The sequence below is a fragment of the Blochmannia endosymbiont of Camponotus nipponensis genome, assembly GCF_009827135.1.
Taxonomy (GTDB): domain Bacteria; phylum Pseudomonadota; class Gammaproteobacteria; order Enterobacterales; family Enterobacteriaceae; genus Blochmanniella.
The window spans coordinates 576,715-634,385 of record NZ_CP046534.1 but is presented as its reverse complement, the minus strand read 5'-3'; the positions used below and the strand labels follow the sequence as shown (position 1 = coordinate 634,385).

Below are 57,671 nucleotides of genomic sequence, written 5' to 3'. Positions count from 1 at the left end.
CATCATTAATTATTAGCATAATTATCAAAACGATAAATATCAAAACTATAACACCATAAATAACTTATATTAAAAATATAAATTACACTCTTCTCCTAACATTAGAATATGTATATTTATGGGATATAATATAAACAATAAATACTTTAAAATAGACTCTACATTAGTTAATATGAATCCAACCAAGAATATAATAACATTTTAATGACAAAATAAAAAAAAATATACAAATACTTTAATCAACATCAAAAAATATCACAATAATAATATACACATAATATATTAAAAAAAATTGATATTCATCACTATCATACTTTTAGCGAATTAAAAATATAAAAGACACACCCAAAACAGCACATTACCAGTATCACATTATAAAATGTGCTGGATTTGAAAAAAAATTGTTTAATATAACTCATATGAGTCATATTACGTTCGTATGTAGTTATAGTTCATAAAATAAATGTCATACATTTTTATGAGCTCATAACGCTCTGATTTATATTGATACAAAAAACATCTTGCTATATAGCATTCATTGCGATACAACAAAATAAATATTTTAGAATTAATCAATAATTATTAGATCTAATCAATTGTAGATTCTTTAAAATTTTTTAATTTTTTTGATAATTCACGACGCTCTTTTGATAATTCAGCGTTTTTAATTATATACTCATCAACTCGATCTTCATAATCATTACGCATGTTAGCAATAATCACCTGTATTCCTTCGACAGAAGTCTCAGATTTGATATAATCACTTAAATTACCTAATAATAACACTCTCTTTTGATTATCACGGATTTTTTTTTCATTATCCAAGATTTCTCGTTGTAACTTATTTTTACGACGAAATATCCGTACAAACTCTAATACATCATAAAATGATTGATTAACATTATCATTCATAATCATTCCTATTATACTTATTTAAATAACCTCTACATTACAATCTTCTATAATCCCAATTACAGCAAAATAAAAATTAATAAAATAAATATTATCAGTATCATATAATATAATGTATTATTATACATCGTTTATATTTATACCATCAGTAATAGTAGTAATGTAGAATACTCATATATACATATATAACATGTTGTATACATAAAAAATATATATACAATGCATGTTATAAAAACCCAATTAAATTATTTATAATCTAATATACTAAATGAATAATTTTAAATTTTATTCAGACACAACTCTAATGTAGAAATCTATACTAATGCATACTAATATCGCACAACCTAGTTTTTTTATTTATGATTACGAAACTTTTGGTATAAACCCAGCATTAGATAGACCAGCACAATTTGCTGGAATCCGTACCGATAATAAATTAAATCCCATAGAAAAAGAAAAAATTTTCTTCTGTCGTTTATCAGATGACTATCTTCCCGATCCAAGATCTGTACTAATTACAAAAATTACTCCACAATATACTTTACATCACGGCTTAAAAGAAGCTGAATTTGCCCGTCGCATTTCTCAAATATTCTATATACCTAAAACTTGTATACTTGGATATAACAACATCCACTTTGATGATGAATTTAGTAGAAACATTTTTTATAGAAATTTTCATGACCCTTACTTATGGGCTTATCAACAAGGAAATTCACGATGGGACTTAATACATGTACTACGCGCTTTTTATTCATTGTGTCCAAATGGCATTAAATGGCCATTAAACATTTATAAGCAGCCTAGTTTTCGTTTAGAAGATTTAACCCAGGCAAACTCTATACAACACCTCAGCGCACATAATGCTATGTCAGATGTCTATGCTACTTTAACTTTAACAAAACTAATAAAAAAAGTCCAACCACAATTATTTCAGTTCCTGTTTAACCATCGCACCAAATATCAATTAAAAAAAATAATCGATTTAGATACCATGCGCCCTTTAATATTCATAATGAACAAAATCAATAGTAAACACAAAAAATTTCTAACTTATATAGCTCCAATTAATTGGCATCCCATAAATTCTAATATCTTAATAGCATGTGATTTAAATGAAAATATAGACACCCTACTCAATTTTAACATAAATATTTTACATCAAAAATTATACTCTAATCACATAACAATATATGATATTTTTAAAAAAATACCACTATATTTAATCCGATTGAATGCATGCCCCATTTTAATACCAATTAGCTTTTTCTACAAAAAAAATATTAACACTAATTATTCTATAGATCTGTCTACTAATTATCAATATTATTTGAAAAATTTAAATTTCATTATAATACGTAAAAATAGTGCATATTTACGTAAAAAAATAAATACACTTTATACCATTATAGAATCTTATATACATCAAAAAAAATTACATAATAACGTTCACGTAGACACTCAACTATATCACAATTTTTTTAATAATTCTGATCAAAAAATAATTGAAAATATTCGCAAAACTCACCCAAAAGAATTAAAAAATTTATACATTAAAAACGTTGATACTCGTTTAAAATCATTGTTATTCTATTATAAAGCCCGAAATTTTCCTAGCACCTTAAACCACCAGGAACAAACACAATGGGTAAACTATAAAAAAAATAAACTATTTAATAAAAATCAATCAGAATTTTACAGTGAACAATTGAATATACTTCTATCAGAGAATAAAGATAATGAACAAAAAGTTAAACTTTTATACTTATTACAAAAATATTATCAACATCTTTACAAAAGATGTTTTAATTCTCATTAAAAATCAAACTTATTAATTTTTAAATATATTATACAAACATTACATAATCTATTTCAGCGAAACTCATATAAAAATTATATCATAATATCATTATATTAATGCTATTAATACTACATATACAACAATATTATATAATTTACAATAATAATTACAACGTAAATTTTTGTAATTATTTCCCTAACATAACTACTAAATCTCAAATATTCTACAATTTAATTAAAATATTAATTATATACGTACAAAATAAAACAACTTTATAACATATAACCCTATACAAATTTAATTATATTCATTAAAATATTCAAGTGATGATGATGTCTTTAATAAAAAATTGGCTTCATATGTTATTCTATCATAATGATCGTAACTAATCCTTCAAATAAATTAACAATAGAAACAATTTTTTACTTATTGACAAAATTGATAGTACTTCTATCACAAAAATTTTATTAAAACATTTGGTTTTTAGCACGTTCTTTACATAAGGTAAAATATCATGCTAGATAGATTACGGTTACGAATAGCGATACAAAAATCAGGAAGATTAAGCAGAGAATCCCAACAACTTCTTGAACACTGTGGAATTAAAATCAATTTACAACAACAACGTCTACTAGCGTTCTCAGAAAACATGGCTATCGATATTATGAGAGTACGAGATGATGATATTCCTGGTTTAGTTATGGATAGTATAGTAGATCTAGGTATTATTGGAGAAAATGTATTAGAAGAAGCGTTGTTAACAAGACAAGCGCAAGGAGACAATCCTTGTTATATTATGTTACGTCGATTAGATTTTGGAAATTGTCGATTATCCATGGCTTTACCCATAGATGAACCATGGAACGGCCCAAAGTGTTTACAAGGAAAACGGATTGCTACTTCATATCCGCACCTACTAAAACAGTACTTAGATAAATTAGATATTAATTTTAAATCCTGTTTATTAAATGGCTCAGTAGAAGTAGCACCACGTGCTGGACTAGCAGACGCAATTTGTGATCTAGTTTCTACTGGAGCTACATTAGAAGCTAACGGATTACATGAAGTAGAAGTAATTTATCGATCTAGAGCATGTCTTATCCAGCGCTCTGGAAAATTATCAACAATAAAACAGTCATTAATAAACAAATTGATGGTCCGTATTCAAGGAGTAATTCAAGCTAGAGAATCAAAGTATATAATGCTACATGCTCCTGCTGAACAACTAGAAGAAATTATTAATTTACTACCTGGAGCAGAAAGCCCAACAGTATTACCATTAGCAGGCAATCAACATCGCGTGGCAATATATATGGTAAGCAACGAAACATTATTTTGGGAAACAATGGAAAATTTAAAAAATCTTGGAGCTAGTTCTATTTTAGTGTTACCAATAGAAAAAATGATGGAATAATATTATGATTTCTTATGAACATCCTATATCTATTTATTGGAATAATTGTTCCGAATCTGAAAAAAAAACATTACTTATTCGTCCAATCAACAAAAACTTAAACGATATTTGTAGAAATGTTAAAAATATACTCAAACAAGTTTATAACGAAGGAGATCGTGCTTTATTTAGATTTAATATCGATTTTGACAACGCCCAAACCAAGCAATTGCAAATTCCAGATGAAACTATCACAAATTCAGGTCATAACTTATCTGACGATATAAAACAAGCAATACATGTCGCCATGACTAACATAAAACGATTTCATCAAGCACAATATTCCTCAGAAATAAGTTTAGAAACTTTTCCAGGCGTATACTGCCAACAAATTATTCGTCCATTAAATATTGTAGGATTATATGTACCAGGAGGAACCGCGCCATTAATCTCAACAGTAATGATGTTGGGCATTCCAGCTCGTATCGCACAATGTAGACGTGTGATATTATGTTCTCCTCCCCCAATTCCCGAAGTTATTATATATACAGCACAACTTTGTGGTATAAATGAAATTTATCAAGTAGGAGGTAGTCAAGCCATCGCCGCTATGGGATTTGGTACTGAGTCTATTCCAAAAGTAGATAAAATATTTGGACCAGGTAACGCTTGGGTTACAGAAGCAAAAAGACAAATTAACCTTACACCAAATGGAACAACAATTGATATGTTAGCTGGACCTTCCGAAGTTTTAATTATTGCAGATAATACAGCTAATCCTACTTTTATCGCAGCAGATCTGTTATCACAAGCGGAACACGGACCTGATTCACATGTAATACTCATAACTCCAAATACATATATTGCGGAACAAACAAAACAAGCACTATATAAGCAATTACAAATACTGCCACGTAGTAGTATCATTAATAATGCGCTAATAAATAGTCGTATTATTATTACTAATAATTTAACAGAATGTTTTTATATAAGTAATAGCTATGCTCCAGAACACTTGATTATTCAAATTAAAAATGCATCAGATTATTTACATCATATCATTAATGCTGGATCCATATTTCTTGGTAATTGGTCTCCAGCAACTGCTGGAGATTATGTAAGCGGACCTAATCATGTGTTACCTACATATGGGCATGCGATTAACACATCTGGTGTAGGAGTGATAGATTTTCAAAAAAGAATATCAGTGCAACAATTAACACAAAATGCATTATTACAACTATCATCAACAATTAAAACGTTAACACAAATTGAACAATTAAAAGCCCATGAATATGCCGTAACACACCGTATAAATTATATCAAGGAACAAAATGAACGTTCGTTACTTGGCCAGGAGTGACATACTGGCTCTTAAACCTTATCAGTCTGCTAGAAAATTAACATATTCCGGTAATATATGGCTTGACGCTAATGAATTCCCGATTGCTCCCAATTATCAATTTCGTTATAAAAAAATGCATAGATATCCTTCTTGTCAGCCACAAGAAATAATCAACAACTATGCTGATTACGCTGGAGTACGATCCGATCAAATTTTAGTATCCAGAGGAGCCGATGAAAGCATTGAATTATTAATGAAAGTTTTCTGTAATCCTGGAAAAGACGTTATTATATTTTGCCCTCCAACATACGGCATGTACAAAACCACTGCAGAAATTTTAGGAATTAATTATCGGATTATACTCAAGAAAAAGAACTGGCAACTTGATTTAACATCTATTGAGTCACAATTAAACAATGTCAAATTGATTTATATTTGTAACCCAAATAATCCTACTGGTAATATTATTCATGTAAATAGTTTAAAAAAATTATTAGATATCATTCAAGATAAGGCTATATTAGTAACTGATGAAGCATATGTTGACTTTTGTCCCAATGCAAGTCTAGTACGATGGTTATCAATATATCCTCATCTGGTAATCCTAAGAACATTATCTAAAGCTTTCGCGCTAGCAGGATTACGCTGTGGTTTTACTTTAGCTAACCCAGAAATTATCAAATTATTAGAAAAAGTAATAGCACCATATCCACTATCTATTCCAGTAATTGATATTGCAGAACAAGCTTTAACTCCGAAAAATATACAATATACTCTAAATAGAATAGATACAATCAATAAAAACCGTAACATATTAATTACAGGTTTACAGCAATGCTCTTGTGTGCAAAAAGTATTTGACAGTAATGCTAATTATGTATTAGTTAGATTTCATCCAAAATATCAAATTTTTAATACATTATTACGCCAGGGTATAATTTTACGAGATCAAAGTAGCCAACCAGGATTAATGCATTGCTTACGTATTACTGTTGGCACATATAATGAATGTAAACATGTAATTTCTATTTTAAGAAAACTACATACTCCATCGTTATCTGCATATATAAATAGGAGCACTCATGAGTCATAAAATTTTGTTTATAGATCGTGATGGAACTCTAATTAATGAACCAAAAGACAATTTTCAAATTGATTCTTTAGACAAATTATCACTAGAACCACATGTCATTTCTGCCCTTATAACACTAAAAAACATAGGTTTTGAATTTGTTATAGTTACTAATCAAAATGGGTTAGGAAGCACTTCGTTTCCTCAAGAAAAATTTAATAAACCTCATCATCTAATGATTCAAATATTTCAATCTCAGGGTATTAAATTTAATCAAATATTAATTTGCCCTCATTTTCCTGAAGAACAATGTAATTGTCGAAAACCAAAAACTGCATTAGTAAATTACTGGCTAAACAATAACAAACTAAACAAATTTAATAGTTATGTTATAGGGGATAGAGATACTGATATGATTTTAGCAGCTAACATGGGTATTCAAGGAATACAATATCATCGCAGTAATTTTGGTTGGGAAAAAATTAAAAATTATTTAATACAACATTACAGATCAGCGCATGTTTATCGCGCTACTGAAGAAACTAATGTGAACATAAAAATATGGTTAGATCAAAATAACAAAAGTTATATTAATACTGGAATTAATTTTTTTAATCATATGTTACAGCAAATAGCTGTACATGCTGGATTACGTATGAATATTATAGCAAAAGGTGATTTACATATAGACGATCACCACACTATTGAAGATACCGCTTTAACATTAGGAGAAGCTCTAAACGCTGCATTAGGCAATAAATGTGGTATAGGAAGATTTGGTTTCACCTTACCTATGGATGAAAGCATTGCACAATGCACATTAGATTTATCTGGACGAGCATACTTCTGTTATGAAGCTAAATATAATTTTCAAAAAATAGGAGATCTCAGCACTGAAATGATAGAGCATTTTTTCCGTTCATTATCTTCAAAGATGGGTTGTGCTTTACATCTAAAAGTAATTGGAACGAACGATCACCATAAAGCAGAAAGCTTATTTAAGTCTTTCGGGCGATCACTACGCCAAGCCATTTATGTAGAAAATAATAACATACCTAGCTCTAAAGGAATACTACTATGAATATAGTTATTGTAAATACCAACTGCTCTAATTTATTTTCCGTGAAAACTATGTTGCATAGATTAGGGCATAATCCCATAATAACTGATAAAACTGATATTATTTCTCAAGCGGACAAATTATTTTTACCAGGAGTAGGTACCGCTTCAGCCGCAATGGAGCAATTAAAAAAAAAAATCTAGTTGCATTAATACAAAATCATACTAAACCAGTATTAGGTATTTGTTTAGGAATGCAATTATTTGGTTCTGTAAGTTCTGAAAATAATGGTGTAAAAACTCTAAACATCATTAATGTGCCTACCAAACGTATACAATACTACGGTTTTCCACTACCGCATATGGGTTGGAATACAATTACTATTCCCAAAAAACATTATTTATTTTATGGTATAAAAGAGAATAATTACTTTTATTTTGCACATAGCTACTGCATAGAAATATGTCATGTGACAATCTCTCAAACAAATTACGGACAATCATTCAGTTCGGTTATAGAATATAAAAATTTTTTTGGTGTACAATTTCATCCAGAAAAATCAGGCATACCTGGGCAACAATTAGTAAAAAATTTTTTGGAGATATAATTTATGATCATTCCTGCGTTAGATATTATTAATGGAAAAATAGTTAGACTATATCAAGGATCTTACCATATGCAAACTAATTACGGAAACCCTACATCATTACTGAAAAAATATATAAACCAAGGAGCAAAAATGCTCCATCTAGTTGACCTAGATGGAGCTAAAAATCCAGAAAAAAGACAAAATCTACTAATTAACCAATTAATAAAAAAAACTACTCCTCTATCAAGAATACAAATAGGAGGAGGTATACGTAACGCTAAAGATATAGAAACTCTTCTAAAATCAGGAGCGACACGTATAGTATTAGGCTCCATAGCAGTTACACAACCAAAAATAGTAAAAAAATGGTTTGAATATTTTGATCCAAACACCTTAGTCTTAGCAGTAGATTTACGTATTTATTCCGCAGAAAATCGAAAAATTGCTATCTATGGCTGGCAAAAAGAAACTAATTTACAATTAGAACAAATAATAGAGGAATATTATGCTGTAGGATTAAAACATGTCCTTTGCACAGATATCTCTAAAGATGGAACCCTATTAGGTAGCAATATATCTTTATATCAATCAATATGTAATTCTTGGCCAAAAATATCGTTTCAATCATCCGGAGGTGTTCATAAATTAACAGAAATATCCAAATTACGTTCTTCTGGAATCAAAGGAATCATTATTGGCCGTGCTTTTTTAGAAAAAAAATTTACTGTTAATGAGGCTATATCATGTTGGCAAAACGAATAATTCCATGTCTTGACGTAGCTAATAATAAAGTAATAAAAGGAATACAATTTAAAGATCACAAAATTGTAGGAGATATCTTAGATTTAGCATATCGTTATGCGCAAGAAGGAGCTGATGAATTGGTATTTTATGACATCACAGCATCACCTAACAATCAAGTAGTCAATAAGAAATGGATTTCTCAAGTTGCGGAAGTAATAAATATACCATTTTGTGTTGCTGGAGGTATAAGTACATTAAAACAAGCTAAACAGATTCTTGCATCTGGAGCAGATAAAATTTCGATTAATTCTCCCGCGTTAATCAACCCAATGCTAATAAAAGAACTATCTGATCACTTAGGTGCACAATGTGTTGTAGTTAGCATCGATACTTGGCATAATCCTGAAAAAAAAAATTATCAAGTACAATGCTATACTGGAGATAGTTCTCGAGCAAAAACCACAACATGGCAAACATTGGATTGGGTTAAAAAAGCGCAAGAATATGGAGCCGGAGAAATAGTATTAAACATGATGAATCAAGACGGAATGAAAAATGGGTATGATTTAAATCAATTACGATATATCAGAAAACATTGTAAAGTTCCGCTTATAGCTTCTGGTGGGGCTGGTACCCCTACCCATTTTTTAGAAGCTTTTCGTGATGCTGATGTAGACGGTGCATTGGCAGCTTCAGTGTTTCATAAAGAAAATATTCATATATATCAATTAAAACAGTTCTTAATTAAAAAAGGAATAAATATTAGATTATGTTAATTAAAAATAAGCATCAACAATTAAATTGGACTAAAAATCACGGACTAATACCTGCTATCATACAACACGCTAAATCAGGAGAAGTGTTGATGCTAGGCCACATGAATAAAGAATCAATGATGAAAACAGAACAAACCAAATATGTTACTTTTTTTTCACGAAGCAAAAATAGATTATGGACCAAAGGAGAAAAATCTGGAAACATATTGAAATTAGTTAATTGGTACGCAGATTGTGATCATGATGCATTATTGATTTTTGTTTTACCCCATGGTCCTACTTGTCATAATAACACTAGCAGCTGCTTCCATCCTGGGATAGCAGAATTAAGTTTCCTTTACCAATTGGAAAATATTATATCTTCAAAAAAAAATATACCATTCCATCCTACTAACACATCTTATACCTCTCAATTATATGCCAGTGGTATCAAACGTATTGCTCAAAAAGTCGGAGAAGAAGGTCTAGAAACAGCACTTGCAGCGATTTCCTGTGAAAATAAAACAGAACTCGTTAATGAAGCATCAGACTTAATCTATCATCTATTAGTCTTATTGCAACACCAATCATTAACCTTTAACGCAATTGTCCAAGAATTACAAATAAGACACCAGGATAAAAATCCTTAAACAATAAAACATAAAACAAATAAAATAATATGATAAAAAAATATCAACAATCACAATTAGTATTCAAAAATAAAAAACACAACAAAATTTATTAAAACACCTATTCAATTTTTTATTAAAATAACAAAAATCTTATAGATAAAATCTACCAAATATATATTAAGCATTTCTCTACAATAAGAATTATAACCATTCATCCCTCTCAATATCCCATTACATCATGGGATATTTACCATACTATTCAAACAATTTGATGAATAAACAAATATTGCTCTTATATTCATTTTAACCAATCAATATGGAATGTACCTTTTTTATCAACACACGCATAAGTATGCGCGCCAAAACAATCCCGCTGAGCTTGAATAAGATTTGCAGGCAACAAATTACTACGATAACTATCATAATACGCTATAGCAGCAGACAATGTAATCATTGGAATACCATGCTTAATACCGCAAACCACTACATCTCTCAACATTTGTTGATAATCATTCGCAACAGTAACACAATACGAAGATAATAGCAAATTAGTAATTTCTGGAGTTTGAGAATAAATATTGATAATTTTTTGTAAAAATTTTGATTTTATTATACATCCTGCACGAAAAATTTGAGCAATTTGTTTAAAATTCAACCCCCAATGATACTTATCAGACGCAATTTTCAATTGATAAAAACCTTGAGCATATAAAATAATCTTACTCAAATACAACGATTTCCGTGCTTTTTCCAAATATAAATATTTATCTTCAACACAATTTTTCCTATTGAAGGGCCCCAACAATATTTTTGATGCTTTAATACGTTGCTTTTTAAGAACGGATATATAACGAGCAAACACTGAATCTGTAATCATGTTCAATGGTATTCCTAATTCAATTGCATCTTGACTAGCCCACGCTCCAGTACCCTTATTTCCTGCCACATCCAATACAGAATCAATAACATAACCATGATGAGTATCTCGTTTAACAAAGATACGACTCGTTATCTCGATAAGATAACTATTTAATTCACCTTGATTCCATTGATTAAAAATTTCTCCTAATTCCTCATGAGTCAAATGAAACACATTTTTTAGAAAAAAATATATTTCGGCAATTATCTGCATATCTCCATATTCCATACCATTGTGTATCATTTTTACATAGTGACCAGATCCATTCGGTCCTATATATGCTACACAAGCTTCATCATCGACACGAGCAGCAATTTTTTTAAAAATTGATTCAACCATTTTATACGCATCCATCTGTCCTCCAGGCATCAATGAGGGCCCTTTTAAAGCTCCTTCTTCTCCTCCAGAAATTCCAGTGCCAATAAAATTTATCCCTTTTTTTGACAATTCAAAATTGCGACGCATAGTATCTTTATAAAATGAATTACCACCATCAATTAAAATGTCTCCTGAATTTATATAAAGAGATAACATTTTAATAATGTCATCAATATATATTCCTGATGTAATCATTAAAAATATAAACCGAGGGATATCTAAAGATAATACAAATTCTTTTATTGAATAATATGGAATAATATTTTTTCTTGGATTATTAGCAATAACTGACTCAGTTTTATCCTTAGAACGATTATAAATGGAAACACAATAACCTCTGCTTTCAATGTTTAATGCTAAATTCCGACCCATAACGCCCATACCGATAATACCAATCTTTTGCTGTTTAACCATTTTTACTCCTCTATGATATAAGTATGTCTTATATGTTTAAAATAATTAGATACTACTAATCTCTATCTAATTTATAGTGCGCAAATATTATACATAAAAAGATTGAATATAAAAATGAAAATTTTTAAACAATATTAAACCAAAAAATAAATCTTTTAAATAATAATAATAAATTATCAATATTACAAAGTTACGATTAAAATTCTTATTTACAATAAAATAAACATCTTATAAAACAACATATACATGTATACATATGCCACATATCATGATAAAGTTTTTATAACTCGTTGCTATTCAATTAAATTTAAAATATTTAATAAATCTGTACAAATATACCTTGCATTTATTATAATACTGTTATTGTAATGCGTTATATCAATATTAACAAAAACTATTTAAACCAAAGATAATTTTAATTATATTAATATTAAATGATATATTTCAATAACCCATGATACGCATTGCCATATAACGTATTTAAATCTATAAATTAATTATTATGACCATAAAAAAAATGTTAGTTACTTGCGCCTTACCTTACGCTAATGGTTCTCTTCATGTTGGTCACATGTTAGAGCATATACAAGCAGATATCTGGGTCCGTTATCAACGCATGCAAGGTAATCATGTATATTTTATTTGCGCAGATGATGCGCATGGCACTGCTATTATGTTAAAATCGCAACAACTCAATATATTACCGGAAAAAATGATTACCCAAATACAAAAAGAACATAAGCAGGATTGCTATAAATTCGGCATTAGTTATAATAACTATTACTCTACTCACAGCGAAGAAACTCGTGTTTTACTACATGATATCTACTTTCGATTAAAAAAAAATGGATTCATTAAGTCTAAATTTATTTCCCAATTATATGATGCCGAAAAAAACATATTTTTACCAGATCGTTTTGTAAAAGGTATTTGTCCAAAATGCAAAGCATTTGAACAATATGGAGATAATTGTGAAATATGTGGCGCTATTTATACCTCTTTAGATCTTATAAATCCAAAATCAGTTATTTCCGGAACATCTCCAATAATACGAAAATCTGAACATTTATTCTTTGATTTACCAGCTTTTACTGATATATTACGTATATGGATCCGATCTGGAAGTATACAAAAAGAAGTAGCCAATAAAGTAGAAGAATGGTTTAAATTAGGTCTAAAACAATGGGATATTTCTAGAGATGCTCCTTATTTCGGATTTAAGATCCCTGATACCTCAGAAAAATACTTTTATGTATGGATGGATGCAACCATAGGGTATATGGGAACCTTTAAAAACTTATGTAAAAAAAATAAAAACATATCTTTTAAAGATTTTTGGAGCACGAATTCTAAAACAGACCTGTATCATTTTATCGGTAAAGATATTATCTACTTTCACAGCTTATTTTGGCCAGCAGTTTTATCAGGTAGTCAACTCCGTAAACCAACCAATATTTTTGTCCACGGACATGTTACATTAAACGGATCTAAAATATCAAAATCTAAAGGAACCTGTATCAACGTAAACACCTATTTATCATACTTAAATCCAGATTATTTAAGATATTACTATGCTACAAAACTTTCATCCCATATTAACGATATAGATTTAAACCTAACAGATTTTACTACTAAAGTAAATGCAGATATTATTAACAAAATATTAAATTTAGCATCTAGAAATTCCGGATTTATACATCAATATTATAATGGACGCTTATCGAAAAAATTAATACATCCAGTACTGTATAATATGTTTGTTGAATCTAGACATTCTATAGGAGAATTATTTCAAAAAAGAGACTTCAATTACGCAATGCGCAAAATCATGAAATTAGCAGACACCGCTAATAGATATATCAATAACAATGCTCCATGGCATATAGCAAAAGAAACAACCCGAATACAAGAGGCTTTTTCTATTTACTCTATGGGTATCCAATTATTCCGTGTTCTTATGACCTATTTAAAACCCGTCTTGCCTAAATTAGCTAAATATAGCGAACACTTTCTCAACACTCGTCTTACATGGAATAGTATTTCTGTTCCTTTATTAGATCACCGAATTAACAAATTTAAAATAATTTTTTATCGTATTCACCCTGATCAAATATCATCTATTATGCATGAATCACAGTTACACATTTCCAAAACCTAAATGTCTTATATAAATATACACCCCATATACATAACACATATATCCTGATTAAATACAAACACGTAAACTCAAAATAATACAATCATTCAATACCATCCCTTATTTTATAATCAATTCATACATACATTGATCATAAAAAAAAATTAAACGATATTAACAATAGATATCTTTTACTTTAAGCATCAACCATTCCAAAAATTGACCCATATTTTTTTATAAAATAATCTATAGATATATATATGCATATATTATCATAATTTTTACGTTATACACGAAACTTTAAATAACATAAACACATATACGCATAAAAATAATGTCTTTTACATATTAAAGTATGTGATGCATTATTTTCTATATTATAGTGCTCTAATACATTGATACATAACATAATTGTATTTGCAGTATCTTATAAAGATCTCATATTTATAAAACGTGTAATATTAACATAATTCAATTATTACAATACATAATCGCATGGAAAAACTCTTTTCGAGTATTTGTATTAGACTCAAACAAACCTCCTAATGCAGTAGTAGTGGTAGAACTACTAACATCATGTATACCTCTAGCTTTTACACAATAATGTACTGCATCAATAAAAATTGCCACATTATTTGTATTAAGTAATGTTTGTAATGCTAAAAAAATCTGTTTTGTCAATCGCTCTTGTAATTGTGGTCTTTTAGAAAAAAACTGCACTATTCTATTTATCTTCGATAAACCAATCACATTTTTTTCTGGAATATAAGAAATAGTAACTTTACCGTTAAAAACAATAAAATGATGTTCACAGGTGCTAGTAATATTAATTCCTCGCACTGTAATCATCTCATTGATTTTCATTGTATTTTGAATAACCGCAATTTTAGGAAAATTTGAATAATCTAAACCTGAGAAAATTTCTTCTATATACATCGTAGCTATGCGTTTAGGCGTATTTAATAAACTATCATGTTTTAAATCTAAATTAAGAAGATGTACAATAGCTCTCATATGATCTTCAATACGACGCTTACGTGTTTGATGATTAATATTCAATCTAATCAGTGGATTTTCTAAACCCCTCACTGATAAAGCATCACGTACCAACATCGCTTCTTGCGTCAAGATACTCATATAATTTTCTCTGAAAAGGGTATTCAAGAAACTTTTCAGTGTAATATAACGTACTTAAAATAAAATTAAAACAATCCAATTAAATTGAGTGTACACTATATAAGCAACAGCTCATATTTGATAATTATCAAACCTATACTCAAATATAGTGATTTTTAAATTCTCTAACTTTTACGTATGAAACTATTTTTTTTCATTAAACCACCTACGCATTAAAAATATTTCCGTATTTTATTGCATAAATACTAAAAATTATAAAAATACATCAAAAATTACATATTTTTATTATTTAAATATCAATATATCCATACACTTAAACGGAATTTTTATTTTATATAAAATTATATATATCGTTAATTACATGAAATGAAATGAAATTCATTTACTTATTTTTAATATATTTCATTATTATTATCTGTAATTTATGATAAAAATACTTATAAAGTATAAATATTATAAACAACAATTAAAATATTAAAAATTAACTAAATTATCGTAGATTATCTATACTATTATAGATATTCTAAAACCTATTTTATATTACTAAACATTATTTAAGATTAAATAAATCATTAAAATTGTAATACTTTATAATTTTAATGATTTATAAAACCATCGTTTTTTTATAAAATACATATTGACATATTTAGTGTAAAAAAAGTATAATATATTGGTGAGTTTAATAAGATAATAAATGTCAATTTAAAAACCATCTATAGTAGTTACAGATATTAACTACTAGTATATTTCATATAAAAATTACCAAATAGTTACTTTGAATATAACATGTAATTGTAGAAAGTTACCTGTATTGCGTCACATTATCAATTTTAACGTTACGTTACCATTGATAACTATTATCATGACTATTATTGAATTCTAACGAAATTTACAATAGGTCTTACAGTAATGTTAACAATAAAAACTAATTTGCGTGTTTATAAAAAAAAAAGCGCAACAAGAAGACTACGTAAACAAAACAAATGTCCAGCTATTATCTACAGTAAAGGTGATGAACCGAATATATCTATAATGTTAAATCAAAACAATATGTTACACCCTGATATCAAAACACAACTATATAAAAATAACATTATTTTATTATTTATTGAAGAATATAAACAAACTATTGAAGTTAAAGTGCAAGAAATACAGTATCATCCCTTCAAGCCCAAATTAATTCATATTGATTTTGCACGTGTTTGAAGAAGTTATTGATTCTATAAATAAAATTTAACTATACAAGTATTTGACTTGACAATGTAGGAATAATATATTCTTTTTTTTACCACAGCGAAAAATAAGAAATAATATAATCAGCTTTTTAATGCACATTAATCATATCATAAGACAATATCTAGTAACTAATGATATTCATATATCTAATACATATATTTATAATTCATAATATAATGAAATGACCAACACATATAGTATTTTATACATACATATACACACATAAAAGTTTTTATTATCATTGTGGTTACTAAAAATTTTAAAAACCATATTCACAAAGTAGTGTGCAAAATATATAGTGTGCTAAAAAATAAAATTTCTGCAATTTTTTATAATACATCTAAAACGGCATGTAGCGTAGTTTGGTAGCGCACCGTCATGGGGTGGCGGAGGTCGGAGGTTCAAATCCTCTCATGCCGAAAATATTTAATACATCACTATCTGCATTATAAAAATAATTATTTTTATAATGCAGATCTAATGCTAATTCTATTAATTTTGTAATTAGTGCTCTCAAATTTAATCCAGTAGCCTTCCACAATTTTGGGTACATACTATCATTCGTAAATCCAGGCAATGTATTTACTTCATTGATAAAAATCTGATTATCCATAGTTAAAAAAACATCTACTCGTGCCATTCCAGAACAATTTAACACTTGAAACGCACGTAAAGTAATACAGCGAATCTCATCACTTATTGCATCATTGATTAAAGCAGGTACCACAATCTGCACTTTACGCTTTACATATTTATCACAATAAGTATAAAAACTGTCATTTGACAATATAATTTCACCACATACACTAATTGCTGGATTATCATTTCCTAATACTGCGCACTCCAATTCCCTTCCAATAATAGCTGGTTCTATCAATATTTTACAACTAAAAGAAAAAGCTGTTATTAATGCTTGATTAAAATTGTTATAGTTAGTAACTTTTGATACTCCTATTGACGACCCTTGATTCACTGGCTTCACAAAAAAAGGTAATCCAAAAGTAGAAACAAGACTATCAAAATCTATGTTTTTTTTATCATGAATTAAAAAAGTTTTAAATGGTACTACTGATAAACCTGCATCACGTAATAAACGTTTAGACACGTCTTTATCCATACCTACAGATGAACTCAAAATATTAGAACCAACAAATGGCACATTCATCATGCATAATAAACCCTGTAAAGCACCATCCTCTCCTAATGTTCCATGAATTACAGGAAAAATAACATCAAATTTTAACAAAATGTTTACATTATCAATATTAAGTGCAAATCGATGAGGATAATTTTTCAATAAAACAGAAATATATGTATCGTTTTTATAATATGATACAACATTAGAGTTTATGTTTTTTAGATGCCAATATCCTTTTTTATCTATCCATAAAATCATTACTTCGAATTGATATTTATCAATAGACTCTGCAATACACATAGCTGATTTCAATGAAATCTCATGTTCCAAAGAACGACCCCCACAAATAATACCAACACACAATTTAGACATAATACTGTATTCCCTGATATGTATATATTTTAATGGTTCAGCGTTACGCACTTAAAACAAAGGCGAATTCATAAATTCGCCTTTGTTTTAAGTGCGTAACGCTGAACCATTAAAATATATATGCTATACCTAACGCAATAACATCATCGGTACAAATCTGAGATGCATTAGTAAAACTATCCTTATTTAATAAATTAATTCTATAATCCATAGTAGCATAAATGTTTTTATCAAAAATGTAACTAGCTCCAACTGTAACACATTTTTTTAAAAAATTACTATAACCATTTTCTACGTCACTAGCTTTTGAATACAAATAAGAAACAGAAGGACGTAACCCAAAATCAAATTGATACTGGGCTACTAATTCAACATTCTTAGCTTTATTAGCAAATCCATAAATACGCTCTGGATTGACAATATTATCACAAAAACTACCAAATGGAGTCATATTATAAGTCTCTCCATAAACAGCTGCTACATACATACCTTTCCCGTCATATTTTATTCCCAAGGAATACGCTTCAACATTATCATCATAGCAAACACTACTATCTAAACTACTTTGTTCAGCAGTGCGTTTGTTATTAACATATGCTACAGATGCAGCCAACCCATTATTTAATGAATAAGATGCAGATACTCCATATCCTTCACCATTAGCAGTTTTTAAAGTACGACCTGTTAATTTATTAACATCATTTTTACCCTGATATTGTAAAGCAAAATCTAAACCATTTAGGTAACCAAAAAGATTTTTATTACGATATGTAATCACTTTCGAACTACGATTCGATAAAAAATTATCTACAAGCGATATATCTCCACCAAATCCTGGTATCACATCCGTCCATGACCCCACATCATACAATATCCCATAATTTCGTCCATAATCAATACTTCCAAAATTTCCAAATTTTATTCCTGCATAACCAAGCAATACCTTATCATTGTTGTTGATATTATTTCCTTCAACATTTTTCAATGAAATTTCATGCTCCCATAAACCAAACCCAACAATTTTATCATTAATGTATGTTTTTCCAGAAAAACCATATCTTACAAATGAATTATCACCATTTTTAGTATTGTCTCTAGAAAAATAATGTCCTCCTACTAAACTACCGAACACACTTAACGTATTGCCATCTTTATTATAAATCTCAGAAGCACCGGCAGTACTTGCCATCACCATAGTTGCAACCAGGCTAGTAAAACACCGTAATTTCATATTCATACCTCACGATACAGTAAATAATACTATTAAAAATTCAGTAAAAAAATCTAATACTAACTTTTTGCTCTAACAATCAACATAATACACCAACATCTATTCCCAAATATTACATATCAAACCATCTAATATACTTATACTGCTAACTACATCAAAATATCAAATAAAATACAATTTTTAAAAAATCACATTTAATGATACATATAAAAACTAATTATAATACACAAAATAAACAAATATACTCATATCATATCTCTACTAAGTATTATTTTTGTTTCATACATGAAAAATGTCTTATGTAAATATTAATAATATTTCCAACAAACCCTACCACTAAATATCATATTATGTCTAATCATTATATTCAACATGAATAACAAAATGATTCTCTCATAATATAAATTATATGCTTTTTATACTGCCTCAATTTCAATTACTGCCACTCTCAATAAAATATTCACAAATATATTAATCAAAAACGGTTTCTATGTTACAAAAAAATCACTATACATCAGTATATATAACACATGAATAAATAAATCATTTGCAATATTAATCTCATAGAAGAAATCCACATTATTTCACATATTTTGTGATTAACATCAATAAATAATAAAAAAATATTTTAGGATGCTGCTTAAATTAAATAAAACGATTTCCATTATCTACTGACTCTGCAACACGCTGCAATCCAACTACACGTTCATCATATGCGGTACGAATCAACATCACTCCTTGAGTATTTCGTCTAATAACATTGACCTCAGAAACACGAATACGAACTAATCGACCTAAATCAGTGATCATTACTATTTGATCGGATTTATTCACTTGCACAGCACCCACCACATTACCATTTCTCTCAGTAACTTTAATAGAAATCACTCCTTGAGTAGCACGTGACTTAATGGGATATTCTGATTGATTAGTACATTTTCCAAAACCATTCTGAGTAACAGTAAGAATAGAACTCTTATCTTTCTTCGGTATAATTAAAGATACTACACGGTCACCCTGTAACAAACGAATACCTTTTACACCAATTGCTGAACGCCCCACACTACGTACCTGCATTTCTTCAAATCTCACAACTTTTCCATAAGCAGTAAATAACATTACTTCATTACTACCATCAGTTATATCAGCTCCAATCAATTCATCCCCAACATTAAGATTCAACGCAATAATACCAACATTACGTGGTCGACTAAACTCCGTAAGTGGCGTTTTTTTTACCACTCCACTACTAGTTGCCATAAATACTTGATGCCCTGTTGTATAATTCCGAATTGGTAAAATAGCAGTGACTCGCTCATTTACGTCTAATGGTAGAAGATTAATAATTGGTTTGCCTCGTGACCCGCGACTAGTTTCTGGTAATCGATAAACCTTCATCCAATATATACGCCCATAATTAGAAAATAACAAAACTGTATCATGAGTATTAGCTACTAATAATTGAGTAATAACGTCCTCTTCCTTAATTCGTGTTGCTAACTTGCCTTTTCCTCCTCGTTTTTGTGCTTCATAATCTGTTAATGGTTGATATTTAACATAACCTTGATACGATAAAGTTACTACTACATCTTTTTGATTAATTAAATTTTCAACATTAATATTTGCAACATTACTACTAATTTCAGTGCGACGAGGATCATTATATTCTTCTTTTATCACCAGTAATTCTTGACGAATTACTCTCATAAGACATTTAGGATCTTGCAAAATAGAAATTAAATTCTTTATTTTTTCTAACAAACTACCATATTCTTGCAATATTTTTTTATATTCTAAAGTAGTAAGTTTATGTAATTTTAAATCCAAAATAGCTTGCACCTGATCCTGATTAAGATAATATTGATTATTATGAATAGTATTATTTATTTCTAACCATTCATATTTAGTAAAGTTAACAGAAGTCGATTGTCTCATATCAAGAATATTTCCTACATTCCACGATGAAGATATTAAAACCGAACTAGCTTCCACAGAACTATTAGATTGGCGAATAAGTTCAATAATCGAATCAATATTGAATAATGCTATAGCCAATCCCTCCAAGATATGAATACGACTACGAGCTTTTTTTAATTCAAACATAACACGACGTATTACTACTGCACGACGATGACACACAAAAGCAGATAAAATATCTTTCAAGGACATAATCTTTGGCTGCCCCTGATGTAAAGCTACCATATTAATGCCAAATGAAATTTGTAATGAAGTTAAAGAATACAAATTATTTAAAACTACCTCACTAATAGCATCACGTTTAATTTCAATAACTATTCGCATACCATCTTTATCAGATTCATCACGTAAATTATGTATTCCTTCAATACGTTTTAATTTCGCCAATTCAGCAATCTTTTCTAATAATCTAGCTTTATTCACTTGATACGGAATTTCATATATTACAATAGATTCTCGGCTACTTTTCGAATCAGTTTCAATTTCCACACGAGCACGAATATAGATTTTTCCTCGACCAGTATTATATGCTTCTTTAAGACCACTGCTATCATTAATAATAGCAGCAGTAGGAAAATCTGGACCTGGAATATACTTCATTAATTCTCTAACAGTAATATCTTCATTATCTATAAACGCTAAGCATCCATTAATTACTTCAGAAAGATTGTGTGGGGGAATATTAGTAGCCATTCCTACAGCAATACCAGAAGAACCATTTACTAAAAGATTTGGAATTCTGGCAGGCAATATTCCCGGAATCTTCTCAGTACCATCATAATTAAGCTCATAATCAACAGTTTCTTTATCCAAATCCAATAACAATTCATTTGCCATTTTAGACATACGTACTTCAGTATAACGCATAGCTGCTGCTGGATCGCCATCCACTGACCCAAAATTACCCTGTCCATCTATCAACACATAACGCATTAAAAACGGTTGGGCCATACGCACTATAGTTTCATATACCGCAGCATCTCCATGAGGATGATATTTTCCAATAACATCACCCACTACTCTAGCTGATTTTTTATAATTTTTATTCCAATAATTACCAAGCACTTGCATAGCAAATAGTACACGACGATGTACAGGTTTTAAACCATCGCGTACATCTGGTAATGCACGTCCAACAATCACTGACATAGCATAATCTAAATAAGAATGTGTTAATTCTTCTTCTATGTTGATTTGTGTGATCTCTTTAGCAAAATTGTTCATGCATTTATATCCTCTATTCATTTTTTAGTTATAAACTAAAAATCATTTATAAATCACTTATTAAATTATAATATAAGCCGTTTTAGTAATATTTAAATTGTTTTACAAAGATAAATAAGTTTATCATGTTAAACACACAATCCAATTTAAGACCATATTTTAACAAACTAATAATTTTATATATGAGTAATTCATTCACTAACATTAAATTTATAAAATTTCATATTTCTATTTTAATAAAATCTTAACATGAAAGACACAATTACTAATAAACTTATAAAAAATCAAAAACATATAGACATTAATAACTTTAATACATCCACATCTCAATGGTGGGGTCCTTCCAATACATTTAAACCGTTGCATCACATCAATTCAATACGTTTTAAGTATATTATTGAACGCAGTAATGGATTGTTCGGTAAAAAAATATTAGATATTGGATGCGGTGGAGGTATTTTATCTGAATGTATGGCACAAGCAGGTGCGAAAGTCGTCGGATTAGACATAAATTCTTCTGCTTTAGAAGAAGCAAAATCACATGCCTTACACCAAGATCTAAATATTTTTTATACACAAGAAAAAATAGAATATCACGCCTTAAATCATATTAATCATTACGATGTAATAACCTGTATGGAAGTCTTAGAACATGTATCGCATCCCCTATCAGTCATTCATGCCTGTTCTAGCATGATTAAAACAGGTGGATCAGTGTTTTTTTCCACATTAAATCGTACTTTTAAATCATGGTTGTTCATTATAATAGGTTGTGAACATATCTTACATATTATTCCAAAGGGTACTCATAGTTTTAATAAATTTATTACTCCATCTGAACTACTAGAATGGATTGATTCCACTATTTTGGAAGAAAAAAACATCACTGGATTATGTTATAATCCTTTCACATGTAAATGTACCCTAACACAAAACGTTAATACGAACTATATTTTACATGCTCAACTAAAACAATGAACGCTCCTCTATGTAATATGATTTTGTTCTCAATAAATAATAAATATTTGTACCATCATAAAACAATTTTACATTTTAATTATAAAAAATAACTCTCCATCATATAATCATGCTGATTTTAATTAAAATTAAAATAAAAATAATGTAGTATAAAATAATCACAATATTTTTCAATGTAATCAGTTACAATTAAATTTTTAATAATACTTATACTAAATTAGAATCACATAACATTCTTTACTTGTATTGCTATTTAATTATTACTATTTCTACACATTAAAATTATTATGTCATCATTAATTCATCAATTTACCGTAGACCTGAGCTATAATTTACTCATTATGAATTACTATGATTAACATTATCAGTATTTTACAATAGGTATGTACTTATATGAACCAAGCTCTACTAGTCACTAAACGAAACGGTCATCACGAACCTATTAATCTTGATAAAATTCACCGAGTTATCAATTGGGCTGCCAAAGGATTAGAAAAAGTCTCTGTTTCACAAGTAGAATTACGTTCTCACATACAATTTTATAACGGAATAAAAACTGCCGAAATTCAAGAAACAATTATAAAAGCAGCAGCAGACTTGATTTCTGAAGAAGAACCAGACTATCAATATTTAGCAGCACGTTTAGCAGTATTTAATTTACGAAAAAAAGCTTACGGTCAATTTGAACCACCAAAACTTTACAATCACGTATTACGATTAATAAAAATTGGTAAATACGATAAACATTTATTGGATGATTATAATACAGGAGAGTTTGAACAAATGGATACATTTATTGATCATTGGCGAGACATGAATTTTTCGTATGCTGCTGTAAAACAATTAGAAGGTAAATATTTAGTACAAAACCGAGTAACCGGAGAAATTTACGAAAGCGCTCAATTTTTATATATATTAATCGCAGCTTGTTTATTTTCTAAATATCCTAAAAAAACTCGCATGAATTATATCAAACAATTTTACAATGCAATCTCAACTTTTAAAATTTCTTTGGCAACACCTATTATGTCTGGAGTGCGTACACCAACACGACAATTCAGTTCTTGTGTACTCATCGAATGCGATGACAACCTTGATTCTATCAACGCAACATCTAGTGCTATTGTAAAATATGTTGCACAACGTGCTGGAATAGGTATTAACGCTGGACGTATTAGAGCCTTAGGCAGTCCAATACGTAACGGAGAAGCATTTCATACTGGATGTATTCCATTCTATAAACATTTTCAAACGGCAGTAAAATCATGTTCCCAAGGAGGTGTTCGTGGAGGAGCCGCTACATTATTTTATCCTATTTGGCATTTAGAAATAGAACATCTACTTGTATTAAAAAACAATCGCGGTACAGAATCTAACCGAATACGTCATTTAGATTATGGAGTACAAATCAATAAATTAATGTATCAACGTCTGATTCAAGGAAAATATATTACACTATTTAGTCCATCTGATGTACCAGGATTATATGAATCTTTTTTCACTAATCAAAATGAATTTGAACACTTATATAACACATATGAAAATAACCCAAAAATTAGGCAACGAAAAATTAAAGCAATAGAACTGTTTTCTTTAATGATGCAAGAGCGAGCTTCTACTGGAAGAATTTATATTCAGCACACAGATCACTGTAATACTCATAGTCCTTTTAATAATATCACTGCTCCAATTCGTCAATCTAATTTGTGCCTGGAAATAACATTACCAACAAAACCTTTAAATCACATTAATGACTATAATGGTGAAATTGCTTTATGTACATTATCTGCTTTCAATCTTGGTAATATTGAAAACCTTGATGACTTATCTGAACTTGCTACTTTAATAGTGCGAGCTCTTGACGCTCTATTAGACTATCAAGATTACCCCATTCCTGCCGCACGACGCAGTGCTGTAAGAAGACGTTCTTTAGGGATTGGAGTAATTAATTATGCTTATTATCTCGCTAAACATGGGGTACGCTATTCAGACGGTAGTGCTAATAAATTAACACATCGTACTTTCGAAGCTATTCAATATTATCTATTAAGAGCATCCAATAATTTAGCTAAAGAAAAAGGATCTTGTAAATGGTTTCAAGATACCTCATATGCAAAAGGACTCTTACCTATTGATACGTACAAAAAAGAGCTTAATTTTTTTATTAATGAACCATTACATTATAACTGGGAAGATTTACGAGCTAATATTAGGCAATATGGATTACGAAATTCCACATTATCTGCATTAATGCCTTCAGAAACTTCATCACAAATCTCCAATGCCACTAATGGAATAGAACCTCCCAGAGGTTACATTAGCATAAAAGCTTCAAAAGATGGAATCTTACGCCAAGTAGTACCTGAGTTTATTAAGTTAAAATCTGCTTATGAATTATTATGGAAAATACCAGATAACCGAGGATATCTACAATTAGTGGGTATTATGCAAAAATTTATCGATCAGTCCATTTCAACTAATACTAACTATGATCCTGATCGATTTCCCGCATCCAAAGTTCCTATGAAACAACTACTTGCAGATTTATTATATGCATACAGACTAGGCATTAAAACATTATATTACCACAATACCCGTGATGGAGCTCAAGATACACAAAAAACACTATCACATAATCAGTTAAACACCTGTACAAGTGACGCCTGTACAATTTAAAAATGTAATTACTACTATTCGTAGCATAATGAAATTATTATAAATTAAATTTGACTTTAACAAAGGAATAACAATGATTTATACAACTTTTTCTCAAAATAAAAATAACCAATTACTTGAACCAATGTTTTTAGGGCAACCAGTAAATATCGCTCGATTTGACCAACAAAAACATTCCATTTTTGAAAAACTAATTGAAAAACAACTATCTTTCTTCTGGAGACCAGAAGAAATAGACATTTCTAAAGACCGTATAGATTTTCAATCATTACCAGATCACGAAAAACACATTTTTATCAGTAATTTAAAATACCAAACATTATTGGATTCCATTCAAGGACGCAGTCCTAATATCGCATTACTGCCATTAATTTCTATACCAGAATTAGAAACTTGGGTAGAAACTTGGTCATTTTTTGAAACCATCCACTCTCGTTCTTATACCCATATTATTCGCAATATTGTTAGTCATCCAGCTTTAATATTTGATGATATCATCAATAACAAAGAAATTTTAAAACGTGCGAAAGATATTTCAATATACTATGATAATTTGATTGAATTAACAAACTATTATCATATATTAGGAACGGGTATTCATTTAATTAACAACAATACTATCACAGTAAACTTACACGAACTCAAAAAGAAACTATATTTATGTTTAATTAGCGTGAACGTATTAGAAGCAATTCGATTTTACGTAAGCTTCGCTTGCTCTTTTGCATTTGCTGAACGTGAATTAATGGAAGGCAATGCAAAAATTATACGATTTATAGCTCGCGATGAAGCTTTACATTTAAATGCTACTCAGCATATACTTAATTTGATGCGTTCTGGGGCAGATGATCCAGAAATGGCTGATATTAGCGCAGAATGCCAAAAAGAAAGCTATACACTGTTTTTAATAGCTGCAGAACAAGAAAAAAATTGGGCTGATTATTTATTCAAAGATGGTTCCATGATAGGTCTCAACAAAGATATACTTTGTCAATACATTGAATATATTACCAACATACGTATGCAAGCCATTGGATTAAAAGCACCTTTTTCCACTAGATCTAATGTAATACCTTGGATTAATTCTTGGTTATCATCCGATAATGTTCAAGTAGCACCACAAGAAGTAGAATCCGGTTCTTATCTAGTAGGCCAAATAGATGCCAATATCGAAGACAATGAATTTAATGATTTTCAATTGTAAAATATTTACTTGCTCAGAAAAATATTTCAATATACAATTTACACATAATAGTAGAACATATCGTTCTTTATTAGAAGCATTGATAATTTACCGTGTACCATCGCTAAATTATCAATGCCGATCAGGTTATTGTGGCAGTTGTCGCTCTCTCTTAATAAAAGGAAAAATACAATATTATAAAGAACCCTTAGGTTATATTCATTCCAATGAAATTCTGCCTTGCTGTTGTGTTCCTATAGAACACATTACTTTGCAAGTATAACCGTATTTTTCATTATACTATTAAGTATATGCAACTAACATACCCAAAAATTAACTTGTTAGACCATTTAAAACATAAAATTCTTTTATTATATTTTTATTATTTAACATGATCCGATCGCATGAAATGCTGGATGATGTACTAAATGAATCAAATAAATCATAGGTTGAGGATATAATCCTAAGAACAATAGAAAAAAAGATACAACAATCACAACTATCCCATTAGGAGTAAAAATCCAACTAGATGTAGTATTGGAGTGAATATTTAAACGAATTGTAGGATTAACATATAAATTTATTATAATTCTTAAACAATAAAATACACTAATAACGCTACTCATTGCTAAAAAAACAGTAAGCCACCATAATTTACTATTTACTCCTACAACAAACAAATAAAATTTTCCAATAAACCCTAATGTCATGGGTATACCCGATAAAGATAATATTACAATTGTGAACAATACTGATAACATTGGTTGATGCCAAAAAAGACCACGATATGCAAGTAATGAATCTGTATCTCCATCAGGACGACAAGCAGACACTATAGCAATAACACCAAATATTCCTATACTAGTTAGCAAATAACTTATTAGATACACAGTAATGGCCTCTAAAGCAATAGAATTATTGGCCTGTAATACTACCGAAACTACACCAATTAATATATAACCTATATGTGCAATAGAAGAATAAGCCAAAAACCGCTTAATATTATTTTGTTTAACAGCCATTAAACTACCAAATAACGTTGAGCAACATGCAGTCCCTGACAAAAATATGCAAAATATCTTATTATATTGCTCAGGAAACACCATAAACAACCGTATTAATACTGATATTATAGCTATTTTACTACTAGTTGTCAGATACAATGATATAGAAGATGGTGCGCCTTGATATATGTCAGGAGTCCACAAATGAAAAGGAACCAATGACAATTTAAATCCAAATCCAACCATCATCATACCTAATCCTGCTGTTAAAATGATAGGATTAAGTTGATATGATTCTGCAATATTTAAACGTAATACCTGACTAATATTATTGAAAGATAGACAACCAGTTGCAGCATATATCAACGCTATACCAAATAATATAAACGATGAAGATACTCCAGACAATATAATATATTTAATGCTTGCTTCTAAAGAAAATTTTTCAAAAAAAGAATAACCTATTAATCCAAATAAAGGTAAAGAAATCAGTTCTATTCCTAAAAATAATATTATTAGATGATTTGCGGTTACCAATAAAACACCACCAATACTAGAAATAAGTAATAACAAATAAAACTCATCACGATTATTTGGATAAAGCAGTAACCACTTGTACGCCAATATGGCACTCGATGCTCCAGAAACTAATATTAACATCATATATAATATGGAGAAATTATCAATATACATTAATTGTAAAACATTTTGCGCACCTTGATGCCACACTATTCCAAGAGACATCATAGCTAAAATAAATCCAAATACTGTTAATAAAGTATGTAAAAATATATTGCGACGATATGCAATAGACAGCATAACAATAACCATCATTGTTCCAATAATTAGCATAGGCAATAATGCAATTATTTGTGTCCAAGTGATTATCATCATAGATTACAATCCTATTAGGTTACAATATAATCATAACGAACACTTGTATTTTTCCAACCAAATATAGAGGTTATGCATAGTTGCATACGAAGTGTCTAAGATATATTGCGGAAAAAATCCAAGTAAAAAAAGACACGATAACAATATTATAATAATATACTTTTCTCGTGGTGTCATATTTTTAAGCAGACCACCTCTACTAAGAGTAGCAGTAAATATTGGTCCGTAATATACGCGTTGCATTAAAATAAGAGAATAAATTGATGAAAATATTATCCCAAAACAAGCTATTATTGTAGTAATAGGTGCTACTTGAAAAGTACCAAACAAGATAGTTACTTCTCCAATAAAATTTCCAGTACCCGGTAATCCAAGAGTTGCTGCTGCAAAACACAGAGAAAAAGCAGGAATTAAATGCATACGACTCCACAAACCCCCCATTAAACGCATATCTCTAGTATGTATTCGCTCATATAATTGACCGATCAATATAAACATTCCAGAAACAGATAAACTATGAGAAATCATGTGTATGACAGCACCCTGATATGATAATTGAGTACCACTATAAATTGCAAGCAATACAAATCCCATATGCGATATACTGGTATAAGCAATTAAACGCTTAAGATCAGTTTGTGCAAATGCCATAAAAGCTCCATAAAAAATATTTAATAAACCTAAGCACATAGCAATTGGCGCAAAAGATCGCGAAGCACAAGGAAATAATGGTAAAACAAACCGGAAAAATCCGTACGCCGCTGTTTTTAACAACACTCCTGCTAAATCGACTGACCCAGCAGTAGGAGCTTGACTATGAACATCTGGCAACCAAACATGGAATGGAACAATTGGCATTTTTACTGCAAAAGCTAAAAAAAAACCCAACATCAGCAAATATTCCATATGTCTTGGTAACATTATATTCAATAAATCTTGATAACTAAATGACCACACCCCATTTATATTATAATTTATAGAAACAAGAGTAATAATTGAAAGCAACATAAACAACCCACTAAATTGAGTATAAACAAAAAATTTAGTAGCAGTACTAATACGATCTCCTGTATTTGTCTCTTTATGTCCCCATAAGGATATCAAAAAATACATCGGAATGAGCATTATTTCCCAGAAAAAAAAGAATAAAAACATATCAACTGATAAAAAAACACCAATGACCCCGCCTAAAATCCACAACAAATTAAGATAAAAAAGACCTGGATAACGCTGAATCTCACACCAAGAACACAGCACTGCCATACACCCTAAAAAACCAGTTAATGTTACCATTAACAAAGAAAAACCATCTAAAGCTAAATGAAAACTAATTCCAAATCTTGAGATCCAGGGATATATGTATTCTAATCGCCATTGAGGAAACACATACTTCATCGGATACACATTTAACATACCGTCATGACACTCATACTTCCATAAAAATAAAGCAATAAGAAATGTGATACCCATTCCAAATAACGCAATCCAACGAGGCATCCAATTTTTAAAACGTTCTGATTGCCAAGATAATAATCCAAAAATAAAGGGAACAAATATTAAGGTAAGTAATAACATATTATTTTATTTTTCTCATAAAGACATATAGACTAAACATTTACATTTTCTCGTATATAATCAATAATATCACTCCAATTTACGTACGATCATGAATCAATATCATGATTAATATCATAACTGCTCCTATATTCATTGATACTACATACCAACTTAATTTTCCATTTTCACTACATGTCAAACCATTCTTCAACCAACTTAATAATGATATTATAACATTTACTACTACATCGAATGGATCAGAATAAAATAATTTTTTTGTTATAAATAAATACGGTTTTACAAATATGAGTTTATAAAACCAATCAAATCCCCAGCCATAATAACATAACAATATTACATATCGTACTACTACTGCTGGTATATGAGATCTAATAACCTGTCTTATATTTTTATATAAAGAATCCATCCAAAAAATTGACGCTAACCAAATACTAAAAATTACTACACACCCAGACGCTATTTCAAAATATATTTGACTATGATTACACATTATATTAGAACTAATATTCACTGTATCTTCCAATACAGGTAATTTTATCCATCCGCCAATAAACGTAGATAACACCAATAATATAATTAAAGGAAAATTTTGAATAAATTTATTACACACACGTGGGTTCATCTTATTCTTACCATGAAACACAATAAAAATCATACGAAACGTATATATCGGTGTTAACAACATTCCTATTAATCCAGATAATAAGAAAAAATAATCATGATTAGCTAACGTTTCAAACATAATCATTTCTTTTGAATAAGCTCCAGCAGTAATAATAGGTATTCCAGATAAAGATAACCCACCTATTAAAAAACAAATATAAGTTAAAGGTATAAATTTATATAATCCTCCCATATTAAAAATATTCTGTTCATGCCTGCACGCATAAATTAATGAACCCGCAGCTAAAAACAACAACGCTTTAAAAAAAGCATGTGTCACCAAATGAAACATAGCTGCATCCCAATGTTGTCCTCCAAGAGCTAAGAACATATATCCTATTTGACTAATAGTAGAATAGGCTAAAATTTTTTTAATATTTCTTTGAAATAACGCTGAACAACTAAATAATACCACAGTTAACGCACCAATAACTCCAGTCAAGTATAAAATGCTTGGGGTCATCACAAAAAAATTATTCATACGAATTATTAAATATACACCAGAAGTTACCATAGTAGCTGCATGCAGCAATGCTGATACTGGAGTCGGACCAACCATAGCGCTTGTTAACCAAGTTTGTAAAGGTAATTGAGCCGATTTACCTATTGCTCCGATGAGCAACATAAAAGATATCCATGTGATATCATTAAAAATATGCTGCGATGAACATTTTAATTCTAACATTAATAGTTTGCTAACACTTAAAGTATGATATTGATCATAAATCATAAACAATGCACATATCAAGCATATATCTCCAAAACGCGTCGTAATAAATGCTTTTAAAGCTGCTATTCCATTCTTAGAGTCAAAATAATAAAACCCAACTAATAAATAACTACATAAACCAACGCCTTCCCATCCAAAATACATCAACAATAAATTATCCGAAAGTACCAAAAGAATCATATTTGCCATAAATAAATTAGTATAAGCAAAAAAACGAGAATACCCTTCACATCCGCTCATATACCAAGCAGCATATAAATGAATAAAAAATCCAACTCCAGTAATTACTGATAACATAATCAAAGACAATCCATCTAATCTAAGTGACACACTAATACATAAAGCATCAATAGAAAACCATGTCCAAAGTTTTTGAACAAACACAAAAGCAACACAATTACTAGAATTACAATAAAAATCAAACACAATACATATATTAATAAATACTGATATACCTACCGCACCTACTCCTATTATACCAGAAGTCTTTTCAGACCATCTTCCTTGAGAAATAGCTAACGCAATAAACCCTAAAAGCGGAAAAAATATAGTCCAAACAAGTAGATTCATCCACGCATCTCACTAATATCATCAACATGTAATGTATGATAATGACGATATAATTGCAGTAATAATGCTAAAGAAATTGCAGATTCAGAAGCAGCTAAAGTAATGACTAAAATATACATCACCTGACCATCTGCTTGCTCCAAACAAGCCCCCACTATCACAAATGCTAAAGCAGCAGAATTAATTACAATTTCTAACCCTAATAAAATAAACAATAAATCACGTCTTATTATTATACCTATTAATCCTAATACAAACAAAATTATGGATAAACTAAGACCATGGAATAAAGGAATCATATTGGATATTCTGGTGATTGAATAGAAGTAACACAGTCATCATCAAGTAATTTATATTCTTGAGACAAATGAAACACAGATATTAACGCGCTCAATAATAAAAATGACGCTAACTCTACCATTAATATATATGGCCCAAACAAAAGAGCACCAACTTGTTTTGAATCTATTACTGACTGATGTGTATTAATCATATAATCTTTTAATCCAAACACAATATAGAATAAAACAACAAATAAAATACCTACCAATAACACAGTACCATAACATAATATAGGACTCAAAAATCTATTTTCTTCTTGTATACCAGATGTAATAGTTTTCGTATTAAGCATCATTATTACAAATATAAACAAAATCATGATAGCTCCGGCATACACAATGATTTCCACGGCCCCAGCAAAAGATGCCCCTAAAGAAAAAAAAATACATGATATAGACAAAAATGAAATTATTAAATATAATAAAGCATGCATTGGATTATAATGTAATATTACACATAACGTGGATAATATCGCTATAACACTAGAAACATAAAATAAAGTCGTCATATAATATTCCTCATTAACCTTCTTCATTTAAGTTAAGGCAATATGTTTTTAACACTTATAGGCTTCGCTTCTTCTTTAGCATCTCCTTTTTTTTTATCCAATATTTCTTTACCAGAAAATTGATAAAAATCATATTCCGAATATTTTCCAGGACCCGAAATTAATAAATCAGATTTTTCATACACTAAATCACTTCTTTTAAAATCACTCATCTCAAAATCTGGAGTCAATTGAATAGCTGCTGTTGGACATGCCTCTTCACACATGCCACAAAAAATGCATCTAGAAAAATTAATCCTAAAAAATTCTGGATACCACCGTCCATCTACAGATTCTCCTTTTTTTAAAGAAATACACCCTACTGGACAAGCTACAGCGCATAAATTACAAGCCACACAACGCTCTTGACCTGAATCATCTCGAGTCAATACAATTCTACCACGATATCTCGGTGAAGGAATATACGGAACATCAGGATACATATGAGTCTCACGCTTACTGAACGCTTGAATGCCTATCATCCAAATACTACGCAATATAGAACCGATATCTATAAAAACTTGTATTAACTTCTTCATAATATATCTAACCTATATTAATAATTATATCAAAATGATAACAGCGGTACTTAACAAATTAAATAACGCAAGAGGTAAAAAAATCTTCCAACCTACCAACATAACTTGATCGTAACGTGGACGCGGTAATGCCGCGCGTATTAATACAAACAACATTAAAAATAAAAAAGTTTTACAAAAAAACCAAATAACAGGAGGAAACCAAGGTCCTTGCCAACCTCCCAAAAATAATGTCACAATTAATGATGAAATAACAATCATACTGATATACTCGGAAATAAAGAATAAACTAAATTTAATACCAGAATATTCAATATGATAACCGTCAGCCAACTCTTGTTCTGATTCTGGTTGGTCAAATGGATGTCTATGACATACAGCTATACCCGCTAACAAAAAAGTAACAAACCCTAAAAATTGAGGAATTATATTCCATAGACATAATTGATCTTCAACTATATTTTTTAAATTGAACGATCCAGCTTTAGCAACTACACCCATTACAGACAACCCTAAAAATACTTCGTAACTAAGCGTTTGAGCCGCGGCACGGACAGCTCCAATTAAAGCATATTTATTATTACTTGCCCAACCTGCAAGTAATACTGAATACACCATTAGTCCTGACATCATAAGAAAGAACAATACACCAATATCACAATCTAATATTATCCAGGTAGGAGTAAAAGGAATAATTAATACACTCATTAGTGATACAACAAAAGCTATCACTGGCGCCACAACAAATATAACACGATCAGAAAATGGAGGAATCCAATCCTCTTTAAACATAATTTTTATTAAATCAGCCCATAACTGCAATGAACCATTCCAACCTACTCTATTAGGACCATAACGATTTTGAAACAAAGCTAATAATCTACGCTCTAAAAAACTCATGTACACACCACAAACCATTACTACTAACAAAATAACTACTGCATGAAAAATAGCAGAAACACAACGCATTGTAATAATAGTTTCTAATGCACAAAACATCAAGATAATACTCCTTGCACATCCTGTGCATACATACCAGATAAAAATACAGGAATATCTGGAAAACCTAACGGTAATCCAATGTGGCCTGTAGGTAGGTTAACGCTCAACTTCATTGGTAAACATAAGATTTGATCGGCGCATGTAAATTGCAACAACATGTTTTTTTGTATTTTTAACCTTAAAGCATCTAATTGGTTAATCATAGCATAAGGATTTAACATGCAATCCTGAATACACTTAGAACGCTGAGAAGTCTCTTCACTGCCAAATAAATGCCAATAAGGCACTATCAACCATCGATTGACATTTTTAATTACCTTAAAAACTTTTGGAATCGTATCAAACCAATTCAATGTTGCCACATTATTAGCGTATAATAAACGTACTCCTGGATCTCCAGAACATAAATGTCCACCAACTTTATCTTGAAATTTATTCCAAGCTTGTGGAGAATTCCATCCTGGAGCCCATGCAAATGCTACTTGTTTATGCAAAGATTGGGCATTATGACTACCCTCCATAGAAAAAGAAAACATCGTATTATCATCTTTTGATACATAGGGTTCATGTACGTCAACATTAGCATACATCGCTGTACGTCCGCTATAACGATGTGGTGCCCGAGCCAATTTTTGCCCATGAATACGAAAAGATGCATTCGGAGAAGCTCGTTTAATTCCCATTAATTTTGGAAAATAATAAATGATATCATCTACAATCTGATCAATATGCAAACTTTTTTTTCTAATATAATTTGTATAAACATCATGTATTAAATACAACCACCTCCAACTTTCCAAAACAACTGTATTTTTATCATAATTCTGGGGTTTATATAATCGAAAAAACCTTTGTGCACGTCCTTCATAATTCACCACAGTTCCATCACTTTCAGCAAAATTAGAAACTGACAAAATTAAATTTGCCTTATCTTGAATCAAATTATATTGGTGATCTAACGTAATGAGATAACTAATTTTATTTAAGGCAATATCAATTTGAGTAGATTTTACATGACGATATAAATCATTTTCTAATACTATTAGACCAACAGACGAAGTATCATCACTACAAATATCTGTAAAAGCAGCATCAATATTTTTTTCACCCAACATTACTAAACCCATACTATTTACTGCATCTACAATAAAGGTAATTCCAACTTCACTGCCACGATTTTTTAAAGCACGAGCAACATTTGCTGCAGAGGCAATTAGTTCTTTACTACCTGAATTACTTCCTGAAATAATTAACGGCTTGCGCGCTGCTATTAATATTTGTACAGCTATATTTAATTTATCTTTTAATTTAGGATCAAAATCATTAACTTCCGGAGCAGTATGATCTAATGCATGAGCAATAGCAAAACCAAACCTTGCTTGATTCTGTAACGAATCATAATATGTTAATATAGCAACATCATCTAATTTCGTTTTATCTATCCCAGTAATTAACACAGAATTTTTACTCCCTTGGGAGCTATTTATAATAGCTGCAGACTGCCAATCAAAAATGCCTTGAATCTTTGCTTCCTTACGCGCTCTTCCTTTAACAGCCTGACGTACCGATAATGCTACTCGCGCTCCAGTTTGAGTTATATCCTCTCCTAATATTAATATTGTATCATAACTTTCTATTTCACGTAACGATGGAACATAAATACCACTATCACATAATATTTTAAGTATTAACGACAATCGCTCATGCTCAAAACTATTAATACCAGCATAAAAATTTTCCGATCCTACTAGTTTCAATAAAGCAAAATTACTTTCCATGCTAGCACGAGACGATCCAATACCAATTATCCTCTTGCAATTATATTTTAATGCATTAGCAGCTACTCGTATCGCTTTTTTTTCACTCAATATACCCCAAGCATCATCTTTCCTATACAAAGGATTCCTAGGTCTATTTTCAGCATTAACATAACCACAGCCAAACCTCCCACGATCACATAAAAAATAACCATTAATATCACCATTATAACGATTTTCAACACGACATAGCTTTCCGTAACGTTCACCTAAAATAATATTACACCCAATACTGCATTGTTGACAAATACTAGGAGTAAACAAAGTATCCCATTTACGGGCATAATGTTGTAACTGAGTTTTATCAGTAAAGACCCCAGTAGGACATATCTCTATTAAATTACCAGAAAATTCACTTTGTAACATACCATCTTTTGATCGCCCAAAATAAATATTGTCATGCACCCCAAATACACCTAAATCGTCACCATCAGCGTAATCATTATAATACCGTGTACAACGATAACAAGTAATGCACCTATTCATTTCATGCGCAATAAATGGTCCCAAATATTGATTATAATGCGTACGTTTAGTAAATCTGTAACGACGATATGTTTGGCCAACCATTGTTGTTATATCTTGAAGATGACAATTACCTCCCTCTTCACATATCGGACAGTCATGAGGATGATTAATCATCAGTAACTCTAATATATTCCTTCTAAATTCTTCTACCTCATTATCAACAATGGTAATACAACTACCATCTAATACTGGTGTCATACAAGACATCACCAAATGACCTTTCGTATCGTTTATCTTATTATCAAAATATTGTTTTACTGCGCATTGTCTACAGGCTCCAACACTGCCTAAAGCAGGATGCCAACAAAAATATGGAACATCGAATCCAAGAGATAAACATACTTCCAGTACGTTTTTTGAATCTTCCACTATGTACTTTTTTCCTTCTATATAAATAGAAATCATCATTTTAATTACCGATTTTATTTTTTTATTTGTGTCCAAAAAAAACTCACACCTCTCATGTGTATTACACATACACATTGCATATAATGAATTTATTTATAAATATTTTAATTAATTTGCACACAGCTAATATGATCTCTGTCCTTTTTATAAAATTTACAAATACCTGATTCAAATTCATTTCGGAAATATTTTAAGGCGCTTTTTAAAGGTTCTATGGCACCTGGAGCATGGGCGCAAAAAGTTTTTCCAGGTCCAAGTGTACAGCACAATTTCTCTAACAAATCTATGTCACCAGGTCTACCATCTTTACTTTCCAAAGAAATTAATAATTTTACTATCCATGGCAATCCATCCCTACATGGAGTACACCAACCACAAGATTCTCGCGAAAAAAATTCTTCTAAATTACGTACTAAAGAAACCATATTCACAGTATTATCTATTGCTATTGCCATACCAGTACCAAAACGACTACCGGAAGCGGCAATATTCTCAAAATCCATAGGTGTATCCAAATGATCTTGAATTAAAAAATCTGTACTTATACCTCCAGGTTGCCATGCTTTTAAGACATAACCAATACACATACCTTGAGCATAATCTTCTAAAATTTCCCTGGTAGTTATGCCAAAAGGTAATTCCCAAACCCCTGGCTTCTTTACTCGACCAGAAAATCCCATTAATTTTGTACCTGAATCATTACTTTTTTTAGCAGAAATATTTCTATACCATGTCGCTCCATGCTCAACAATCCCTGGAATATTACATAATGTTTCAACATTATTGACACAGGTAGGTTTCCCCCACAATCCTATGTGACTTGGAAACGGTGGTTTAGCGCGCGGCACCGCCCGACGACCTTCTAAAGCATTAATTAAAGCCGTTTCTTCTCCACAAATATATCTTCCAGCTCCCGTGTGTAAAAATAATTCAAAACTAAACTCACTGTTTAAAATATTTTTACCAAATAATCCAATTGATTTAATTTCAGAGATGGCACGAGTTAAATATTCAGCAGCAATCATATATTCATATCTCAAAAAGATATACGCTCGTGATACCCCTAAAGCATAACTCGCAATTAACATACCTTCTAATAATAAATGGGGTAATCGCTCCATTAAAAAACGATCTTTATAGGTTCCCGGTTCCATCTCATCTGCATTACACACTAAATAACGAGAACAATCGGACTTATTTTGAGACATCATCAACCATTTTGTTCCGGTAGAAAAACCTCCACCACCACGCCCTCTTAAACCCGAATTTCTAATCAATTCAATAATTTCCTGTGGAGCCATATGAGCAATCGCCTTATATGCAGCGAAATATCCATTTTTAGATTGATATTCACGTAACCACACTGGTTGTTTATCGTCACGCATTCTCCATGTAAGGGGATTATTTTCTGGGTTAATGTTATAAGTATTATTCATAAATACTGCCCCAACAATTTTATAAGCGTTTCTGGGACTATGCGGAAATAAATATCTTTGTTTATCATAATAACTGGAGATTTATGACACCTACCTAAACAACAAGTAGGTATTAAGGTAAACCGATTATCTGAAGTTGTATTACCCACTTCAACTTTTAATACACATGTTAAGGTTTTTTGAATTTTTTCACATCCAAATAAATAACATACTACACTATCACAATACCGAATAATATGACGCCCTACCGGTTGACGAAAAATTTGATTATAAAATGTAGCTACACCTTCTACATCAGCAACAGAAATACGTAATATTTTAGCAATCAATATTACTGCCTCATCTGGCACCCAACCTCGATTTTTTTGAATTATTTTTAAAGATTCAACAGAAGCAGCACGTATATCTTCATAATGTGTACACTCTTCTTGAATAGCAGAATATTCTTCTTGACTTAATTCAAAAATACCATTATTAGCGAAACTAACAGGAGCTACATCACTAAATTTAATATTACTCATATTTCCTCATTCATCACCTATCTACATCAGACATAACAAAATCAATACTGCCCAAATATACAATTAAATCAGATATTAGACTACCACGAATAACATGTGGAATTTGTTGTAAATGTGGAAAACTAGGAGTACGAATACGAGTACGGTAACTCACAGTATTTCCATCACTAATTAAATAATAACTATTAATACCTTTAGTCGCTTCAATCATTTGAAAAGATTCATTCGCTGGTATAACGGGACCCCATGATACTTGAAGAAAATGAGTAATAAGAGTTTCAATATGCCGTAAAGTATATTCTTTCATAGGAGGGGTAGTTAAAGGATGATCCGCTTTAAAAGGTCCTATTGGCATATTCTGTAAGCATTGTTCTAAAATACGTATACTTTGATATATCTCTTCTACTTTTAAAATTACTCGGCTATAAGAGTCACTTATACCATCTCCTGTTGGCACATCAAAATCAAAATTTTCATATCCAGAATAAGGACGCGATTTACGTATATCAAACTCAATACCAGTAGCACGTAATCCTGCACCAGTTACTCCCCAATCTAATGCGTCCTTGGCATTATATGCACCAATACCACAAGCCCGTTTTTTTAAAATACTGTTGTTCAACGTCGATTTAACATAAAAAGAAACACGATGTGGTAGCCAATCAAGACATTTTCTCAACAAAGCATCCCAACCTTTAGGTAAATCATGCGCAACCCCTCCAATACGAAACCATGCAGGATGCATACGAGATCCAGTGATGGCTTCAATAACATCATAAATTTTTTGTCTATCAGTAAATGCTAAAAAAACCGGAGACATAGCACCTATATCTTGTATATAAGTACTAATATATAACAAATGACTATTAATCCTAAATAACTCAGACAACATAACACGAATTACCTTGACTCTATCCGACACTGTAATACCAGCAAGTTTTTCAACAGCCAATATATAAGGCATTTCATTAATACATCCCCCTAAATATTCAATACGATCAGTATAAGGAATATAACTATGCCAGGTCTGTCGTTCCCCCATTTTTTCAGCACCTCTATGATGATAACCAATATCTGGAACACAATCTATGATTTCTTCTCCATTTAGTTGTAAGATAATACGAAATACTCCATGCACAGAAGGATGATTAGGGCCTAAATTAAGAAACATAAAGTCTTCATGTTTAGTATGTCTACTCATACCCCATTCTTCTGGTTTAAATAATAACCCTTCCATTGCTAAATCCTCTTTTTGTTTTGTAAGAGTAAAAGGATTAAACTCTGTAGCACGAGCTGGATAATCCTTGCGCAACGGATATCCTTCCCAGTTTTTTGGCATAATTATACGCGTCAAATTGGGATGATGATCAAAATGTATTCCAAACATTTCCCAAGTTTCCCGTTCATACCAATTTGCATTTACAAACAAAGGCACTATTGTTGACAGATACAAAGACTGTTCTAATAAAGGCACTTTTATTATTATGTCATCATTGCGCCCTATAGAAATCAAATGATAAAATACTGTAAAATCTGATTTTGGCAATCCTTTACGATGTATACGTAACCTTTCATCTATACCATGCAAATCATATAACATAACATATGGTTTTGATATTTTTTTTAAAAACATCAACACTGAGATCACAATCTCACGTTTTATCCAAACTATTAACGTTCCAGTATAAGCAGATTGTAATGTAAAATCACTAGAATTGAATACAGAGAACAAATCATCTAATATTGGATAAACTTTTGTAATAAAAGATTTATCCATAGAACTATGATGCATAATATCTACCAACTAATCATAATTAGCATAAAATTCACCCTTAAAATTAACTATATCTCACCGTTTTATTCTAAGTACAAATTAACAAAGTTCATCATCTGGAGATGATAAAACAGTTTCTGCCATGCGAGTACTACTTTTACGTTGACGTTCCGATTGCATATTTCTTCTATATATTCCTCTGTCTCCCAATACCCAAGAAAGCGGACGTCGCTCTTCATTAATAGATTTTTTTAATAACAACAAACCTTGAATATATGCCTCAGGTCTAGGTGGACATCCAGGAATATACACATCTACCGGAAGAAATTTATCTACTCCCTGCACCACAGAATAAATATCATACATACCACCGGAATTCGCACAAGCCCCCATAGAAATCACCCACTTAGGCTCTAACATTTGATCATATAATCGTTGTATTACTGGAACCATTTTAATAAATGGTGTACCCGCTATAACCATAAAATCTGCTTGACGAGGAGATGCACGTAATACTTCCGAACCAAACCGCGCAACATCATGTACTGCGGTAAACGCAGTAGTCATTTCAACATAACAACAAGATAATCCAAAATTATAAGGCCATAAAGAATTACTTCGCCCCCAATTAACAATTTTATGCAAAAAAACACTTAGTTTTCCAAAATAAACATTTCGCTGAACATGTTTCTCTAACGGATCTGCTACAATCTTTGTCTCTTGAAGAGGATATTGTTCATCTTCACTATTACTTGCTCGAGCTGTCGTTAAAGTGTATTTCATACTTGCTACCTTTTATTACTTTTCAAACATCTTGAAAAAGTATCGAGATCAAAATAGTTTACACGAGCTACATATTGTAATGATTGTTCTGTCCAATTAAACATACCAATTCTTATCAAATATACTAAGCTCATTAATAAAATAAAAACAAAAATAAAAATCTCAATAAACCCTATCCAACCCATATCTCGCATAGATACAGACCAAATATAAACATATATTCCCTCTACATCAAAAATTACAAAAATCATAGCAATTAAGTAAAATTTAATTGAAAATCTTACCCTAGCATTTCCTGTAGATTTAACACCTGATTCAAATGGCACATTTTTAGCACGCGAATAAGAACGTCCTCCTAATAAGTATCCACAAAGTAACATAAAAACACATAAAACTAAAACACCAACTATAAATGCTATCAAACCCCAATAATGAGTATCACACAAATTATACACCTTTTCTCTTTTCTTTACTGTCAAAAGCTAAAATTCAGCATCAAATGCTATAATTAACTATCCCACAACCATAGACATTTTTATCGTGCTATCAATCAATATTTTATTAAAAATCACTTATAACTATGTATTCAACGATATATTTCATATAACTATAAAATTATTTAATACAATTAATTATTATGTAACATCAACACAATTAAAAATAACATAAATTCAACATATATACTCACATATCAATACAATTATAATGCGATAATTTTATACTATAAATAATAAGTATTTCAGTATATATAAAGATATTCTTAATTAATATTTTCATTACAACCATAAAATATAACCATTATGACTATCAAACATATAAATTGAGCAAAATTTAAAATTTATTATACTATTATAACAATTTTCCTTAAAAATGCATTTTTTATAAAAATCATGAAATCATTATAAAATTTTTCCATTTTTTAATTAATCACTAATTCAAAAATAGCTTTCTGAAGACTATATACTGTATACACTGCAAAAATATTTTAATAATTAAAATCATTGGTTTTTAATATTTATTCCTTATTTACATTACATGAAATAATTAACGCAAATTATTTAATAACAACTATTAAATATCACTCTTTCCCAATACTACTTATTACTTAGACATAAACATAAAATTAACAACTATTCATTATTTTTTTTATGATTGGTTTCACAGCATAAAACGATCCAAATACCAAAATGCAATCACTATCAAATGTAGCATCTAATACGGATTGATTCCAGGCATCTAATATGTTACTAAACAGTTGAACATTACGATGAGGTAAACAAGACGCTAGTTCCTCAGCACGAGCAGAAAAAGGGGTATTCAAATCAGCGCAATACCAGAAATTCACCAAATTATTTAAACAAGATACAGTGCCCTGAATATCCTTACTTTTTAACATTCCTATGACTACTCTTACACTACCTTTTCTTTTAAAAAGAATAGCAGTTAATCTTTTAGCTAAATAATTAGCAGCATGAGGATTATGTCCTACATCTAAAATTATAAGAGGTCTACGAGTAACTATTTGAAAACGCCCCGGTAAAGTAGCAACTCGTAACCCATAACATATAGCTGTTTTATCAACAAAAAAAGGTAACCAATGCAATACACTCAACACAGTAGCAGCGTTTTCCAGCGGAATTATAGGTAATGGTAAATCATACAACACACTTTGAAAACTAAAACATCCCCACCAAATCCATTTATTTTCATAAACACGAAAATTCCAATCACGCCCACGTTTAAACAATATTGTTCCACAATATTCTGCTATTTTATCTACAATCACTGGTACATAACTTTCACCAATTACTGACGGTCTATTAGGACGAAAAATGCCCGATTTTTCTTGCGCAATCATATTACGATGTATACCTAAAACATCAGTATGATCTATTGCAATATTAGTAATGACAGAAATATCAGGATCAACAATATTTGTAGCATCTAATTTACCGCCTAATCCAACCTCAAGAATAATTAAATCTAATTTTACCTGTTTAAATATATATAAAGCAGATAAAGTAACAAACTCAAAATAAGTTAGCGCAATATGATTACGAACATCTTCTATAGCAGACATTGCTGCAATATGCACATTATCTGATAACTCTTTACCATCAATGCGGATTCTTTCATTATAAGAAAGTAAATGAGGCGAAGTATATAACCCAACTGTATTATTATTCTTTAATAAAATAGTTTCTAATAAACAACATGTAGTACCCTTACCATTTGTACCTCCCACTAAAATAACACATTCCGCAGGATGTATCAGATCAAGATGAACAGCTATCTCCCTTACCCTATCAAGATTTAAGTCGACTAATGCATGATTTAAGTGTTCAATATAATATAACCACTCTTTTAACGATGACTGTATAGTAGGAACAGATAAATTTTTATTCATACGTTATAACACACTTTCAATATATACCATACATAAACCCCATTTTAATAAAAATATAAATTTTCTAAATAAATACTTTCGGTGATCAACCTTTCGGTATTGATTTATGAGTTAACTTAGCTAACAACCCTGCCACTTTCAATCGTAAATTTGGTCTACGTATAATTAGATCAATGGATCCTTTTTCCAATAAAAATTCACTGCTTTGAAATCCTAACGGTAATTTTTCCCGAACTGTTTGCGCAATAACCCTAGGCCCAGCAAATCCTATCAATGCTTTTGGCTCAGCAATATTTAAATCCCCCAACATAGCTAAACTAGCAGAGACTCCTCCCATAGTAGGATTAGTTAAAACAGAAATGTATGGTAAACACCGCTTATGTAAATTAGCCAATGCAGCACTAGTTCGCGCCATTTGCATTAAAGATATGAGAGCTTCTTGCATGCGAGCCCCACCGCTTGCAGAAAAACAAACCAATGGGCACCTAATTTTTAAAGCTTGATTCACTGCATGTACAAAACGAGCTCCCACCACAGAAGACATTGATCCACCAATAAAAGCAAATTCAAAAGAAGCAGCAATAACCTTCATACCATATAAAGTACCTTGCATAGCTATCAATGCATCCTTTTCTTTTGTTATTTTTTGAGCTGAAATTAAACGGTCTTTATATCTTTTTACATCTCTAAACTTTAAAACATCTTTAGGTTCTAAATCACTTCCTAATTCCAATGTACTGCCTTGATCTAAAAAGGAATGCAAACGTACTCTCGCTGAAATTCTCATATGATGATCACATTTAGGACACACTTCCAAATTACGTTCTAATTCTTTTTTATACAACAATTGACCACAATTATCACATTTAGTCCATATTCCTTTTGGAATATTTATTCTTCTATCAGGAATAATAGTGCTTTTATTCAGAATTCGTTCAATCCAACTCATCGTTAACCTTTAAAATTTTAAATTTTTTAACAAAAATATATACTTTTACCAATCGTCATATACTGTAATTTTTACAATACCGCGTCCATTATAAATTCTTACAAAAAATACATCACTATAAAAATATAGTAACTTAACAGAATCAATGTATTTTCTATAACAACGTAATAATCTAATGTTGTTACTACAATTATTCTATATAATAATTTGCAGAAATTAAAAAATTATTCAATTATGTAAAAAGCAATTATAAAAATAATTTTAATTATTTTTTTCATTCCTCACTACAACATATATTCATAGATTTATGTATAATATAAACAATAAATATTATTAGTGCATAAAAATTTATGAACACCACAACCTATCTATGCAAGCAGAAGGGATAGAAAAATGTAAAGGATATTCCACCTCTAACAAATATAACCCACTAGCTGGAGCAGTGACCCCAGCTAACGATCTGTTGCAATGCCTTAGCAATTCTAGAATCCATGTTTCCCTACGTTCTCCGCAGCCAACCTCTACTAAACTACCTACAATGTTCCGTACCATATGATATATAAAAGAATTAGCCTTAATGTCTATTACAACACATTGACCTTTACGTGTAATACGTAGATGATATAATTCTCTTCGCGCTGAATGTGATTGACAACCTGTGGCGCGAAATGCAGAAAAATCATTTTCTCCTAATAAATATTGTGCAGCATTACACATTTTATTAATATCCAAATATTTTTTATAATGCCAACTTTTCTTTAATAATAAAGCAGATCGCAAACAACCGTTATAAATGACATAACAATAACGACGAGAAGTTGCGCTAAAACAAGCATGAAACTCTTCAGTAACTAGTCTAACCCAACGTACACAAATACTTTCTGGTAAATAACGATTCATACCCAAAGTCCAAGCAGACTTTGAACGCCAAGAATAAGTGGTAAAATGAATGACTTGCCCCAAAGCATGTACTCCAGAATCGGTGCGTCCTGCACAAAATACCGTTATTGACTCAGCTGTTATTTTTTTTATCGCATTTTCTACATGTACTTGAACGCTGGGTACATCTCTTTGTCTTTGCCAGCCACAGTATAAAGACCCATCGTATTCAATTCCTAAAGCTAACTTTTGCATTATAATTATAATTTTTATATTAGAAAAAAATATGATGAACTTACTATACTGATTTTATAGTAGAAATCTTTAATCAAAGAAATAACATATCACTATATATAATCAACCAAAAACACACATGTAAATTATCAGTGTATTAACTTACAGCGTAATACTAACACAAAACACAACGCTGAATCATTTATATCTTTGAAAAAAGAAACATTGTAACAACCAAAACGTAATTTAATTATTAATTAAAATCGATTACAAACGTAATTTTATAAAGAAAGATTATCTTTACTACTTTATTAAAAAAATAAATACACACAAAACTATAACACCATAATGCATAAAGATAATTTTTGAAAATATATAAAACAATCCCTACAAAACATTTTTTATTACAAACTCATCATCTTTAACACAATAAACCCACGATTAATACATATAACATAGTACAAATACTAATAATGTGAATAATATAATACATTGTATACAAATATAATGTTAGAGGCAACATACATTAAAACCCAACTGAGTTAACATCTCGTTTTTAGAATCTACATAAGTTTCTACACACAACGAAGACCATTCTCTACGATCCAAATAACATTTACGTATCTTATCAAAACCCCCTGATACACAAGCAAATCGTCTTAACATAATGTCATCATACTGTATGTCATACACACATTTAACTAATTTACACAAAAGTATTTCATCTATTTCGTTGTGTACTTGCAAATAATAAATGCTAGAAGGATTCAATGTAGACAACTTAATTGTCTTAAAAATATTAAAAAAATTACAGTATGCATTATATATTTTCATAATACCCCGCGTTTTACTTTCAATAGTATAACCAGCAATATGAGCAGTTCCTATATCCACATAAGACAAAAGAGGTAAAGATAATTCTGGTTCTGTTTCCCACACATCTAATACTACATTTAATTTTTTACCATTTTCTAAAACTTTTAGCAAAGCATTATTATCTATTACAGGACCTCGGCAAGTATTAATTAAAATACGATTAGAAGGTAGAGCCTCCAACACATCAATGTCAACCATGTGCCATGTTGGATAATCCCCTTTATAAATTAAAGGGGTATGAAAAGTTAAAATATCCGCTTCAGAAATTAATGTTGCAAAAGACCTCCAAGGTTTATTTATGTTTTTTTGTGCTAATGGTGGATCACATAACAAAGTATGTACACCAAAATTATGCAATCTTTCATGCAACAAACTACCAATATGCCCTACCCCCACAATACCAATAATTTTATCACGCAAAAAAAATCCATCACGCTGCGCCAGCCAAAGTAATGCCGAAAACACATATTCCACCACTGCTACAGCATTATTTCCTGGCGCATAAAAAAAATTAACCCCATACTTTTTTAAATAATTTTGATCAATATGATCCACTCCAGCAGTTACAGTACCCACAAATTTTATAGCACTATCATCTAGCAACGCTTGATTTACTTTTGTTACAGAACGTACTATTAAAACATCTACATCTCTTACATCTTTAGCAGAAATAAAACGCCCTTCACATACTATCATTTTATTATCTACACCAAATAATTTATAAACATAAGGTATATTTTTATCGACTAAAATTCTCAAACTAAATCCTCCAACCAAATCACCATATATAAAATAAAATAATCACTTTTCAGATTCGCATACTTAACATATTGGTATAACCATTATGCAACATAACGTTCATGATCTTATACTGCTTGTATTTTTACGTTCATAAAATATAACTATCGAAAAAAAAGTTCTAAAAACACGATGCCTAACATAATTTTTATACGATAAATACTTATATTTTTAACAAATAAATTAACATTAAAATATCGATTAAAATGACTGCCGATTCACCAAATTTAATAATTGTTATATCATCACACGCATATAATACGTAAATTATAGTATTAGTTATATACCAATAATACTAATAATCTTTAAGAATATTTAGTCATAACTAATGTGGCATTTGTTCCTCCAAAACCAAAACTATTAGTCATGGCTGTTGTCAATTTACAGTAAATAGGTTTATTAACAACAATCCTCATATTCTTTATATATGGATCTAAATGATCAATATTGATACTCGGAGCAATAAAATTGTATTTTAACATTAATAAAGTAAAAATAATTTCATGAACTCCAGCAGCACCTAATGCATGTCCAGTCATTGATTTAGTAGAAGAAAAAGCAGGATGTTGATCACCAAAAATTTTACGAACAGCCCAAATTTCTTTAATATCACCTATTGTAGTAGATGTACCATGCACATTAAGATAATCTACTGGAACATTGACATCTCTTAATGCCATTTTCATACATCGCATTGCTCCCTCTCCAGAAGGAGCAACCATATCACAACCATCAGATGTAGCTCCATACCCAATAATTTCTGCATAAATATAAGCGTCACGACTTAAAGCATGTGTTAATTCTTCTATTACCACTATACCTCCGCCTCCTGCAATCACGAATCCATCTCGAGTTATATCATAAGGACGAGATGCTTTTTCGGGTGTCATATTATACTTTGTAGATAACGCACCCATAGCATCAAATTCACAAGCCATTTCCCAACATAACTCCTCTCCGCCTCCAGCAAAAATAATATCTTGCTTGCCCGATTGAATAAGTTCTACCGCATTTCCGACACAATGTGTAGATGTAGAACAAGCAGAACTGATAGAATAACTAACCCCGCGAATCTTAAAAAAAGTAGCTAAACACGCTGATACACCTGAAGCCATAGATTTAGTTACCATATACGGACCTACTCCTCTCAAACCGCGCAAGCGCATTCCATTAGATCCAGACACTTGATTACGTGGAGATCCCCCTCCAGATCCAACAATCAAACCTGTTTGATCATTAGTAACCATATCCGCAGACAACCCAGAATCTATTATGGCTTGCTCCATAGACAAATAAGTATAAATAGATGCGTCACTCATAAACCGAGCAATCTTACGATCAATTAATCCTGATGTATTCAGCTTGATATTACCCCACACATGACTGCGCATGCCAGATTCTTCTAATTCTTGAGAAAAAGTGACTCCGGATTTACCACTTTTTAAAGCAACTAAAACTTCATTTTGATTATTTCCAATACTTGATATAATTCCTAAACCAGTAATAACAGCACGTTTCATTTTTTTTATATACCTCATGATAATAATGTTTTTAATATCAAAATCACACTAAACCTTAAAGATATTTACTTACCATGTTAATTGTACGGAGAAATTATTAACATAAGAAATAAATTAATAATTCAAAGTTAATCGTACTTACTTAAATACAAAAATGTTTGTATTTATATTTAGGACATTGTTTCTTACATTAACAATCCAATATATGAAATATATTACTTGTAATTAATACTCATATTTGTTACAATATAAAGTTGATGTTGGTGCGTATATAATGAAATCGAGTTCATTATAAGACTTTTGCTATTTTAATAAAATAAGCACTGCGACTTATAAACTTGTGAAAAAAAATCATATCATGCTTACAAAGCATGATAAAAGTATCATTCACAATAGATATAAATGCATATATCTACATATTATTCTGATTTTATTTACACTAAAAATGCTCCTATATTAATATTAAACAATTACACCAAACAATCTACAATCCTATTTCATAGGAAATACATACATGCAATTAATGAACATCGTTTATCTACAAATTATATGATTACAATCATCATACTATTATACGCTAATTACACTAATGATATCAGGATTTCTATCTATATATATCTGTATAAAATCATAAAATATAATATTCTAAATCCTTCCTAAAAAATTACATTCTCAAAGAGAATCAGTCTGATAGACTCATATATCAATGTCATCATAGGAACAACTACAATCTATGAACAACAGAATTCAAGAAACACTAACAGATATTCATACTATATTAGATATATTACGTTGGAGTAGTAGTCAATTTAATTCTAACCCCATTTTTTATGGACATGGTACTGATAATTTTTGGGATGAAACATTACATTTAGTTTTACCTAGTTTGCATTTACCTATAAATATTCCAACAGAAATATACCAAGCTCGTTTAACTCAGAAAGAACGCACTAATATAATCAAACTAGTTAACTACCGTATTAATCAACGCATACCAGTACCTTATTTAACTCATCAAGCATGGTTTTGCGGTTTAAAATTTTACATAGATAAACGAGTCTTTATTCCTCGTTCTCCAATTGGAGAACTAATCACATCATATTTTCATAATCTACTACCTCATTATCCATATCGTATACTGGATGTAGGCACCGGTAGCGGATGTATTGCTATTGCAATCGCTATAGTTTATCCAAAATCTGAAGTAGATGCGATAGATATTTCTATAGATGCATTAAAAATAGCTGAACACAATATCAAATTATACAATTTAGAACATCGTGTTATCCCAATTCATTCTGACTTATTTAGCAAACTACCAAAATTAAAATATGATCTGATCATTACTAATCCTCCCTATGTAAATAATTCAGATATATGTAAATTACCAAAAGAATTTCATCATGAACCTATGATATCCTTGTCTGCAGGTAATAATGGATTAAAGGTAGTTCAAAAAATATTAAAAAATGTGATACATCATCTAAATATAAATGGAATTTTAATATGTGAAGTAGGTAGTACAAAAATAGCACTAAAGGAACATTATCCAAATATACCTTTTCACTGGTTACAACTATCTAACGGAGGAGAAGGTGTATTTATGTTAACTTATAAACAATTATTATCTTTCACAAACACTATATAGTTAATAATTAAGGAAATTAATAATGGCTGGTAATAGTATTGGACAATTTTTTAGAGTTACAACATTTGGAGAATCTCATGGATCTGCATTAGGAGGTATTATCGATGGAGTTCCTCCAAATATTCCTTTAACAGAAGACGATCTGCAATACGATCTTAATCGTAGACGCCCAGGTTCTTCCTGTTATACTAGTCAACGATCAGAATTAGATACAGTAGAGATTTTATCCGGTATTTTTAATAAAAAAACAACGGGTACTAGTATAGGCTTAATTATTAAAAATACTGACCAACGATCTCAAGATTATGAAAAAATAAAAGACCTATATCGACCTGGACATGCTGACTACACTTATGAAAAAAAATATGGTCTTAGAGATTATCGTGGCGGAGGACGTTCTTCAGCACGTGAAACAGCAGTACGCGTAGCGGCAGGAGCTGTTGCTAAAAAATACCTATTTAATAAAAAAAACATAAAAATTCGTGGATTTCTAGCTCAAATAGGTAATATCCATTGTAATTTAAAAGATTGGCAGCAAGTAGAAAAAAACCCGTTTTTTTGTCCTGATATTGAACAATTAACCGCATTAGACACATTAATAAACAACTTGAAAAAATCTGGGGACTCTATTGGCGCAAAGATAACAATAATAGCAGAAAATATACCGATTGGATTAGGCGAACCTGTATTCGATCGACTCGATGCTGATTTGGCCCATGCACTGATGAGTATTAATGCAGTAAAAGGTATAGAAATTGGAGATGGATTTTCAGTTATTACTAAACGTGGCAGCGAACATAGAGACGAAATGACACTAAATGGATTTCAAAGTAATAATGCTGGTGGGATATTAGGGGGAATTAGTAATGGACAACCAATCATCATACATATAGCTATTAAACCCACCTCAAGTATAACAATACCAGGGAAAACTATTACATGCAAAAATGAAGAAACACAAGTAATTACTACAGGGAGGCATGATCCTTGCATTGGAATTAGAGTAGTACCTATAGCAGAAGCTATGATAGCTATCGTGTTGATGGATCACTTACTCAGACAACGTGCGCAATGTGGAAAAATATAATCAAGAAATAAAAACTAATACACACACTGCACTCACAAAAAGCCCGATATGGTGTAAATATACCTATATCGGGCGTTCACAAAAATTAATTTATTTAAAACTATAATCATAAACGAATATATTTAAAGATCATATAAAATTAATAAAATGTGTTTTTAGATAAATTCTATCGTTTCAAAATTCTTATATACATTATTTACTTTTTATATATGATATACATCTATCATTTTTGAAGTATTCTAAAATAGAATATATAAACTATATATAAATGTAATAATTAAAAAATTAATTATAACAATTATGAATTTATATTACTATGTCTTCGTAGTTAAACGGATATAACAAGCCCCTCCTAAGGGCTAGTTACAGGTTCGATTCCTGTCGAAGACATAATGATTACAATATATATATAATCCTCCAATAATATTACATCCATTAAATATCAACTGTTTACTTATTCAACTAAAATCTATCACATAAAGGTATAAATAATTTATATATCAAATTAAATCAAATAAAATACATTATAGGTGGATTGATGTTACTTAAAACACAAATATATAATAATATTAAAAATTAAATAACTCATATTTATATATGTATACAAACAAATTCATTAAACACAAAATTAAATATATTTAGTTATAATAAAAATATACATACCGCTATTTTTTACACGATAAAAACAAAAACCTTTACAAATTCATTCTACCGTATTGAATATTTATTCACTAAATAATAGTACCGACTAATAAATATATATTCAAGAGTATTACTACTGTCGTTATTAACCAACCAATCAACTTGATCCATAAAGAATTCACTAATTCATTCATTAATTTAACATCTCCAGTAAATACTAACAATGGTATTAATGCAAGCGCAATTCCAAAGCTAAGCAATACTTGACTCATTATTAAAATACGTGTGGAATCAATTCCACAAGAAATCACTATAAATGACGGCAACATAGTAATAACACGACGCAATAATAACGGAATATGAAAGTGAACAAAACCTTGCATAACTACTTGACCCGCTAAAGTACCTACTACTGTTGACGATAATCCAGCGGCTGTTAAACTTAAACCAAAAACTACAGCTGCAGTATGGTTTAATAACGGAGATAATGTTAAATAAGCCTCATCCAAATTGGAAATACCAGTATATCCACTAAAGTGAAACACCGCTGCTGCAGTAGCCATCATAGATAAATTTACAAATCCAGCAACAGTCATTGCAATAGCAACATCCAATTTTGTAGAAGAATACCTCTCTGCTCTACTTGCTATTACACTATCATCTTGAGTAAGAGAAGAATGCAAATAAATAACATGTGGCATAATTGTAGCACCTAACACTCCTGCCGACAAAAAGACTGCTTCTCTATTTGGAAGTACTGGCCATAGCATATTCATACCTAATGCAACAAATTTAGGTTTCGAATAAAAAAGTTCAATAACATAAGCTATTGCAACAAAAAATAATAAACCTCCCACAACAAATTCTAATGGCTTTGTTCCATACTTTTGTAAAGTTAAAATTAAAAAAGTAACTAAACCCGTTAAAAATGCACCTTGCAATAAAGATATACCAAGTAGTATTTGAAATCCAATTGCTGCTCCAATAAATTCTGCCAAATCTGTAGCCATAGCAATAATTTCAGCTTGAATCCAATACATCCATACAACTGATCTTGGGAATTGATCTCGAATATGTTCCGCCAAATTCTTACCAGTAGCAATACCTAATTTTGCGGAAAGCAATTGAATTAGCATCGCCATGATGTTTGCCCATACCACAACCCACAATAACTGATAACCAAAAGTAGCTCCAGCCTGTATGTTAGTTGCAAAATTTCCAGGATCGATATATCCAATAGCAGCTATAAAAGCAGGTCCAAGTAATGTAAATTTAATTTTTCTTGTAGAGCGATGTTCAACTGCTGAATCTTCCTCTTTTAGCATATTAACAATCCTCATAGAAATTATGTTATTTGACTAACTTTATATACTCAAATAAAGTAATTATACTATAATGGATTTATAATCGTTGAGGGATCAAATTGAAAATGTAATCTCACTATAGATATTTATATTTTTCAAATATCCACAATTATAGCATAAGCTAATTTTTTAAAATTATATTTTTTAGATCCATTGGTAATTCTTTAATAACTATAGCGAACATATAAATACAGTTTATTTTTAATTAAAACGTATATAGATAATTTCGATTATTACTATTGCTTACATTAATGGAGTAAATATTGTGTCTCATATTTTACATTTTATTTTAGGATTTTCTACAATAATCATACTATCACTGCTTATTAGCAATAATCCAAAAAATATTCGTATACGCTTTATTTTTCAAATATTAATAATAGAAATTTTATTTGGATATTTTATTTTGCATTCCCAATTAGGGCTAAATTCTGTACGAAAATTATGTAATTTCTTCGATACATTAGCAATTTTTGCATCAGAAGGGACAAACTTCGTCTTCGGGGGAATGCATGAACAAGAATTAGCTACTTTTTTTTTAAATATACTCTGTCCAATCATTTTCATTTCCACGCTCATCGGAGTTCTACAATATACTCATATACTAACACTCGCTATTCGAATAATTGGAACTATTTTATCTAAAATTAATGGAATGGGGCAATTAGAATCTTTCAACGCTGTTAGTTCACTAATTTTAGGGCAATCTGAAAATTTTATAATATATAAAGATATTATAGGAAATATCTCTGAACCACGAATGTATACTATGGCAGCTACTGCCATGTCCACAGTATCGCTCTCTATAATTGGCGCATATATGACTATGTTAACCCCAAAATATGTTGTAGCTGCACTGATACTAAATATGTTTAGCGCTTTTATCATATTATCATTAATTAATCCATATGTAGTAAATAAAGAAAGAGACCTACATATAACCAGTTTCTATATTAGTAACCAAAACATTTTTGAGATCATAGGAGAATATATTTTAATTGGATTTAAAATAGCTGTCACTGTTGCTGCAATGTTAATAGGATTTATTGCGCTTATTTCTGCTCTTAATGCAATATTTAAAGTATTATTTAATACATCTTTACAAGAAATTTTAAGCTATATTTTCTTCCCTTTTGCTTGGATTATGGGTATACCTATTAATGAAACACTGCAAGCCAGTGGCATTATGGCAACTAAATTAGTTTCGAATGAATTTATTGCAATTATAAATTTACAAAAAATTTCTGCTGATTTATCCGCTCAAACTATAGGAATAATATCTGTATTCTTAGTGTCATTTTCTAATTTCTCATCTATTGGTATTATTACCGGTGCTATAAAGAGCTTAAATAAGACACAAGGTAATATGATATCTCATTATGGATTTAAGCTAATATATAGCTCTACACTCATCAATATGTTATCTGCTACAATAGCAGGTTTAGTTATATAATTAACAATTACTGACAATGAATAACAAACAATAAAATTTTATATATTTAAATATGAAATTACTAAAAACACTACTAAACATATAGCATGCTATTCTGGAATACCAATATATAAATATCCACAAAATAAAAAATAAAATAAAAATATATCCATATACACTATTTAATAAAAATTTATATGATAAAATAAAAATAAATGGAGCTAAGCGGAATCGAACCGCCAACCCCTTGCATGCCATGCAAACGCTCTCCCATTTGAGCTATAGCCCCATAATTAATTATAAATCTTTCCCGTTATATTATATATAATATAACCCATATACATATAACATATTCAACAAGTATATCTTAAGTTATGAAAAAAACACGCTACTATTACATAACAGTACACTTGTTGATAAAGTAAAAATATATTTAATTAATGTTTCTCTTTTATCTAATACAGCATTGAAATATAACGTATAGCTTGATCAATGCGCTCTAATACACGAGATTGCCCGATAGCATATATAGTAATGCTAAGAGTTGGAGAACAATCTGTTCCAGTCAATGCTACACGAAGAGACATACCTATTTTATCTATACTAATATTTAATTCATTCAGAGTTTCAATAATTACCAGCTTAATAGTTTCTGGAGTCCAATCAACTATGTTGCTAAATTTTTTTCTTAAACACTTTAACGGTGTTATTGCAATAGGCTTTAAGTAATCCTTGGATACTTTCTTTTCAAATATATCAAAATCCATATAAAAATAATGACAATTATTTGCAATTTCTTTTAATGTACGCGAACGTTTCGCAAACAATTTTACTATATCAGTTAGTTTTGGCCCATTTTTTATATTAATTCTCTGTTGATGCATATGCCATGATAAATGTGAAGCTACATAATCTATTGATAAATGATTAATATAATAATGATTTAGCCAAAGTAATTTTTCATAATTAAAAACACTAGGAGATTTACTAATTCTACTAATATCAAAATATTTTTTCATCTGTTCAATACTAAAGATTTCTTTATTGCCATAAGACCATCCCAATCTTACTAAATAATTCAGTATAGCTTCAGGAAGAAATCCATCATTACGATATTGCATAAGTCCCAATGTTCCACAACGTTTTGATAGTTTTTTTCTATCATCATCCAATATCATTGACACATGAGCATATATCGGTATTGGAGCATCCAACGCCTTTAAAATATTAATCTGACGTGGAGTATTGTTAATATGTTCCTCACCTCGTATAACGTGAGTAATTCGCATATCCATATCATCTATTACAACACAAAAATTATACGTTGGAGAACCATCAGCTCGGCGAATAATTAAATCATCTAACTCTTTATTATCAAATGTAATTGTACCTCTAA

The 57,671-nt window shown here is 30.2% G+C and carries 43 protein-coding genes, 3 tRNA genes and 2 pseudogenes (2 of these 48 only partly in view); 20 read left to right on the top strand and 28 right to left on the bottom strand.

From position 1 onward, the window contains the following. Both gutQ and tmaR read right to left on the bottom strand, forming a co-directional pair. Window positions 1-19, bottom strand: partial view of an arabinose-5-phosphate isomerase GutQ gene (gutQ, locus tag GN161_RS02645; protein WP_159715299.1) — the beginning only. Its footprint begins 959 nt before the window's first position; only the first 19 of its 978 coding nucleotides appear in the window; it begins with the start codon at window positions 17-19; the stop codon falls past the left edge of the window. A gap of 569 nt (window positions 20-588) precedes the next feature. After that, window positions 589-912 (bottom strand): PTS system regulator TmaR, encoded by a 324-nt coding sequence (gene tmaR, locus GN161_RS02640; RefSeq protein WP_159715297.1) that lies wholly within the window; start codon window positions 910-912, stop codon window positions 589-591. A gap of 322 nt (window positions 913-1,234) precedes the next feature. Here tmaR and sbcB point away from each other — a divergent pair, with 322 nt between their 5' ends. The 9 genes and pseudogenes from sbcB (at window position 1,235) to hisIE (ending at window position 10,321) form a co-directional block, all read left to right on the top strand. Next, complete coding sequence (gene sbcB, locus GN161_RS02635; RefSeq protein ID WP_159715295.1) at window positions 1,235-2,731, top strand: exodeoxyribonuclease I; 1,497 nt, start codon at window positions 1,235-1,237, stop codon at window positions 2,729-2,731. 496 nt (window positions 2,732-3,227) lie between these two features. Beyond that, entirely contained in the window at window positions 3,228-4,127 is a 900-nt protein-coding gene (gene hisG, locus GN161_RS02630; protein ID WP_159715293.1) for an ATP phosphoribosyltransferase, read from the top strand. A gap of 4 nt (window positions 4,128-4,131) precedes the next feature. Beyond that, window positions 4,132-5,469 carry a histidinol dehydrogenase gene (gene hisD, locus GN161_RS02625; RefSeq protein WP_159715291.1) on the top strand — a complete coding sequence of 446 codons (1,338 nt, stop codon included), beginning with the start codon at window positions 4,132-4,134 and terminating at the stop codon, window positions 5,467-5,469. Next, complete coding sequence (hisC, locus tag GN161_RS02620) at window positions 5,441-6,544, top strand: histidinol-phosphate transaminase (protein ID WP_159715289.1); 1,104 nt, start codon at window positions 5,441-5,443, stop codon at window positions 6,542-6,544. The genes hisD and hisC overlap by 29 nt, the downstream gene beginning before the upstream one ends. Continuing rightward, window positions 6,534-7,604 carry a bifunctional histidinol-phosphatase/imidazoleglycerol-phosphate dehydratase HisB gene (gene hisB, locus GN161_RS02615; protein ID WP_159715287.1) on the top strand — a complete coding sequence of 357 codons (1,071 nt, stop codon included), beginning with the start codon at window positions 6,534-6,536 and terminating at the stop codon, window positions 7,602-7,604. The genes hisC and hisB overlap by 11 nt, the downstream gene beginning before the upstream one ends. Beyond that, a pseudogene (gene hisH, locus GN161_RS02610) lies at window positions 7,601-8,190 on the top strand (imidazole glycerol phosphate synthase subunit HisH). The gene hisB and the pseudogene hisH overlap by 4 nt, the downstream one beginning before the upstream one ends. 3 nt (window positions 8,191-8,193) lie before the next feature. Then, on the top strand, window positions 8,194-8,934 hold the full coding sequence (gene hisA / locus GN161_RS02605) for a 1-(5-phosphoribosyl)-5-[(5-phosphoribosylamino)methylideneamino]imidazole-4-carboxamide isomerase (RefSeq protein WP_159715285.1): 741 nt from the start codon (window positions 8,194-8,196) through the stop codon (window positions 8,932-8,934). Then, window positions 8,916-9,692, top strand: coding sequence for an imidazole glycerol phosphate synthase subunit HisF (gene hisF / locus GN161_RS02600; protein WP_159715283.1), 777 nt, complete (start codon window positions 8,916-8,918; stop codon window positions 9,690-9,692). Before hisA ends, hisF begins: the two co-directional genes overlap by 19 nt. Beyond that, window positions 9,686-10,321: a bifunctional phosphoribosyl-AMP cyclohydrolase/phosphoribosyl-ATP diphosphatase HisIE gene (hisIE, locus tag GN161_RS02595; RefSeq protein WP_159715281.1), complete on the top strand. Its 636-nt coding sequence runs from the start codon at window positions 9,686-9,688 to the stop codon at window positions 10,319-10,321. Before hisF ends, hisIE begins: the two co-directional genes overlap by 7 nt. A 280-nt stretch (window positions 10,322-10,601) precedes the next feature. Here the strand turns inward: hisIE and gndA are convergent, their stop codons facing one another. After that, window positions 10,602-12,014 carry an NADP-dependent phosphogluconate dehydrogenase gene (gndA, locus tag GN161_RS02590; RefSeq protein WP_159715279.1) on the bottom strand — a complete coding sequence of 471 codons (1,413 nt, stop codon included), beginning with the start codon at window positions 12,012-12,014 and terminating at the stop codon, window positions 10,602-10,604. A 496-nt stretch (window positions 12,015-12,510) separates the two neighbouring features. Here gndA and metG point away from each other — a divergent pair, with 496 nt between their 5' ends. After that, a complete protein-coding gene (gene metG, locus GN161_RS02585) occupies window positions 12,511-14,172 on the top strand; it encodes a methionine--tRNA ligase (protein WP_420021890.1) in 1,662 nt (553 codons plus the stop codon). A 450-nt stretch (window positions 14,173-14,622) separates the two neighbouring features. Here metG and folE read toward each other — a convergent pair whose 3' ends face one another. Then, entirely contained in the window at window positions 14,623-15,288 is a 666-nt protein-coding gene (gene folE, locus GN161_RS02580; RefSeq protein WP_159715275.1) for a GTP cyclohydrolase I FolE, read from the bottom strand. 909 nt (window positions 15,289-16,197) lie between these two features. Between folE and rplY the strand changes: the two genes are divergently transcribed. Both rplY and GN161_RS02570 read left to right on the top strand, forming a co-directional pair. Then, on the top strand, window positions 16,198-16,494 hold the full coding sequence (gene rplY / locus GN161_RS02575) for a 50S ribosomal protein L25 (RefSeq protein ID WP_159715273.1): 297 nt from the start codon (window positions 16,198-16,200) through the stop codon (window positions 16,492-16,494). A 376-nt stretch (window positions 16,495-16,870) separates the two neighbouring features. Then, window positions 16,871-16,944, top strand: a tRNA-Pro gene (locus tag GN161_RS02570). Here the strand turns inward: GN161_RS02570 and ddlA are convergent. The 3 genes and pseudogenes from ddlA to gyrA form a co-directional block, all read right to left on the bottom strand. Next, window positions 16,926-18,034 (bottom strand): annotated as a pseudogene (gene ddlA / locus GN161_RS02565) (D-alanine--D-alanine ligase). The gene GN161_RS02570 and the pseudogene ddlA overlap by 19 nt on opposite strands. Before the next feature lie 109 nt (window positions 18,035-18,143). Further along, entirely contained in the window at window positions 18,144-19,265 is a 1,122-nt protein-coding gene (locus GN161_RS02560; protein ID WP_159715263.1) for a porin, read from the bottom strand. Window positions 19,266-19,910: 645 nt separating this feature from the next. Beyond that, window positions 19,911-22,466, bottom strand: coding sequence for a DNA gyrase subunit A (gene gyrA / locus GN161_RS02555; RefSeq protein WP_159715261.1), 2,556 nt, complete (start codon window positions 22,464-22,466; stop codon window positions 19,911-19,913). Between the two features lie 249 nt (window positions 22,467-22,715). On the opposite strand from gyrA, the gene ubiG reads away from it, so the two are divergent. The 4 genes from ubiG to yfaE all read left to right on the top strand — a co-directional run bounded on the left by ubiG (window position 22,716) and on the right by yfaE (window position 27,586). Next, complete coding sequence (ubiG, locus tag GN161_RS02550; RefSeq protein ID WP_159715259.1) at window positions 22,716-23,444, top strand: bifunctional 2-polyprenyl-6-hydroxyphenol methylase/3-demethylubiquinol 3-O-methyltransferase UbiG; 729 nt, start codon at window positions 22,716-22,718, stop codon at window positions 23,442-23,444. Window positions 23,445-23,837: 393 nt separating this feature from the next. Beyond that, window positions 23,838-26,120, top strand: a complete 2,283-nt coding sequence (gene nrdA, locus GN161_RS02545) for a class 1a ribonucleoside-diphosphate reductase subunit alpha (RefSeq protein ID WP_159715257.1) — start codon at window positions 23,838-23,840, stop codon at window positions 26,118-26,120. A 73-nt stretch (window positions 26,121-26,193) separates the two neighbouring features. Then, window positions 26,194-27,324: a class Ia ribonucleoside-diphosphate reductase subunit beta gene (gene nrdB / locus GN161_RS02540; RefSeq protein WP_159715255.1), complete on the top strand. Its 1,131-nt coding sequence runs from the start codon at window positions 26,194-26,196 to the stop codon at window positions 27,322-27,324. Continuing rightward, complete coding sequence (yfaE, locus tag GN161_RS02535) at window positions 27,299-27,586, top strand: class I ribonucleotide reductase maintenance protein YfaE (RefSeq protein WP_159715253.1); 288 nt, start codon at window positions 27,299-27,301, stop codon at window positions 27,584-27,586. Before nrdB ends, yfaE begins: the two co-directional genes overlap by 26 nt. A 103-nt stretch (window positions 27,587-27,689) precedes the next feature. On the opposite strand, the gene nuoN is transcribed toward yfaE, so the two are convergent. The 18 genes from nuoN to fabB all read right to left on the bottom strand — a co-directional run bounded on the left by nuoN (window position 27,690) and on the right by fabB (window position 50,102). Then, window positions 27,690-29,198: an NADH-quinone oxidoreductase subunit NuoN gene (gene nuoN, locus GN161_RS02530; RefSeq protein WP_159715570.1), complete on the bottom strand. Its 1,509-nt coding sequence runs from the start codon at window positions 29,196-29,198 to the stop codon at window positions 27,690-27,692. A 33-nt stretch (window positions 29,199-29,231) separates the two neighbouring features. Further along, the gene (gene nuoM / locus GN161_RS02525; protein WP_159715251.1) at window positions 29,232-30,776 is read right to left on the bottom strand and encodes an NADH-quinone oxidoreductase subunit M; all 1,545 of its coding nucleotides are present in this window, start codon (window positions 30,774-30,776) and stop codon (window positions 29,232-29,234) included. 79 nt (window positions 30,777-30,855) lie between these two features. Continuing rightward, window positions 30,856-32,742: an NADH-quinone oxidoreductase subunit L gene (nuoL, locus tag GN161_RS02520; RefSeq protein WP_159715249.1), complete on the bottom strand. Its 1,887-nt coding sequence runs from the start codon at window positions 32,740-32,742 to the stop codon at window positions 30,856-30,858. After that, a complete protein-coding gene (nuoK, locus tag GN161_RS02515; protein ID WP_159715247.1) occupies window positions 32,739-33,041 on the bottom strand; it encodes an NADH-quinone oxidoreductase subunit NuoK in 303 nt (100 codons plus the stop codon). Before nuoK ends, nuoL begins: the two co-directional genes overlap by 4 nt. Beyond that, window positions 33,038-33,592, bottom strand: coding sequence for an NADH-quinone oxidoreductase subunit J (nuoJ, locus tag GN161_RS02510; RefSeq protein ID WP_159715245.1), 555 nt, complete (start codon window positions 33,590-33,592; stop codon window positions 33,038-33,040). Before nuoJ ends, nuoK begins: the two co-directional genes overlap by 4 nt. A gap of 32 nt (window positions 33,593-33,624) precedes the next feature. Continuing rightward, a complete protein-coding gene (gene nuoI, locus GN161_RS02505; RefSeq protein WP_159715243.1) occupies window positions 33,625-34,170 on the bottom strand; it encodes an NADH-quinone oxidoreductase subunit NuoI in 546 nt (181 codons plus the stop codon). Window positions 34,171-34,194: 24 nt separating this feature from the next. Continuing rightward, window positions 34,195-35,139, bottom strand: coding sequence for an NADH-quinone oxidoreductase subunit NuoH (gene nuoH / locus GN161_RS02500; protein ID WP_420021889.1), 945 nt, complete (start codon window positions 35,137-35,139; stop codon window positions 34,195-34,197). A gap of 29 nt (window positions 35,140-35,168) precedes the next feature. After that, window positions 35,169-37,922, bottom strand: a complete 2,754-nt coding sequence (gene nuoG, locus GN161_RS02495) for an NADH-quinone oxidoreductase subunit NuoG (protein ID WP_181950849.1) — start codon at window positions 37,920-37,922, stop codon at window positions 35,169-35,171. Between the two features lie 107 nt (window positions 37,923-38,029). Beyond that, complete coding sequence (gene nuoF / locus GN161_RS02490; RefSeq protein ID WP_159715239.1) at window positions 38,030-39,361, bottom strand: NADH-quinone oxidoreductase subunit NuoF; 1,332 nt, start codon at window positions 39,359-39,361, stop codon at window positions 38,030-38,032. Then, window positions 39,358-39,882 carry an NADH-quinone oxidoreductase subunit NuoE gene (gene nuoE, locus GN161_RS02485; RefSeq protein WP_159715237.1) on the bottom strand — a complete coding sequence of 175 codons (525 nt, stop codon included), beginning with the start codon at window positions 39,880-39,882 and terminating at the stop codon, window positions 39,358-39,360. Before nuoE ends, nuoF begins: the two co-directional genes overlap by 4 nt. Window positions 39,883-39,895: 13 nt before the next feature. Beyond that, entirely contained in the window at window positions 39,896-41,674 is a 1,779-nt protein-coding gene (nuoC, locus tag GN161_RS02480) for an NADH-quinone oxidoreductase subunit C/D (RefSeq protein WP_159715235.1), read from the bottom strand. 81 nt (window positions 41,675-41,755) lie between these two features. Beyond that, on the bottom strand, window positions 41,756-42,439 hold the full coding sequence (locus GN161_RS02475) for a NuoB/complex I 20 kDa subunit family protein (RefSeq protein WP_159715233.1): 684 nt from the start codon (window positions 42,437-42,439) through the stop codon (window positions 41,756-41,758). Between the two features lie 5 nt (window positions 42,440-42,444). Next, window positions 42,445-42,894 carry an NADH-quinone oxidoreductase subunit A gene (gene ndhC, locus GN161_RS02470; protein WP_420021882.1) on the bottom strand — a complete coding sequence of 150 codons (450 nt, stop codon included), beginning with the start codon at window positions 42,892-42,894 and terminating at the stop codon, window positions 42,445-42,447. A 668-nt stretch (window positions 42,895-43,562) separates the two neighbouring features. Beyond that, complete coding sequence (folC, locus tag GN161_RS02465) at window positions 43,563-44,846, bottom strand: bifunctional tetrahydrofolate synthase/dihydrofolate synthase (RefSeq protein WP_159715231.1); 1,284 nt, start codon at window positions 44,844-44,846, stop codon at window positions 43,563-43,565. A gap of 85 nt (window positions 44,847-44,931) precedes the next feature. Then, window positions 44,932-45,795 (bottom strand): acetyl-CoA carboxylase, carboxyltransferase subunit beta, encoded by an 864-nt coding sequence (gene accD / locus GN161_RS02460; RefSeq protein WP_159715229.1) that lies wholly within the window; start codon window positions 45,793-45,795, stop codon window positions 44,932-44,934. Between the two features lie 348 nt (window positions 45,796-46,143). Continuing rightward, window positions 46,144-46,929 carry a tRNA pseudouridine(38-40) synthase TruA gene (truA, locus tag GN161_RS02455; protein WP_159715227.1) on the bottom strand — a complete coding sequence of 262 codons (786 nt, stop codon included), beginning with the start codon at window positions 46,927-46,929 and terminating at the stop codon, window positions 46,144-46,146. A 489-nt stretch (window positions 46,930-47,418) separates the two neighbouring features. After that, window positions 47,419-48,543, bottom strand: coding sequence for a 4-phosphoerythronate dehydrogenase (locus GN161_RS02450; protein ID WP_159715225.1), 1,125 nt, complete (start codon window positions 48,541-48,543; stop codon window positions 47,419-47,421). A gap of 344 nt (window positions 48,544-48,887) precedes the next feature. After that, complete coding sequence (gene fabB / locus GN161_RS02445; RefSeq protein WP_159715223.1) at window positions 48,888-50,102, bottom strand: beta-ketoacyl-ACP synthase I; 1,215 nt, start codon at window positions 50,100-50,102, stop codon at window positions 48,888-48,890. A 733-nt stretch (window positions 50,103-50,835) separates the two neighbouring features. Here fabB and prmB point away from each other — a divergent pair. The 3 genes from prmB (at window position 50,836) to GN161_RS02430 (ending at window position 53,227) form a co-directional block, all read left to right on the top strand. After that, on the top strand, window positions 50,836-51,750 hold the full coding sequence (gene prmB, locus GN161_RS02440) for a 50S ribosomal protein L3 N(5)-glutamine methyltransferase (RefSeq protein WP_159715221.1): 915 nt from the start codon (window positions 50,836-50,838) through the stop codon (window positions 51,748-51,750). 22 nt (window positions 51,751-51,772) lie between these two features. After that, window positions 51,773-52,837, top strand: a complete 1,065-nt coding sequence (gene aroC, locus GN161_RS02435) for a chorismate synthase (protein ID WP_159715219.1) — start codon at window positions 51,773-51,775, stop codon at window positions 52,835-52,837. A 318-nt stretch (window positions 52,838-53,155) separates the two neighbouring features. Continuing rightward, window positions 53,156-53,227 (top strand) — tRNA-Arg (locus GN161_RS02430). A 341-nt stretch (window positions 53,228-53,568) separates the two neighbouring features. Here the strand turns inward: GN161_RS02430 and GN161_RS02425 are convergent. Next, window positions 53,569-54,804: an Nramp family divalent metal transporter gene (locus GN161_RS02425; RefSeq protein ID WP_159715217.1), complete on the bottom strand. Its 1,236-nt coding sequence runs from the start codon at window positions 54,802-54,804 to the stop codon at window positions 53,569-53,571. Between the two features lie 304 nt (window positions 54,805-55,108). On the opposite strand from GN161_RS02425, the gene GN161_RS02420 reads away from it, so the two are divergent. Next, window positions 55,109-56,296, top strand: a complete 1,188-nt coding sequence (locus GN161_RS02420) for a NupC/NupG family nucleoside CNT transporter (RefSeq protein WP_159715215.1) — start codon at window positions 55,109-55,111, stop codon at window positions 56,294-56,296. A gap of 195 nt (window positions 56,297-56,491) precedes the next feature. Here GN161_RS02420 and GN161_RS02415 read toward each other — a convergent pair. Both GN161_RS02415 and gltX read right to left on the bottom strand, forming a co-directional pair. Next, window positions 56,492-56,564: transfer RNA gene (locus GN161_RS02415), tRNA-Ala, on the bottom strand. Between the two features lie 166 nt (window positions 56,565-56,730). Next, window positions 56,731-57,671, bottom strand: partial view of a glutamate--tRNA ligase gene (gene gltX, locus GN161_RS02410; RefSeq protein ID WP_159715213.1) — the 3' portion only. The gene runs 478 nt beyond the window's last position; only the last 941 of its 1,419 coding nucleotides appear in the window; its start codon lies off the right edge, out of view; the stop codon is at window positions 56,731-56,733.

What these genes read in the sequence shown, in the direction of transcription:
- tmaR (WP_159715297.1), bottom strand. Translation starts at nt 912, where the DNA reads ATGAATGATAATGTTAATCAATCATTTTATGATGTATTAGAGTTTGTA.
- sbcB (WP_159715295.1), top strand. Translation starts at nt 1,235, where the DNA reads ATGCATACTAATATCGCACAACCTAGTTTTTTTATTTATGATTACGAA.
- hisG (WP_159715293.1), top strand. Translation starts at nt 3,228, where the DNA reads ATGCTAGATAGATTACGGTTACGAATAGCGATACAAAAATCAGGAAGA.
- hisD (WP_159715291.1), top strand. Translation starts at nt 4,132, where the DNA reads ATGATTTCTTATGAACATCCTATATCTATTTATTGGAATAATTGTTCC.
- hisC (WP_159715289.1), top strand. Translation starts at nt 5,441, where the DNA reads ATGAACGTTCGTTACTTGGCCAGGAGTGACATACTGGCTCTTAAACCT.
- hisB (WP_159715287.1), top strand. Translation starts at nt 6,534, where the DNA reads ATGAGTCATAAAATTTTGTTTATAGATCGTGATGGAACTCTAATTAAT.
- hisA (WP_159715285.1), top strand. Translation starts at nt 8,194, where the DNA reads ATGATCATTCCTGCGTTAGATATTATTAATGGAAAAATAGTTAGACTA.
- hisF (WP_159715283.1), top strand. Translation starts at nt 8,916, where the DNA reads ATGTTGGCAAAACGAATAATTCCATGTCTTGACGTAGCTAATAATAAA.
- hisIE (WP_159715281.1), top strand. Translation starts at nt 9,686, where the DNA reads ATGTTAATTAAAAATAAGCATCAACAATTAAATTGGACTAAAAATCAC.
- gndA (WP_159715279.1), bottom strand. Translation starts at nt 12,014, where the DNA reads ATGGTTAAACAGCAAAAGATTGGTATTATCGGTATGGGCGTTATGGGT.
- folE (WP_159715275.1), bottom strand. Translation starts at nt 15,288, where the DNA reads ATGAGTATCTTGACGCAAGAAGCGATGTTGGTACGTGATGCTTTATCA.
- rplY (WP_159715273.1), top strand. Translation starts at nt 16,198, where the DNA reads ATGTTAACAATAAAAACTAATTTGCGTGTTTATAAAAAAAAAAGCGCA.
- GN161_RS02560 (WP_159715263.1), bottom strand. Translation starts at nt 19,265, where the DNA reads ATGAAATTACGGTGTTTTACTAGCCTGGTTGCAACTATGGTGATGGCA.
- gyrA (WP_159715261.1), bottom strand. Translation starts at nt 22,466, where the DNA reads ATGAACAATTTTGCTAAAGAGATCACACAAATCAACATAGAAGAAGAA.
- ubiG (WP_159715259.1), top strand. Translation starts at nt 22,716, where the DNA reads ATGAAAGACACAATTACTAATAAACTTATAAAAAATCAAAAACATATA.
- nrdA (WP_159715257.1), top strand. Translation starts at nt 23,838, where the DNA reads ATGAACCAAGCTCTACTAGTCACTAAACGAAACGGTCATCACGAACCT.
- nrdB (WP_159715255.1), top strand. Translation starts at nt 26,194, where the DNA reads ATGATTTATACAACTTTTTCTCAAAATAAAAATAACCAATTACTTGAA.
- yfaE (WP_159715253.1), top strand. Translation starts at nt 27,299, where the DNA reads ATGAATTTAATGATTTTCAATTGTAAAATATTTACTTGCTCAGAAAAA.
- nuoN (WP_159715570.1), bottom strand. Translation starts at nt 29,198, where the DNA reads ATGATAATCACTTGGACACAAATAATTGCATTATTGCCTATGCTAATT.
- nuoM (WP_159715251.1), bottom strand. Translation starts at nt 30,776, where the DNA reads ATGTTATTACTTACCTTAATATTTGTTCCCTTTATTTTTGGATTATTA.
- nuoL (WP_159715249.1), bottom strand. Translation starts at nt 32,742, where the DNA reads ATGAATCTACTTGTTTGGACTATATTTTTTCCGCTTTTAGGGTTTATT.
- nuoK (WP_159715247.1), bottom strand. Translation starts at nt 33,041, where the DNA reads ATGATTCCTTTATTCCATGGTCTTAGTTTATCCATAATTTTGTTTGTA.
- nuoJ (WP_159715245.1), bottom strand. Translation starts at nt 33,592, where the DNA reads ATGACGACTTTATTTTATGTTTCTAGTGTTATAGCGATATTATCCACG.
- nuoI (WP_159715243.1), bottom strand. Translation starts at nt 34,170, where the DNA reads ATGAAGAAGTTAATACAAGTTTTTATAGATATCGGTTCTATATTGCGT.
- nuoH (WP_420021889.1), bottom strand. Translation starts at nt 35,139, where the DNA reads ATGCGTTGTGTTTCTGCTATTTTTCATGCAGTAGTTATTTTGTTAGTA.
- nuoG (WP_181950849.1), bottom strand. Translation starts at nt 37,922, where the DNA reads ATGATTTCTATTTATATAGAAGGAAAAAAGTACATAGTGGAAGATTCA.
- nuoF (WP_159715239.1), bottom strand. Translation starts at nt 39,361, where the DNA reads ATGAATAATACTTATAACATTAACCCAGAAAATAATCCCCTTACATGG.
- nuoE (WP_159715237.1), bottom strand. Translation starts at nt 39,882, where the DNA reads ATGAGTAATATTAAATTTAGTGATGTAGCTCCTGTTAGTTTCGCTAAT.
- nuoC (WP_159715235.1), bottom strand. Translation starts at nt 41,674, where the DNA reads ATGCATCATAGTTCTATGGATAAATCTTTTATTACAAAAGTTTATCCA.
- GN161_RS02475 (WP_159715233.1), bottom strand. Translation starts at nt 42,439, where the DNA reads ATGAAATACACTTTAACGACAGCTCGAGCAAGTAATAGTGAAGATGAA.
- folC (WP_159715231.1), bottom strand. Translation starts at nt 44,846, where the DNA reads ATGAATAAAAATTTATCTGTTCCTACTATACAGTCATCGTTAAAAGAG.
- accD (WP_159715229.1), bottom strand. Translation starts at nt 45,795, where the DNA reads ATGAGTTGGATTGAACGAATTCTGAATAAAAGCACTATTATTCCTGAT.
- truA (WP_159715227.1), bottom strand. Translation starts at nt 46,929, where the DNA reads ATGCAAAAGTTAGCTTTAGGAATTGAATACGATGGGTCTTTATACTGT.
- fabB (WP_159715223.1), bottom strand. Translation starts at nt 50,102, where the DNA reads ATGAAACGTGCTGTTATTACTGGTTTAGGAATTATATCAAGTATTGGA.
- prmB (WP_159715221.1), top strand. Translation starts at nt 50,836, where the DNA reads ATGAACAACAGAATTCAAGAAACACTAACAGATATTCATACTATATTA.
- aroC (WP_159715219.1), top strand. Translation starts at nt 51,773, where the DNA reads ATGGCTGGTAATAGTATTGGACAATTTTTTAGAGTTACAACATTTGGA.
- GN161_RS02425 (WP_159715217.1), bottom strand. Translation starts at nt 54,804, where the DNA reads ATGCTAAAAGAGGAAGATTCAGCAGTTGAACATCGCTCTACAAGAAAA.